Origin of the sequence: Bdellovibrio sp., assembly GCF_036384735.1 — a bacterium.
In the GTDB taxonomy this organism is placed as follows: domain Bacteria; phylum Bdellovibrionota; class Bdellovibrionia; order Bdellovibrionales; family Bdellovibrionaceae; genus Bdellovibrio.
In genome coordinates, this window is sequence record NZ_DASVLT010000063.1 from 1 (window position 1) to 50854 (window position 50854).

Sequence of the window (50854 nt, forward strand, 5' to 3'; positions counted from 1 at the left end):
AGAAGAATCAAGTGATTATCACTCAGGGATCAGTGATTCAGCCATTTCAAATGGCGGTGATCAAGCAAATCGAAAACATTAGAGCCGACCGTCGTAAAGATATTATGTCTTTGTCGATGGCATTGATGTTATCAGTTGCAATCATGGTGTTCTTTTCGTACCTCAAACGGTTTACGTTGAATCGCGTGAAGGTGGATTTCAAAGATCTTTCAGTTATGATGCTGATCACATTCGGTGTGATTTTCATGACGAAGGTTTATCTTTTCATCACTGATGCGGCGTTTGTTTCGAAATTGGGGCACTTGCTGCCGTCAAGTTTCTTCCTGTATGCGGCTCCGGTGGCAGCAGCTCCGATGTTGGTAGGGTTGTTACTGACTTCGGGCGAAATTGTATGGCTTTTCACGGCGTTCATATCTGTCTGTCTCGGGATCATGGTTGACTACAATTATAGCTTTATGATCGTTACAATGGTGGGTGGTATTGCTGCCGCCCGCGGTGTCTTCAATTGTAAAACACGTAATGACATTTATTTTGCCGGTGTAAGAACGGGTGTTGTGAACGCATTAATGATCGCCTTCATTTTGACAATGACGAAGTTCGATCAAGAAGGCGGGATGAGAGAAATCATCTATGCCATCCCAGGTGGTTTCATCGGTGGTATCTTCAGTGCCTTGTTTGCAATGATGTTCATTCCGTTATTGGAATCGATCTTCAATTATACGACAGATGTTAAACTTCTGGAGCTCAGCAATTTGAATCATCCGCTCTTGAAAGAAATGATCGTCAAAGCTCCGGGAACTTATCATCACTCAATGATGGTGGGCTCGATGGTGGAAGCGGCAGCCGAAGAGATTGGTGCGAATCCACTGCTAGGTAAGGTGATGTGCTACTATCACGATATCGGTAAGATGGAGCATGCGAATTACTTCATCGAAAATCAGAAACCTGGGCACAATCCTCATGACCATATCTCTCCGTTTATGAGTAAAACCCTTTTGGTGGCTCACGTGAAAGACGGTGTCGAGATGGGGATTTCCTATAAACTAGGTAAGCCAATCATTGACGGAATTTTGCAACATCATGGAACGACTTTGATCTCTTACTTCTTTAATAAAGCGTTGGATCTTAAAAAAGAAGATGGCCCAGAAATCAGCGATCAAGATTTCCGTTATCCTGGTCCAAAACCGCAATTCCGTGAAGCAGCTTTATGTATGTTGGCGGATAGTATTGAAGCCGCAGCTCGTTCTTTGGATGAGCCAACGCCGGCACGTTTGCAGAATATTGTTCGCAACATCATTCAAAGAAAATTCTCTGACGGACAGTTGGATGAGTGTAATTTGACGTTAAAAGACATTTCAAAAGTTGAAGCGGCCTTTACGCGCATCTTGCTTGGTATTTATCACCAACGCATCGATTATCCACGGTCCGCAGGCGGTGGTTTGGGTGAGATCGCAGGACAGAGTACAGGTCAGGCTTAATCATGGATGTAGTTATTGTTAATGAATCAAAGCACGCCATTCCTCGCAAGTTTGTCGAAGAATGGATGAAGGCAATGACCGCCGAGCTTAAAAAACGAAAAGTATTGTCTGCAACGAAAGCCAAAGCTGAGTTGGCTTTGGTTTTTTTGGAAAAAAAGCCCGCACAGAAAATCAACAAAGAATTTCGCGGTAAAGACTACGCGACGGATGTTTTGAGTTTTGAATCCATGGACCCTGCATCATTGGGTGAGCTTGTGATGTGTCCTGAGGTGTTGAAACGCCAAGCAAAAGAACATGGTCTGACATTTCAAAAAGAGTTGGGCTATATGCTCCTTCATGGCGTCCTTCATTTGCTGGGCTACGACCACGAAACCAATGAAAAAGACGCGAAAGAAATGTTCGATCTTCAAGATTCTGTTTTCGATAAGTTGCTGCAGGGCATCTCTTGACAGAGGGGCTCTAAGCGGAAGACAGTGTTCCCATGTCTATCGTTACCGAAGCTTCTGAAGTAAAAAGCAAAATCTCAACTCTCGAGAGTTTCTCTAATGAGCTCCGGGGGTATCTTTGACCTAGATAAAAAGAAAAAACGTCTGGATGAGCTTGCGATCCAAGCAGAGAATCCGGCGATCTGGGAAAAACCTGCTGAAATGCAAAAACTGAACAAAGAAAAATCATTGCTTGAAAAAGCGGTGGGTGAGTTCGATGGCTTCATGGGTCGTTTGAATGATGCCAAGGTTTTGCTTGAAATGGCCGAGGAGGCTCAAGACGAAGGCAGTTTTTCAGAAGTAAAAACTGAAGTCGCCGCCCTTGAAAAATATGGCCAAGAGTTAGAGTTAAAACGAGTTCTCAACGGCGAGCTTGACGGTAATAGCACTTATTTATCTATCAACGCGGGCGCTGGCGGTACAGAGTCCTGTGATTGGGCCGAAATGCTTCTTCGCATGTACATGCGCTACGCAGATAAGCATGGCTACAAATGTCAAATGATCGATATCACCGAGGGCGAGGGGGCGGGAATTAAATCATGCACCCTTTTAATTGAGGGCCCGTATGCCTACGGATATTTGAAAGCGGAATCAGGTGTGCATCGTTTGGTGCGTATTTCTCCGTTTGATTCCAATGCTCGCAGACACACGTCGTTTTCGTCAGTTTTTGCGTGGGCGGAAGTCGATGACGATATCAATATCGAAATCAAACCTGATGAAATTCGTGTGGAGACATATCGTTCTAGCGGTGCCGGCGGTCAGCACGTCAATAAGACAGACTCTGCGGTTCGTATGTATCACATTCCGACGGGCATTGTGGTATCTTGCCAGATCGAGCGTTCACAGATTCAAAACCGTGAAAAGGCGATGAAGATGTTGAAGGCGAAACTTTACGAGCGTGAGATTGAAAAACGCAACGCTGAAAAAGACGCTATGAACTCGGTAAAAAAAGCCAACGAATGGGGATCACAAATTCGCTCGTACGTCATGCACCCGTATCAAATGGTGAAAGACCATCGCACGGATTTTGAAACAAATCAGGTGAACGACGTGATGGATGGGGATCTTGACGATTTCATCATGGCTTATCTTAAATCTCAAATCACAGCGGAGACTCCAGCACAGTGAAATCATCGTTGATGTGGATTTCCTGGCGGCTCTTGCTTTCTCGAAAAACACTCTTCGGGGGAACGGCGCCATTGGCGTTATTGGGACTTATTTTAGGAGTCGCAGCCCTGGTCGTTTCCATGGCCGTGATGAGCGGTTTTGAATCCACATTGCAGCAAGCGATGACTGATGTTTCGGGACACGTGCAAGTGGTGAAGCGTTCGCGCTTTCCCGATGATTGGCATGAGCTTGAATCCCGCATTCGAAAAGCAGAGCCAACATTGGTGGGGGCAACTCGTTTTGTCTTTATCGAAGGCATCATGGCCCACAATGGTCAAATTTCTGGCGTATTGTTAGAAGGTGTCGACACAGATCGCATTAACAGTGTTCTTCGTTTTAAAAGTCGCGTGTTAAGCGGTTCTGACGATCTGTCACAAAAATCAGATGTGCCTTTGGCATTGGTGGGAAGTGGTCTTGCTAAGAAAATGAATTTAAAGGTCGGCGATGTTTTCCGCGTTGTCGTACCTATTACCGAGTCTGTAGATCCCTCCAGTCTGCAAAGAAAAGTGGGGCAGTTCAAAGTTCAAGGGATTATGGAGCTGGGCAAGTACGAGTGGAACGAGCGATTCATTGTCACAGGTTTAACGGCGGCACAACAGGTGGCTGATATTGGTGATCGTTACAGTGGACTCCTTTTAAGATTTCCAACAGCCAGCTATGCTCGCCAAGCCGGATTTAATTTAAGTCGTCAGTTGGGAACTCCGTACTGGGTGCGTGATTGGCGTGATTCCAATGAAAATCTTTTTGATGCTGTCAGTGTTGAGCGGCCCGCAATTTTCTTTGTCGTTGCAATCATTATCTTCGTAGCGGCCTTTAACATTTCCTCCACTTTGTTTGTGAATGTCGTGCAAAGGTATAAAGATATCGCTATTCTTAAGACTGTTGGTTTTGGGCATAAAGACATCATCAAGATCTTCACCTTCCAAGGGCTTTTCATGGGGGCGTTAGGATTGGGTGGTGGATTCATTTTAGGTCTTATTTTGTGTGGACTTTTCAATTGGGCTCAGGGCAGTTTGGGTCTGATGTCAGGCATGGTTTATCGGGTTGATGGAATCACCGTCAGCATTCGACTTTCTGATACCATCGCGATTTGTTTTGCGACGATGCTGATTTGTTTTATTGCGACGCTGGCTCCGGCTCGTCGTGGTGGGAAGCTCAGCCCTATGGAAGGACTTCGTAATGAGTGATGCTTCTGCTTCAACAGCAAATGTTTTCATGAAGGCAACTGATATTCATAAGTCGTACTCTCACGCTCAGGGAGAGCTCGAGGTTCTTCGCGGTGTCAGTCTTGAAATCAAGGAAGGCGAGGCGCTGGCGATTCTTGGGTCGTCAGGGGCCGGAAAAAGCACCCTGTTGCAGATTATGGGCACCTTAGATAAGCCCACTCGCGGTGAATTAACCTGTGAAGGTCGCAATGTCCTTACTATGACTGATGAAGAGCTTTCTCAATTTCGTAATCAAGAAATGGGATTCGTTTTTCAATTCCATCATCTTTTAAGTGAATTCAATGCCGTTGAAAATGTCATGATTCCTTGTCGTATAGCAGGGGAATCTCCAAAGCTCGCGAAAGAAAAAGCGATGCACCTTTTGGAATTCATGGGACTGGCAGAACGCGCCACTCATTACCCGAACGAGCTTTCTGGTGGCGAGTTGCAGCGTGTCGCTATTGCCCGCGCCTTGGTTCGTCACCCCAAAATTTTGTTCGCCGACGAACCAACGGGAAATTTGGACTCAACAACAAGTGGAAAGATCCAAGAACTCTTTTTTCGACTGAAAGAAGAGATGAAATTGGCTCTTGTGATCGTCACCCACGATCTTACTTTCGCCACTCGCTTTCCAAAAGTTTATAGAATGAAAGACGGAATGTGGGTCTAACCCGCGCCGTTTGATCGCCCCTTTATTCAATGGCTTGGCTGTTTTGATGCGACGTGCTTTAGGCGATGCCTTTGACAGGACCTAAGTCTTAGGCTACGATTCCTCAGATAATTTGTAAGTATTGAAAACCCTTATGGTTTTTCTAAAAATCACCTCTTTGAAGAAATCGAAGGGGTCAGCAACGTTGGGGAATTAGAACTTTGTTTAAGCTTCTTTGTGTTTTGCTCATTGTCTCTTCATCTTCATCGCTGATGGCAGCGCCGAAGGCTAAGAAATCATCTCCAAAAAAGCCAGTGACTGAAGTTGCGGATACTTCCAATCTTCCTTCCGGCTTAACTGTTAAAACAATTGAAATCACAGGCAATCGCAAGATTGAAAAAGACGCTATCATCCAAAAGCTTGTGACGAAAACAGGCGACGAGTATTCCGCTCAGCACATTCGTGAAGATGTCGAGGCTCTATTCAAGATGGGGTATTTCAATGACATCGAAGTCAGTCGTAATGTGACGGGTAAAGATGTGACTTTGACTTACAAAGTTTTGGAAAAGCCATCTATTGCTGAAATTACTTACGAAGGTAACAGTGAAGTAAAATCAGAAGATATCGCTGATGCAACAGGGATTAAAGCCTACCAGCTTTTGAACATGACGAAAGTTAAAGAAGCCATCGACAAAGTTCAAAAACTTTACGAAGACAAAGGTTTCTTCCTTGCGAAAGTGGATGCCGAAGTTGAAACGGTGACGAAAGATGAAACAGTTCGTCTTATTTTCAAGATTCGCGAAAATGATAAAGTAAAAGTTAAAAAGATCACATTCCTTGGAAACAAACATCTGACGGAGCGTGAACTAAAAGGCACGATGTTGACAAAAGAAGGCGGCTTCTTTTCAGCGCTGAGCGGTTCTGGTCAATACAAGCAAGAGATGTTTGATCGTGACGTTCAGATTTTGCGTTTTGCTTATTACAACCAAGGTTACGTGCAAGCGAAGGTGGATCGTCCGCAAGTGACGGTGACTCCCGATAAGAAAAATATCTACATTACAATCCATGTGGAAGAGGGCGAGCAGTACTCTGTCGGTGATGTTGATTTTGCTGGTGATATTCTTTTCCCTAAGGAAGAGCTTTTCGAAGCGATCAAAATCGACAAGAACGGGGTCTTCGCTTATGACGTTCTTCAAAAAGACATTAGTGAGTTGACGGCGAAATATGGTGACCTTGGTTATGCCTATGCCAACGTGATTCCGCGCACGCGTTTCAACGACAAAGAACGGAAAGTAGACTTGGTATTTGAGTTCGACAAAGGCAATAAGGTTTATTTTGGTAAAATCAACGTCGTGGGCAACTCAAAAACCCGTGATAAAGTTGTTCGTCGTGAATTGCAAGTTCATGAAGGCGAGTTGTACAATGAAACTCGTCGCCGTAAATCTTTGGAAAATATCCAACGTCTTGGCTTTTTCGAAGAAGTAAACTTCAAGACATCCGTCGATCCTGAACATACAGAAGTCATGAATGTTGATATCAACGTGAAAGAACGTAATACGGGGCAAATCCAATTGGGTGCCGGTTACGGAACAGCCCAAGGTTTTACTTTGCAAGGTTCGGTAAATCAGTCGAACTTCTTGGGTAAAGGTCAAAACTTGGGTGCTTCGGTGAACCTGAGCGGCTTCGGCAGCTACTACAGTTTGTCTTTCACTGAGCCTTATGTGAACGACACTCTTTGGTCTGCGGGTGTGGACGTGTATCGCAGTTCGAATACAGCTCGTCTGGATTACGAAGAGGATCATACAGGGGCGGCCGTTCGTTTCGGTCATCCTATCGATGATAGTCAAGAAACTCGTGGTTACATCCGTTTGAAGTACGATGAGGCAAACTTGCTGAAGACGTATGATTCAAACGGTGTTTTGATCACAGACCCTGATTTGTTCCCGCTTGATACGGCGACTGGCAACACATTGTCTGTCACAGGGACTATTGAGTACGACACGCGTAACGATCGTTTCTCTCCGACAAAAGGTCAATTCGCGAGTATTTCTTATGAGTACGCAGGTATCGCCGGAACTATTAAGTACAGTCGAGTGACTGGTATTTATCGTTTCTTCAAAAATCTATTCTGGGATGTCACTTGGAGAAACTCGATGCAATACGCACAGCTCGCGAGCATCCAAGGTCAGCCGGTTCCATTCAGTGAATTGTACTTGTTAGGTGGACCTTACTCTTTGCGTGGTTATCAACCTTATCGTGTAGGTAAGATGAAGTACTCGCAGACAATTCATGGCAACTTGACGAATCCTGCAGTGACAAATCCAGTTGTGCCGGAACCATATGCGACTCAGCAGTCGTATCGTTTCTATGGCGGTACGCAAGAGGCTTTGTATCAAACAGAATTGCAATTCCCGCTGGTGAAGGAAGCACAAATTTATGGTGCGGGTTTCTTCGATATCGGCGCTGCGGATGACACTCTGACTGCGAATAATTTTTTCTCTGATGTGGGTTTGGGTATTCGTTGGTATTCTCCGATTGGTGTGTTGCGTTTCGAATGGGGCTTCCCGTTGAATCGTGATCCGGTTTACCAAGATGCGAGTGTCTTCCAGTTCTCAATCGGTCCAAGCTTCTAAAGCGGACCGTTGAAAAGGACCCGATCGACTGCGTTGTCGGGTCCGCTTTTTCGCTCCGACGTACCTTCAGTACGCCTGCGCGAAAAAGTGAACCCTCCGCCTTGCGCCCGGGCCCTTTTGAACGGTCCTTGGTTTTGGGTTGGGTAGATTTGGTTGTTTGATTTTTTGTTTTTGTCTCGGCTTTTTTGGTTCATGGGTGAGCCGCCTTTGCTGGGCTTTTGGATGTTTTTTATAAGGAGTTTTCCATGGATAAAATGATTGTTTCTTTGTGTGTTCTTCTTGCAACAGCAGTGGCTCATGCCGAAGCTAAAATTGGTTTTGTTGATGTACCAAAGGCTGTTCAGGCAACTTCAGCTGGTAAAAAGGCCAAGGCGGAACTTGAAACTCAGTTCAATAAAAGAAAAAAAGAGCTAGAGAAGAAAGAGGCTGACCTTAAGAAGATGGGCGAAGATCTTGATAAGAAAAAATCTATTATGTCTGAAGAGGCTTTAAAGGCTAAGCAGATGGAATTCCAAGGTGAAATGATGAAATTCCGTGATGAAGTTGCTAAGAGCCAGGCTGATATTCAAAAGAAGCAACAAGAGCTAACGAACCCAATTGTGGAAAAGATGCAAAAAGTAATTGCGAAGATTTCTAAGGATAAGGGCTATACTCTTGTATTGCAAAACACACAGGCTGTTCTTTTCGCAACACCTGATACAGATTTGACTGCTGATGTTGTGAAAGCTTTTGAAAAAGAGAAATAGTCTCGTAGGTTTGTAGTTCCCTTTAACTTTATAAACTGGCACAATTGCCTTGAATGTAAGTATTCGACTTTTGAAGGAGTATGAGATGAAGAAATTGGTTGTCGTGTTGGGCGCTCTATTGATGGCAGCAGCTGCACACGCTGAAACTAAAATCGGTTTCGTTGATATGCAAAAAGCTATTCAATCAACTTCTGCTGGTAAAAAAGCAAAGACTGAATTGGAAACTGAATTTAACAAAAAGAAAAAAGAATTAGAGAAAAAAGAAGCTGATTTGAAAAAGATGGGTGAAGACCTAGAAAAGAAAAAATCAGTTTTGTCTGAAGACGCTCTTGGTAAAAAACAAGCAGAGTTCCAAGAAGAGATGCTTAAGTACCGTGACGTTGTAGGTAAGAGCCAAGTTGAAATCCAAAAAAAAGAAAGAGACTTAACAGCTCCAATTCTTGAGAAAATGAAAAAGGTGATCGCAAAGATCGCTAAAGATAAAGGCTACTCACTTATCATGGAAAACAATCAAGCGGTTCTCTATGCAACGCCTGATAGTGACCTAACAGACGAAGTGATTAAGGCCTACGAAAAAGAGAAATAGTAACAAGATAAAAGGGCCTGATAGGCCCTTTTAAGTTTAGGATATCCATATGCCAAATAATATTAATCCAAATAGTAAAATTCATCCAAGCAGTGTCATCGGTCCCGATGTTGAAATTGCGGACGATGTTGAAATCGGTCCTTATTGCTTGATTCAAGGTAAAGTAAAAATCGGTAAAGGCACTTTCGTAGAAGGACATGTTACTCTAGGAAGTCGTCATGGTATTTTGGAAATCGGCGAGAACAATCACTTCTCTCCTGGCGCTGTTATCGGTGGTGCTCCTCAAGATATCTCTTATAAGGGTGAGCCAACTTCTTTGATTATCGGAAACAACAACACATTTCGTGAGTTTTCTACTGTAAACTTGGCAACTAGCAAACATGACAAGAAAACTGAAATCGGCAACAACTGCTATTTCATGTCTTACACTCACATTGGTCATGACTGTAAAATCGGTAACAATGTTATCATCGCCAATGACTCTCACTTGGGTGGCCACTGTATCATCGAGGATGGTGTGAATATCGGCGGTGTTTGTGCATTCAACCAATTCGTTCGCGTAGGCCGTGGTGCCTTCGTGGCGGGTTCTTCTGCAATCAATAAAGACATTCTTCCGTTCTCTCGCGCTCAAGGCAACTACGCGACAGTGCGTGCAACAAATAAGATTGGTCTTTCGCGCAAAGGTTACTCTCGTGAAGAGGTTGCAAATGTGCACAAGGCTATCCGTATCATGATCATGGGCTCGCACAGTGTTGAGGAAGGCATCAAGCGTATTAAAGAAGAATGTACTCCAAGTGATAACATCAATTATTTCTTGAACTTCATCACGACTTCAAAGCGTGGCCTGGCTATTGATAGAAGTCCAAAAGGTTGGCAGGACGATGAGTAAAAAACTTCGTGGCGCCGTTGTTGGCGTAGGTTACTTGGGCACATTCCATGCTCAAAAATACAAGAACAATCCTAATGTTGAGTTGGTAGGTGTTTGTGATGCCTTCCCGGCTCAGGCGGATAAAGTCGCTGCGGAATTGGGAGTAAAAAGCTTCCATCGTCCTCAAGATTTGATTGGTCAGGTTGATCTTGTGACAATCGCTGCAAGTACATTGAGTCACTTCGAAGTGGCAAAGATGTTCTTGCAAAACGGCGTGCACGTGAACGTTGAAAAACCGATTACGGCCACTGTTCCGCAAGCGGAAGAGCTTGTGGCATTGGCGGAAAAAAATAATTTGAAACTTGCAGTGGGCCATATCGAAAGATTCAACCCGTCTGTGAACGAGCTTAAAAAGCACATGAAAAATCCTAAGACGATTGAGCTTGTGCGCACGGCTCCCTATAAAACACGTGGCGCTGACGTTAGTGTTCTTCACGATTTGATGATTCATGATATGGATCTTCTTTTCTGGTTGAGCGGTAGCGAGATCGACACTGTTCAGGCTTCTGGTACAATGTTGATTTCAAAAGAAATGGACACGTGTTCAGCGTCTTTCAAAATGAAAAATGGCGTTCTTGGTATCATTACAGTTAGCCGTGTCGCGACGAATCCACAAAGATCCGTTCGTGTGGTTCAAGACGATGCAACTTTGTTTGCAAATACTGGCATCCATGAACTTGAAAAAGTTGAAAAGGGTGACGGCACTCCGGAAAATCTTGTGAAAGTCACAAAATGGACGGTAGGCAAAGAAGACGCTCTTCAAAAAGAAACGGATGCATTCATAGATGCGGTTTTGAATAACAAAGCACCGGTTGTCACCGGTGTAGATGGTTTGAAAGCTCTTCGTGCGATTGAACAAGTTGAAAAATTGATTAAGTAGAGAACAACTGAGGATTGATGGATCAAGTTTTATTTGTCGCAGCAGAAGCATCTAGTGTTACTTACGCTCAACGCATTCTTGAAACATGGAAAAAGCAGGGCCGTAAGATTCATGCATTTGGTGTGGGCAGTCAGTCTATGGAAGACTTAGGTTTTGAACGCTTAGGTAAATCCGAAGAAATGGCTGTGGTTGGCGCGGTCGAGATTATCAATCACTTCAGTCATCTTAAGGCGGTCTTTAACAGTCTTGTTGAAGAAGCTGAAAAACGTCGTCCAAAAGTGGCGATCGTGATGGATTATCCCGAGTTCAACTTGATGCTTTCTAAAAAGCTTCACGCATTGGGTATTCCTGTTGTTTATTATATTTCTCCGCACGTGTGGGCATGGCGTAAGGGCCGTGTGAAGACAATCAAGAAATATTGCAAAGAGGTTTTTGTTCTTTTTCCTTTTGAAGTTCCTTTTTATCAAGAGCACGGCGTCCCTTGTGAATTTGTAGGACATCCACTGCTTGATGAAATTGATGACCGTTTGACAGACGATAAAGAGTATTTCAAAACTCATCGCAACCAATGCGGCATTCGCGATGATGAAATTGTCTTGGGTCTTATGCCTGGCAGTCGTCACGGTGAGCTTCGCATGCATTTCCAAATTCAGTTGGATGCAGCTCGCATTTTGGCGCGCAAGTATCCAACCTTGAAAGTTTTGATTTTGACGGCTCCTACCTTCTCGAAAGAGCAAATGCAGGATTACCTGGAAGACTTCCGTTTGCCTTACATCCTCATGAAGGATGAACCATTCCGCATGATCCACTTAGTGGACATGATGCTTGTGGCATCGGGAACGGCAACGCTTCAAGTGGGTTTAATGAAAAAACCGATGGTCATCATGTATCGAATGAAGTGGCTGACGGGAATCATGGCCAAGATGCTTGTTCGTGGAACCAAATACTTCGGTCTGGTGAATTTGATTTTGGGCCGTGAAGCTGTCCCTGAAAGATTCCAATCGGAAGTGACTCCGGAAAAAATCGCAGCACTTCTTGAAAGATATATTGTTGAACCGGAATACAAAGCTTCAGTCATTAATGATTTGGCTCAGATACGCTCCTACTTGGGTGATAAAGGGGCCACTCAACGCGTGGTGAACGCATTGGATAAATACATTAAAGCATGAAGATTTATCTTCGACCTTTTTCTTTCCTCTATGAACAAGTGGTGGGCGTTAAAAATGCCCTTTACAATCGTGGTGTTTTTGAAGCGTTCAAAGCGCCTATTCCGGTTGTCAGCATTGGGAACTTGACAGTCGGTGGGACGGGAAAGACGCCTCTGACAGATTTTTGTCTGAAGCATCTTGTTCGTGACGGCAAAAATGTGGCCGTTGTCAGCCGCTCTTATCGTGCCGATGCGGAAGCTCCTTGTTGGGTGGATGTCAGTCATCCTTTTGGCGCACGTTACTACGGTGATGAACCGTTGTTACTTGCGCAAGCCAACCCCGATGTTGCGGTTTTCGTCGGTTCTACGAAATGGAGAACAGCTGAATACGCGACGTCACTTTCTCAGAAAAAATTTGATCTGCTCATTGTTGATGATGGTTTCCAGCACCGCAAACTGCATCGCGATTTGAATATCGTGATTCTTGATGCGACTGAAACCTTGGCAAATTATGAGGTTGTGCCTGAAGGACGTGCTCGTGAGTCCTGGGAGGGCTTGGGGCGCGCCGATATAATTGTTCTGACAAAATGCAACTTGGCCGATGAAGCTCAATTGAAAGCTTTGGAAGACAAACTGCCTAAGAATAAGGAAATCCTTCATTTCGCCTATGATATTCAAACTTTCTGGAATCAGAAAGAGCAACGGCGATTGAGTCGTCAAGACCTGAAAGGGAAAAAGATTTTCCTGGTATCAGCCATTGCTCGACCCGATGTTTTTGAAAAGATGATGCGTGAAATCGGTGAAGTGTCTAAAAAGAGTCTTCATTATCGCGATCATCATCAGTATACAGACAGTGATGTTCGTCACATTGTCGAAGAGTTTGAAAAATCTCAATGTGATTATCTTGTCACGACAGAAAAAGATGCCGTGAAATTGCGCCCTCTTCTGCCGTCAAATCCAGCCCTCTGGAGTGCTTCGCTCGAGGTGGTAGAGCAGGGAAAAAAAGGACGCCTTGATGAACTTATTCGTCAAACTCTTCGTTAAGATTGCAAGCTTCTTGAGTTCTCTGTTCCCTCGTCAATTTTTACGCGCGAGTGGCTCGTGGGTCGGTTTTTTGTGGTTCGATGTTTTTAAAATTCGCCGCAAGATCATTATGGATAATCTCAATATTGCATTCCCTGATATGCCTGAGGAACAAAAGATCGCCATCGGCAGAGACTCTGTTTATCTTTTGGGTCATAACTTTGGAGAGATGTTTGATATTCCCAACATGGACCAGAAGTGGCTCGATAAAAATGTTGTTTTTGATGGATGGGAGAATCTTGAAAAGGCTCGAGCGAAGGGCAAAGGCTGCTTGTTTCTCACTTTGCATTTGGGAAATGGCGATGTCAGTGCCAATGCAGTCGTGATGAACGGTCAACCATTACACATAATCACGAAGCGTTTCAAGACAAAATGGTTTGATGATTTGTGGTTTTCGGTCCGTGGAGCAAAAGGTGTTCAATACATCGATGCTCACAGTCCGAACAATGCCTTTGAAATTTTGAAGGCCCTTAAAAAGCAGGATGCCGTCGTATTTGTATTGGATCAGTACATGGGAAAACCATTCGGCATTGCCTCAACCTTTTTTGGCAAAAGAACCGGCACGGCCTATGGTCTAGCTTTGTTCGCACAAAAGACAAAGGCCCCTGTGATTCCAGTCTACGCCTATGAGGGATCTGATAAGAAACTTCACACAGTGTTTGAACCAGCAATGGACTTAGAGAGTTACGTCGTTGATGATAAAGATCAGACGACCTCAAATTTGACTCAAGCCTTTAACGATAAGCTTGAATCGATTGTTCGCAAACATCCTGAACAGTGGATGTGGGTTCATAGGCGTTGGAAGGACTTTAAGTGAAGTATAGTGCGTTTTTCATCATCTTTGCGTTTCTAATGACGTCATGTTCGACGTCTTTTCTGAAATACGATAAGGAAGACCAACTCAAAAAAAATGACGAGTTTGATGAAAAAGTAAAAATCGTAGATCCTTCTGCGACTCCAGCTCCAGGTGCTGCGGTAACAGCTCAACCGGCGCCAACACCTTCACCTTCACCTTCACCTTCACCTTCTCCAACTCCAGCCGCAGGAAAGACTTCCAGAAAAAAAAGTTCTAAAAAATCAAAGTCGGCAAAGAAATCTAGGGGTAAGCGGCCATCCCCGGAGGTGACTCCAGCTTCCGAATCGGGCGCAACAGCGGTTGCTACGACTGAAGCTGCAATCACCCGTCGTCAACCAGATTTAGAAGATGATGAGGGCTTTAAAGGCCGCCGTCCTGTCGTTGATCCATTTCATGTGGGGGAAGAGGTAGTTCATGATGTGAGCTACTTTAAGGTTTCTGCCGGAGAGCTTCGTATGAAGGTTGCTCCTTATGCCACTGTCGATGGAAAGAAGTCTTACAACTTCAAGATGGCGATCTCGACAAGTCCGTTGTTTTCTTCATTTTACAGTGTTGAAGACAGTGTAGATATTTTCATGGATTACGATTCCTTAGTGCCAAGTGTTTTCCAACTGCATGTCAAAGAGTCTGGCCAGCTTCGTGAATCAAAAATGCTTTTCAAGGACAACGCCGCAAACTTCTGGGAAAAGAAAGTGACAAAAAAAGACGGTGTGGAGGAAAAGAAAGACACATGGGATATCCTTCCGTTTACACAAAGTGTATATAGCGCCGTTTTCTATATGCGCTTCTTTAAGTGGGAAGTAGGTAAGGAGTATTCGTTCCGCGTGGCCAACGAGAAGGAAAATCTGGTGTTTTCTGGAAAAGCTCTGCGCAAGGAAGTTCTTGATACGAAGTTGGGGCCAATGAATGCCATTGTCATTCAGCCAAATATTACTTTGAAGGGAAAGTTTAAACCCATTGGTGAAAACTTAATCTGGCTTTCCGATGATGACCGTCACTACATACTTCGAATTGAAGCTAAAATTAAAATTGGCACGCTTGTTTCACAGGTCGTAGAAATCAAGCCGGGAAAGTAAAAGTTTTAAAAGAAAAAATCCCTGTCGATAAGATGGGGATTTTTATTTGCGGGTGGCGTCTTTTTGCAAACGGGAAGCTGCCAATGTTTCGATCTCTTTTGCAAGAATCAAATTCTGCGAAAGAATTTTATAGAAATCATTTTGTTGAATTTCTAATAGGACGGAATCTCTTTGTGTCGATACAGAGGCCGTGCGAACGCCTCCACTGACTAGCAGTGAGATCTCTCCAAAGCAGGATCCCTGATCTAAGACATTAATCGCTTGCCCTTGTTTTGAAATGACAACAGAGCCTTGAACTAGAATGTAGCAGGTATTTCCACGCTGACCCTCTTGGAAAAGCAATTGATTTGCCGGAGCTTGAACCAGGCGTCCTGCAAAGATCAAAGAATCCAAGGTATCGGTCGGAAGTTCTTTAAAAATTGCTGAAGACAGCAAGGCATGCATCACCCAAAAGCGATGTTGCAAGCTTTGCGCGCGATCGGTTTTAATCAGCTGATCAAATTCCGACAGATGAGGAACACGCAAAACTTCGGAAGGCATTGTCGTAATAATATCAGCGTTGCGTGGTTGATTTAATAAAAAGCCACGCTCGCCAAATAGAGAACCTGCTCCTAAAGTAGCGACTAGTTGTCTACGGTTTGCATCGATCACTTTGTAAACAGAAGCTTGACCTTTTGTGATAATGAATAGATCGCGATCGGTCTGTCCTGCGTGGGTTAAACGAATCTGTGCAGGGACTTGATAGTGAATGGCTCCTTTTAAAAGGTATTTTGCAAGAGCAGGATCTAGCGAACGAAAGAAGGGAAGATCTGCGGGATTTGCCTGTGTGGAGGCTCCCGTCATTTGCGTGATGGATGAAAACACCATTGGCACATCATCTTTTAAAGCGCGTCTGAAATAGTCGAGCACGGTTTGATTGACGATAACTCTCTCGGTGACAAGAAATTGAATAAGCGCATAAAGCTCTCGGAAATTGACGAGCCAACCTTGCCCTAAAAAGAACTGTACAAGTCCTTCGATAGAAAGACCGTTTTTCAAAACGTCCAAATAAGAATATTGAAGTTGGGACAATTGAAAGCTTTGATCGCGACCATTTAGCGTGACAATTCCACCGGAACCCTGTGGGGTCAGTGTAAAAGGCTTGAGCTGTAGTTTCTCTTTTTCAACTTTCATGAGTCCTACCTTATCGGAAGAAAGAGGGAAAATTTGACCCTCATCAAAGGTCTGGAATGTCTCAAGATAGGGTCCTGAATGAAGTTTCGGTCTCAGAAAAATTCATAATTTCCTCTAAAATAAAGGGATATGGCAATTAGCAGCTGTCGCTCTTTTTCAGGCTACAAACCTTGCAAAAAATTTGAGATTTGCGATTCTTCGTGTCCGCACAAAGACATTCCGCAAAGTTCACTGCTGGTCGTTCATTTAGGGGCCTTGGGGGCTGTCGTTCGCAGCACCAGCCTTTTAAAAAGTATCAAAAGAAAATATCCATCAAGCATGATCACCTGGGTGACAGATGCCCCAGCTCATCATCTTTTGAAAGATCATCCAGGAATTGATCGTGTTTTGACCACAAGTGAAGCGGATCTTTTACAGTTGTCCGCTTTAGAGTTTGAAGTGGCTTTTGTGATTGATAAGTCTTTAAAAGCAGTTGGTGTTGTGAAGCGCACTACAGTGGATCAAGTCTTCGGTTTTAAGGTGAATACTCTGAATGGTGCCATTGTTCCTGCAACAGAAGCTGCGAATGAATTGTGGAATCTTGGCTTAGATAATCGTAAAAAATTTTTCGTAAATCAGAAGCCTGAAACACGGTTGATTGCAGAAGCTCTAGAGCTTCCATATCAGCGCGATGAGTACTGGTTGCCGTTGTCTTCAATAGAGACCCAACAGCGCGAACATCGCCGATCACAGTGGCTTAAAGACAAAAAATATATCATTGGTTTGAATACCGGTTGCGCCACAGTGATTCCTTATAAAAAGCTGACGGTCGAATATCATCGAAAAATGATTCAAGCTCTTCAGGCAAAGTTTGAAGATGCACAGATTGTGCTGCTGGGCGGTCCGGAAGATACCGAGCGTAATCAACAAATTGCGGAAGGCTTATCTGTGATTTCCTCGCAAACAACCTCGGGTCTTCGTGATGGTTTGGTGAGTGTTGCTGCGTGCGATATCGTCATAACCGGGGATAGCCTTGGTATGCACATGGCCATTTCGCAAAGGAAAGAAGTCATTGCGTGGTTTGGTCCCACATGTGCCCATGAAATAGATATTTACGACAGGGGAGCTAAGATTCTTACTCAAAGCCCTTGTGCACCTTGCTGGAAGAGAGCTTGTGAAAAGGACATAATGTGCTACGATCAGGTCTCTCTAGCGGAGATATTGAATGCCGTTGAATCTAGTCGTACAAACTGCCTTTTTGGGGGATCTGCTTCTGTCGATTCCCTTGCTGAAGCGCTGTAAAGAGCTTTGGCCTAATCACAAGCTGGCTCTTGTGTGTCGCAAAGGCATGGGTGATTTCTTCGTAAAAACGCAACTTGTTGATCAAGTTTTTGAAATCAAAAAAGGCGACAAAGAATCTTATAGAAAAATTGTTGAAGCAATAAAGAGCCAAGAGGTGGATTATCTAATTTCTCCGCATCAGTCTTTACGTACTGCTTTTTTTGTTCGTCAAATTAAGGCGAATCATAAAATTGGTTTTAAAAATCTTCCGACATTCTTTGCCTACGATACACAAATTCAACGTGATGTTCGCTTTCCTGATGCCCTAAGACAGATGACGTTGTTGACAGAAAAAGATGCTGAATTAAAAGGCCTTTTAAAAGATTATCTGAATCAAGAGTCACCCTATGTTCCGAAAGAGTTCGGAAGGTTATCAGCTCCACCTTCCTGGGCTTCCATGAACCTAAGAAGGGCTGTGATGTCTCGACCGGAATTGTTTCTCACACTAAAGGAAAAATTCAATCTGACGGGATTTGAAGATGGCAAAGCCATTCTTATTTTTCCAGGCAGTGTGTGGGCCACGAAACGGTGGACAGAAGACGGTTTTATCAAGGCTGGACAAGCGTTGAAAGCTCAAGGTTATCATGTCTATATCATGGGAGGGCCTGGCGAAGAGGAGTTGGCTGAGCGAGTGGCCACACAAGTGGGGGTTCTGTCGCTTGCAGGAAGGACAGCGATTTTTGAATCAGCGCAATTGATAGCACGTGCTGCTCTGTTGATTGGAAATGATAGTGCCTCTACTCATTTGGCAGCGGTTTGTGAAGTGCCTTTGATCGCCGTATTTGGTCCAACAATTTTAGAATTTGGTTATCGTCCATGGTCTGCACAAAGCTATGTCGTGCAGATGTCTCAGCTACCATGTCGCCCCTGTGGGAAACATGGCCACAAGGTGTGTCCAATTAAAACCCACGTCTGCATGAAAGCGATTTCCGCAGACGAGGTTTTAAAATCAGCAGGCTTTATTCTTCGCCAGAATAGTCTTTAACATTGATGCCGTATTTGCGAATTTTACGAAGCAGGGTGTTCTTCGGAATATTCGCTTGCGCGACAGTTTGATTGATGCGGCCATGGTTTGCTTTCAAGGCACTCACGATAAATTCTTTTTCCATTTCTTCTTTGAAGGCGTCGAAGTCTAATGGACCTGAGTAACCAACACTTGCTGTTTTCTCTGCGGTTTCTTTCGGAGCCAAGCGAATGGATTCAGGCAATGAATCTACCGAAATAGAATTTCCATTTTCGACAATGAATGCGCGTTCAATCACGTTTTCAAGTTCACGGATGTTTCCAGGCCAACGATAAGATTTCAACATGTCCAAAGCATCGGCAGAAATACCTGTGATATTACGTGCATGTTGGCGAGAGAATTTCTTAATAAAGTGCTGAGCCAATGCCTCGATATCGTCAATGCGTTCTCGCAAAGGTGGCAAGAAGATCGGCATCACATTGAGGCGATAGAACAAGTCTTCGCGGAATGTGCCATCAGCCATCATTTTTTCCAGGTTGCGATTTGTAGCTGCGATAATACGTGTTGTTGTTTTCACTTCACGATTGCCACCAACTGGAGTGAATTTCTTTTCTTGAAGAACACGCAACAACTTCACTTGCATGTCAGGCTTTAATTCCCCGATTTCATCCAAGAATAAAGTTCCGTTGTTGGCCATTTGAAATTTTCCGATTTTTCTTTCCACCGCGCCTGTGAAAGCGCCTTTTTCATGACCGAAAAGTTCGCTTTCCATCAAAGCTTCAGGAATGGCGCCGCAGTTTATCGCGACGAACGCCCCGGATTTACGAGGGGAGTTGAAATGAATCGCGCGGGCCACAAGTTCTTTTCCAGTCCCGTTCTCGCCTCGAATCAATACTGTCGTATCAACTTTGCAAAGGCGATAGATCAAATTGAAGACCTCTTTCATCTTCGAATTGCCACCAACAAATTCGCTCTCGATGTCGTCATCGAAAACAGGATTTGATAGAGCAAGGCTTGATACCAAGTCGCGGGCTTCCAGACTTTTGCGAACGATATCTGCCAAAAGCTCTGGCTTTACTGGCTTTTCAACATAGTCATAGGCACCATCTTTAATCGCTTGAACGGCATCGTGCAAATTTGAATGGGCCGTCATAAGAACTACGAACGTGCGGGGATCATGTTCTTTGATCGCAGCTAAAGCTTCAAGGCCATTCATCTCTGGCATTTTGACGTCCATCAAAACCAGATCCCAGGATTGGTTCTTTACTTTGTCTAGGGCTTCTTTACCTGTTGATGCTTCCTCGATGGAAAATTCAATTTCAGGCATTGTGGATTGAAGAATTGAAATCACCGAGCGGCGCAATTCTGCTTCGTCATCAACAATCAATGTGTGGAGTCTGTTCATACAATCACCTCAGATTCGGTTGCAGATTCCAGGGGCAAAGTGAAAGTCACAGTCGTGCCTTGTCCCACTTTGCTTTCCATAGTGATCTTTCCACCGTGGAGTTCAATAAAATATTTAACTAAATAAAGTCCCAAGCCCGTACCCTTCGTACGCAGGTCCTGATCGCTTCCGCGAGTGAACTTGCCCCAAACTCTATCCATATCCTCGGGCTTAATGCCTTCGCCAGTATCTTTAACTAAAACGTGAACACTGTCTTCGAGTTCATGAGAAACAACTTCTATATTGCCACCGGCAGGAGTGTACTTGATCGCGTTTTCGACAAGGTTGATCACAACCTCTTTGATCAAAGTGCTGTCGAATTCTAAAGAAAACATCGGTTCAAGCGAGGTGTGAATCTGGATGCTTTTCTCCCGAGCGAGTGGACGCAGCTGTTGGAGTGCTTCTTCAATCACTTCATTGATGTCGGCAACATCCATGTTTACTTTGAAGTCCCGGGACTCGACACGCAAGACCTTCAAGATACTTTGAATATAGCGATTCAACTCGTCGCTAAACGCCCGCAAAGATCGCAAATCCTGTCCAAGCTCAGCTTCTTGATGGTGCACCATCAAACGGTCCACAATAGCCTGAATTTTCGCAATGGGAGTTTTCAAGTCATGGGAAATCAGACTGACGAAGTTATTCTTAAGTTGTTCAAGTTCTGCCAAATACTGCTGCTCTTGTTGAAGAGCGAAGTTTTGTTTTTCAATTTTCGTGGCTTGATAACCGATAAAGATGGTCCAGGTTGCTGCAAGCAGAACTGCCGGTGAAAATGCCGGTGACCAGAAGTAAAAGCTATCAAAAACCCAAGCAGACAGGGCCGCAAGCAAAGTGGCGATCCATACTAAGAAGAACAAGGCCACTGACTGAGGATATGTGGTGATAATAAACACTGCCACCCACATAAGAACAGCAAAGCCGATGGCGTAATACCAAAACGGCAAGCGCTTGATCCATTTATTACCTAGAACTGTATCTGTCGCGTGGGCCAGAATTTCCGTGCGAGACAAAGTTCCCATTGGTGTTGAATAAACTGGTGCCGAGGAAGTCTCTGCCCCAATCAAGATGATTTTGTTCGTGAATGTATTTGCCGGCAATTCATCGTAAAGAATTTCGCTCAAAGAATATTGCGCGAAAACTTTGCTGGAACCACGGTAGTTGATCGGAAGACCGGCCAAAGTTGTCGGGAATGTTTTTCCTGTGATCTTTTCAATCAAGTGAGGCATGTCGGCGCGAGACGGGAAGACACGACGAACGATACCATCCTCATCGCGACGAAGTTCGTTATTTCCTAAATTTGTTTTATCACGATTGGCAAAAACCGGAGTCAAGACGCGCTCTAAGCTGTTCGTTGTGGATGCCCAGACGATGCGAGGATCATCAAATAAGGCCTGCTCTGTTGGATTCAAACGAACGGTGCCGATATTATCGCCAAAATACAAAACCACACCGATGGATTTTGGGTTTTGTTTTAACAAACGACTTAACAACTCGGTCCAGATCTTTTGGTTCCAAAAGAAACTGTCTGTGATGTCAGTCGCTTCATCGATATTGCCCAAGGAGTTCGTGCGGGTGTTATAAATGTTAGAGATGTCGGATTGTTTGATTGTGATCATCACAACTTGTGAGCTGACTTTTTGATCTCCGCGCAATTGAAAGCGCTGGTCATAGGAATTGATCTCGTCCGACGCTAAAGTCACGCAACCAATCACCCAGCATAAAAGATAGCGGAGCAAAAATCCCCGGCGACGGGAGAAAAAACGAAGCAGGACTTCGCCGCGATAAATGAGCTCTTGAAAACGTTGATTTAGCACGCGTTGCAACATAGCAAAATTATTAGAAATATCAACAATTAAAAGTACTTACCCAAGGGCTTCGCAACGAGGTATATTGAAAAATATGCAGATCTATCAAGGTGTCAGACAGTTGAATCCCGTGCTTGAATCCTCCGTTGTCACTATAGGCAATTTTGACGGTGTTCATTTGGGCCATCAGCAGCTTATTCAGAATGTGACTCGTGAGGCGCAATATTTTGGCGTCCCCTCTATTGTGTATACGTTCCATCCACACCCCATGAAGGTTTTGCACCCTGAAAGAGCCACCGAGCGACTTTTCGACCTTCGTGACCAGCAGGAACAGTTCGAAACCATGGGGATCGATGTCGTTATTATCGAAGAGTTCACAAAGGATTTTGCCAAGGTCACGCCTCAGGACTTTCTCGAAAACTATATCGTTAAAAACCTTCATCCAAAGACATTGGTCGTCGGTCACGATTTTACTTTCGGGGCTGATCGCGCGGGAAACATTCCGTTTCTAGAAAAGTTCTGTGCGGAAAAAGGCATTCGCTTAATCATCATTCCACCGTTTCAGCAAAATAGCTTGGTCGTGTCTTCTACGAAAATTCGTGAGGCTCTAAAAGAAGGACAGGTTGAAAAAGCCAACGAGCTTTTAGGTCGTACTTATTATCTTCGTGGTCATGTAGAAAAGGGCTTCCAAAGAGGTCGCACTATCGGTGTGCCCACGGCAAACATTCATCCTGATATTGAGTTTGTTCCACGAAAAGGTGTGTACTTCACACAAACCAAAATCGGTGGACACTATCACACTTCAATCACGAATATTGGTATTAATCCGACATTCCATGAGGATAAAAAAAGCCCCATTAAAATCGAAAGTCACATCTTCGATTTCGATGCGCAACTTTACGGAGTTGAGGTGGAAGTCTTTCTTTGCCATTTCCATCGTGATGAAAAGAAATTCAATGGCATTGAAGAGTTGAAAGCACAGATTCAGGACGATATGACTCAAGCCCGTAGGTATTTCGATGAGCACAAAAAAGATTCTTGAATTTAGTTCTTCAGGTCCAAGCATCTTCTGTCAGTTTTTGCAGCACTTGGCAAAGCAGCATGGCTGGGATTTGCAGTATGAATGTCATTCTGATTTTTCTTTAGAACTTCTGCAAAACTTTGACATTGCAAAAGTCGATATGTCTTTTTCGGAAGAGATCTTAACACTAATGCACGTGCAGCCGACATTGGTGCGCACAGTTCGTTGTTTGGATTCGTTGATATTTGAAGATGGCAAATGGTATCCGCGCTTATTGCTTCACGAGGCTCTTCGCAGAGTTTTAGTGGATAACGCTCGTGATCTTGATATTCGTGTTCCTGCGTTCGTGATTGGTGAAAGTGAAGTTGCTCGCACCGTGGCCTCTGTTTTTGCTGAAGTGGGATTTGGTGAAATCTATGTTGTAGGGCAGTCAGCGGAAAAGCTTTCAGCACAAATGGAGATCTTGAAACGCGGGCATTTCGGTATTCAGTTTCATCAGTTGCTTGAAGATGAATTGACGATTCAATCCTTAAGTTCGTCAATCATCGTCAACACGGTTGACCTTACGAATGATAAAACTTTGTTGAATGACCTTTCATATTTCAACTTTATGAAACGAGATGGGTATGCGTTGGACCTCAATCTTTTGCCATTTCAAAATCCATTGCTTGAAGAAGCCGAGCGAGCCGATTTGAGAGTTCTTCATCCTTATATAGTGTCTGCATTCCTCACAGAGTTATGGTTAGAGAAGCTTCAGATGGGGACCTCTCTGAAGGTCGAGGAACTTCGTGAAAGCTGGAAATCCTTTTTGAAAGAAATCTCACCCTCGGTCTAGTTACAAAAAATGGCACCCTGTATTAAGGTTATAGCTGGGGAGCCACAATGTCTTCACTCAAAATTGGGGAAATCTTAGTTAAACAGGGTTTGTTGAAACCCGATCAATTTGCTGCGGCTGTTGAGGAGCAAAAAAAGTCAGGGCAGAAGCTTACGACATCTATTGTTCAACTCGGATTTCTTAAAGAAAATCAAATTCTTCGTGCGTTGGAAAAACATTACGCCGTTCCTGGTGTGGAAGTGAACACCTTTGAGATTGATCAAGGTGTTCTTTCTCTTGTGCCCCGTGATCTTTGTGAAAAGCATACCCTGATTCCACTGCAACGTGCGGGAAGTACGTTGGTTGTCGCGTTTGCTGATCCTAGTAATATTATGGTGAAGGAAGATTTGCGCTTCATCGCTCGCTGCCGCATTCAGGCAGTTGTAGGAACTGAAAGTGCAATCACTGCCGCGATTGAAAAATACTATGGCGGTAGTATTAATATGAAGTCTTTGAATTCCATTCCGGGCGGTGATGGTCTTGATGAGGAGTTCAGCTTCACGGGGGCTCCCACAGCAGAGATCATCGATAACGATGGCGGTGGAGATGATGCTCCGATCGTAAAATTCGTAAACTCGATTCTAGCTGATGCTATTCGTAAGAGAGTTTCAGATATTCACTTTGAACCTTACGAGAAAAAATATCGTGTGCGTTTCCGCATCGACGGTAACTTGGTTGAAGCCACAGCTCCTCCGGCGGGGACGGCAGCAGCCATTGCTTCCCGTATTAAAATTATGTCGAAACTAGATATCGCAGAAAAACGTCGTCCCCAGGATGGTCGTCTAAAAGTACGTACCACAAAAGGGAAAGAGATGGACTTCCGGGTCAGCGTTCTGCCGACCATGTGGGGTGAAAAAGTCGTTCTGCGTTTGCTGGATAAATCCAATTTGCAGTTAGACATGACAAAGCTCGGCTTCGAAGAAGACGATTTGAAGATCTTTAAAGCGAATATTCATCTTCCTCAAGGAATGGTATTGATCACGGGACCAACAGGTTCTGGTAAGACAACAACTATTTATTCCGCTCTGGCAGAGCTCAACCAAATCGACGTGAACATTTCCACAGCGGAAGATCCAGTGGAATTTAACTTAGAAGGTATCAATCAGGTTCAAATGAATCCTGATATTGATCTGAACTTTTCGAATGCCTTGAAGTCCTTTCTTCGTCAAGACCCTGATGTCGTCATGGTGGGGGAGATTCGTGACCTTGAAACTGCCGAGATCGCATTTAAAGCGGCTTCTACAGGGCACTTGGTTGTGAGTACATTGCATACCAACGATGCTCCGTCGACGGTGATTCGTCTGACCGAAATGGGTGTGGCTCCTTATATCATCACATCAACAGTGAATTTGATCGTGGCACAACGTCTTGTCGGACGGGTGTGTGAATCTTGTAAAGCTCCGGTGGAAGTTCCCGCGCAAACTTTGATCAATCTTGGTGTCCCAGCGAATGAAGTGGGTGACTATAAATTGTTCCGCGGCAAAGGTTGCGCGAACTGTAACGGGACAGGCATCAAAGGTCGTGCTGCGATTTATGAGTTGATGAGCATGACCGAGAAAATGAAAGAGGCGATCTTAAAAGGAGCCTCTACAGGACAGCTTCGCTATCTCTGCCGTGAACAAGGCATGAGAACTCTTCGTCGAAGTGCTCTTTTGAAATTAAAACGTGGTGTGACAACAATTGAAGAAGTCTTAAATGCATCAGTGAAGGACATCTAATGAGTTTGACAGAACTTCTCATGCAAGCAAAAGCCAAGAAGGCACAAGAGTTTCTATTTATTGTCGGCAGTGAGCCTCGTGCACGCGCAGCCACAGGTTGGGAGAGTCTTAGAACATCCCCAGGCTTGATGACAGAGTGGAATCTTCTTCAACAAAGTTTTTTGGATAACACGCAAAAAGCGGTCCTTGAAACGACAGGTGTTGTTCAAGGTGAAACGTCTTTTGAAAACCTGCGCATTGGATTTTCGTTCTTTCAGCAAGATACGACGATGAAAGCTGTTTTAGATTTGGATATCGATGGCTCTCGCCAAGATATTCAAGTTCCAGCAAGTGTGATGGAGTCCTGCCTTCGCATGAAAGGTCTTTGTATCTTTTCAGGCCCTGGCGAGTCCGGTCAGGTGACTTCTTTGCATAAGATTTTACAAAAAATGGGCGAAGAAAAATCTTTCCTGGGCGTGGTGTTTTCTCCAAAAGCCTTTCCGCAGGTTCGCGAGGTAAAAGCAAGTTTTCTTTATCACAACGGCATTTTTGCCCGTCGTGAAGAGCGTGAAAGTTTGCTTGCCGGTGTGGATATGGTTGTCTTCGATGGTTATTCCGATGAAGACAGTTTCTTAGATGCGTTGGCTCTAGCTGAACGCGGCGTTTTCGTGATTTATTCGATGAAAGCGCCTTCATTGCCGAATGCACTTCGTCGTTGCTTGGCTGTTTTGTCAGAAAAATTTGACGAACACGGTGCACCTCGCTTCGCGGAAGTATTGAGTATGGCATTCGGTCAATATTCAATGCCAGGTCTTGGTGGCGAGCGTGTTTACGCTCATGAAGTGCTTTTGGTAAAGCCACAGATTCGTGATTTCGTAGAGTCAGAAAATATGAAGGGAATTGAATCCCTTCTGCAAACGGCTCCTGAAAACTCGGGTCTTTTGACGTTGAATCAGTCATTGCTTCAACATTTGATCCGTCGTCGTGTGGATCTAAAAACAGCATTTGAGACTTCCCGTGATCCAGATGGTTTGGATTCCCTTTTGAAAAAGGTGGGAATCTAGATGGCGAAGTTTAGTTACCAGGCAAAAAACTCTGCGGGCCAGATGGTCCAGGGTGAAATCGAAGCGGGCAATCAACAAGAGGCCATCATTCGTCTTCGTGCTCAACAACTGTTGCCAGTTCGTCTTTCTGCAGGAGGACGTTCTTCCTCTGCAGGTAAGGGTGGAAATATTTCTTTTTTTTCACCTCGAGTGAAGGGACGTGATTTACAAATTTTTACGCGTCAGTTTGCAACGCTGATCAATGCTGGTATTCCTGTTGTGGATTCACTTAAGATTTTATCTGAGGGACTTCGTCCTGGCCTTCTCAAAGAGGCTTCGGCGCAAGTAAAGACATCCATTGAAGGCGGCCGTCGTCTTGCAGACTCCATGGCTCAGGTGCCAAATGTATTCGATAAGCTTTATTGCAATATGATTCAGGCAGGTGAGGAAGCCGGTATCTTGGATGGTATCCTTCAACGTCTTGCGAGTTATATGGAAAAATCTGAAAAACTTAAAGGCCAAGTCAAAGGTGCTTTGGTTTATCCGATTGTTATCATCATCGTAGCTATTATCGTTATTGCCGGTATTCTTGTTTTTATCATCCCTAAATTTATGGAATTCTTTGCATCGTCGGGGCAAAAGCCGCCGATGCTTACTCAAATGGTGGTGAACCTCAGTCACTCGCTGACGAATCACTGGTATTTATATCTTGGTATTGCAGTTGGTGGTCCCATCGCACTGTCTCAATATATTAAAACTCCAGAAGGCAGAGATACTTTTGACCGTGTGATTTTCAAAGCCCCTGTTTTTGGTGAGGTTGTGCAGAAATCTGCCATCGCCCGTTTGACAAGAACTTTGGGAACTTTGCTTTCATCAGGTGTGGGTTTGATTGAAGCCATCGATATTTCGGCTAAAACATCTGGTAACGTCGTTGTTGAGCAAGCCCTGCTTCGTTGTAAAGAGTCAGTGACAGCGGGGCGTACTTTCGCGGCCCCCTTAGCAAAAGAAAAAGCATTTCCTGAGATGGTTGTACAAATGATTTCGATCGGTGAGCAGTCGGGTACCTTGGACGTAATGTTAGGTAAGATTGCTGATTTCTATGAAGATGAAGTCGAAACAGCCGTAAAAGCCATGACGTCACTTCTTGAACCACTTTTGATGGTGGTCTTAGGTGGTATCATCGCGATTCTTGTTATCGCAATGTATCTTCCAATTTTCAATATGGCCGGAGCGATCCAGTAGATGCGTCTTAGCTATGCGCTTCAGAACAGTAAAAATCAGGGGCTGACAGTTGAATTTGTCAGAGTCAGCCTTTTTATTCTGATTCTGGCGGTCAGCGTTGTTTCCACTGTGGCACAAGGCAGTTTCATTAACTGGGCTGTGCTGGCCCCTTTTTATGGGATTCTGACCTTAGCACTAGGGCTCCACATTGTTTGGATTGCCAATTGGAATCGGCTAATTAAAAAGCCTTTGTGGTTGTTCATTGGATTTGTTCTTGATTCACTTTTCATCTCGCTATTGATTTACTACTTCGGGTTGAATCAATCTCTATTCATGTTCTTGCACTTGGTAAACATCCTTCTTGCTGGGATCGCGTGCCGTGGTGTCGGAGCCATGACACTGGCTTTGTTTTCAAGCATTTTCTTTACGGCGGCGGCGGTGTTCTCGCCGGAAATGAAGGCGCTTAATTTCTTTTTCTTGCTGGCTTTAAATAATATCGCTTTCTTTTCGGTGGCAGGTCTTGCCGGTTATCTCAGTGAACAGCTTCAAACAGTTGGCAAGGAACTTAAGAAAACAGGCTTGAGTCTTCGTTCCGCCCAAGAGCTAAATCAAGTTTTGATCGACAATATTCCATCGGGAATGTTGTCATTCACCGATAATGGTGAAGTGGTGCAGGCCAACTCTTCAGCCTTAGCGATTCTAGAGAAAAATGCTCTGGCAACAAATTGGTTCGAACTTTTTCCAGAAGTAAAAACCAACGGGCAAAATCTTTTTAAAGGTGATGTTCGCTATTCGGTGGCTGCAGATCAGGATCCAAAAATTTTGGGCATGACGATTTCAAAGATTTATAGCCCTGAACTTCAATCGAATCTGTCTATCGCTCTTTTCGATGACCTAACTAAAGTTCGCCAATTAGAATATTCAGCACGACAGAATGAAAAATTGGCAGCGGTAGGTGGATTGGCAGCAGGTATCGCCCATGAGATTCGCAATCCTTTGGCGGGTATCAGCGGAAGTATCGAAATGCTGACACAAACAGTAAGTAGCGAAGATGACCGCAAATTGATGAAGATCGTTCTGCGAGAAATTGATCGCTTGAACAACTTAATTACAGAGTTCTTGGATTACGCACGTCCCGAGACTCCACCGACGGATCCTGTGGATTTAGGCCCGTTGTTGGGTGAGGTTCTTGATGCGATCAAAGCTGACACAAAAGTCAGAGCTGACGTTCAACAGATCCGGGAGTTTGGTTCGGATTTGAAAATTTTAGGTCGCAGGGATAAATTAAAACAAGTCTTCTTGAATATTGTTTTGAATTCTTATCAAGCAATGAATGAAGCACAAAGTCCAAAGCTCATCGTGAAGGCTCAAGATGAGAATGGAAAATTGCAAATCCGCATTCGTGATACCGGATGTGGTATGAGTGAAACAACGAAAAAGAAAATGTTCGAACCTTTTCATACGACGAAACCTAAAGGCACAGGCCTTGGTCTAGCTGTGACTCATAAGATTTTAGAGGGTCATGGTGCACAGGTCTTCGTAGAAAGTGAACAAGGTGTAGGCACTGAGTTTATTTTGACATTCCCTAAGGCTAACTGAGAGAATAACGTCTATACACAGGACGTGGGAGCGCACACATGAAGTCGAGAATTCTAGTCGTCGATGACGAAGAATCAATACGCGAGTTTTTAGAGATCATGCTTAAAAAAGAAGGCTATGAAGTGACTTTGGCTGAAGACGGCCAAAAAGCGAAAGACCTTCTTACGAAAAAAACTTTCGACATGATCATTTCAGATCTTCAGATGCCGCACGTTACTGGTATCGAACTTTTGAAACACGTAAAGGAAACTTATCCTGATACAGTGTTTATGTTGATCACAGCATTCGGTACAACTGAAACAGCTGTTGAAGCGATGAAGATGGGCGCGTATGACTATTTGACGAAGCCTTTCAAAATCGACGAAGTTCGCATGAACATCCAAAATGCTCTTCGTTCTAGAAACCTTGAAGTAGAAAATAGAACTCTTAAAAAAGAGTTGGTGAAAGAATACTCTTTTCAAAACATGGTTGGTAACTCGCCAGCGATGCATGCGATCTACGATATGGTTAAGCGTGTATCTCAAACGCCAACTAACGTTTTGATCACAGGGGAATCTGGTACCGGTAAAGAGGTCGTTGCAAAAGCGATTCACTACAACGGTCCGTTGAAAGACAAACCGTTTGTCACAGTGAACTGCGGTGCGATTCCGGAAAATTTAATGGAATCAGAAATGTTCGGTCACAAAAAAGGTTCCTTCACGGGGGCTGTGGCTGATAAAGCGGGTCTTTTCGAAGTTGCCGACGGCGGTACATTGTTCCTTGATGAGGTCGGTGAGTTGCCATTGACGATCCAAGTAAAATTACTTCGTGCGATCCAAGAACGTGTGATCCGCAGAGTAGGTGCGACTGAAGACATGAAAGTCGATGTTCGTATCATCGCTGCGACAAATAGAAATCTTGAAGAGATGGTTTCTAAAGGAACTTTCCGTCAAGATTTGTTCTACCGTTTGAACGTTATCAATATCAGAACTCCGGGTCTTCGTGAGCGTCGCGAAGACGTGCCATTGCTCGCGAATCACTTCTTAAAAAAGTACAACGAGCGTTTGGGAAAAAACATCGGTGCGATCAGCACTGAAGCTATGGAGATTTTGAAAAAGTACGATTACCCAGGTAACGTGCGTGAGCTTGAAAACTTGATCGAGCGCACTGTGGCGCTTGAAGGTGGCGCAACGATTCTTCCAGAGTCATTACCCCCGATGGTGAATACATCTTCAGGTCGTAAAATGGCTTCTTCCAATGAAATCGAAATCGGTGACGATGGCGTTGATTTGGATAAGGTCATGGGACAAATTGAAAAAGAGCTTTTGGTAAAAGCAATCCATGCCGCAGGCGGTGTGAAAAAGAGAGCGGCCAAACTTCTTCATATTTCTTTCCGTTCTATGCGCTACCGCATCGAGAAATATAATCTTGGTGTTGTGGGTGACGATGAACTTGATGACGAATAATTGAGTGAAGAGGGTTGAAAATGGGATCTAAAGACAACAAGAAAATCATCGGACTTTTGAATGAGATCATCGAAATGGAGATCTCTGCCGTTGTCCGCTATCTTCACTATGCCTTGATGATCAAAGGACCTAATCGTATTCCAATCGTGAAGTGGTTCCACGATCAAGCAAATGAAGGTTATGCACATGCTTCTTTGATAGGTGAAAAGATCACGGCATTGGGCGGTCATCCCTCTTTGAAAGTAAGCCCGGTTCCTGAAACTAAAACACATAAAGTTTTAGATATCTTGAAAGAAAGCCTAGAGTTTGAAGAAAGAGCCCTTGATAAATACAAAGAGCTTTTGAGACACGTAGGTGACGACATCGCTCTTGAAGAGCTTGTGCGTGAACAAATCCGCAACGAGACAGAGCATATTGAAGAATGCATGAAGATGCTCGATACAACTCATTAAGATGGATTGAAAATTGGAATTCGAAACCACGCCCTTAAAAGCGTGGTTTTTTTATGTCAAAAATTCAGTTCTCAATCCGAGAAAAATTTTAATCCCGAAGCTGTAACTTTCAGCCTGACTTGAGCGAAGGTAGTATTGAACCATCTTTAAAAGCGCCAAAGCGCTCGGAGGCCTTTGTGGGATTCCTATCTAAGAGTTTAAAGCTAAGTCTTATTCTTTCAAGCCTGGTGGCATCTACAGCCCTTGCGAAAATGACCCCAGGTAAATCATCTAAAATGCAGGATAAGGTGCCCACAACGCAAACGGCGATTCTTGCTGGTGGATGTTTCTGGGGTATGGAAGAGGTTTTTAGAAAGATACCAGGAGTTGTCTCTACCGAAGTCGGCTACACGGGTGGCACCAAGGTGAATCCAAGTTATGAAGATGTCAGCAGCGGCTCCACAGGGCATGCGGAATCTTTGAAACTGGAATTTGATCCGAATAAAATCTCTTACGAGGATGTGCTAAAGATATTCTTCCGTATGCATGATCCGACATCAATGAATCGTCAGGGAAATGACGTGGGCACGCAGTATCGTTCGGAGATTTTCTATCTGAACGCTCAGCAAAAGCAGACCGCCGAGAAAGTCATGAAGCTCGTCAATGATTCGAAGAAGTGGCCAGGTCCCGTCGTCACTAAGTTAGAGTCTGCAAAAAAGTTTTATCCTGCTGAGGATTATCATCAGAAGTATCTCGTGAAAAATCCGAATGGCTACAACGATCACTACTTAAGAAACTTCCAATTTTAAAAAGAAAAAAGCCCGGGATATCCGGGCTTTTTTCTTTCACGTTAAATTCAAAAAATTACTGAGCCGCAGTCACTGGAATTTCAATGTGTTGGTGAACACCGTTGAAATCAAAATCAATGCGAACTGTCCAAGTGCCAGGCATTACAAACCATGCATTTGTGATTGTGTAGTGGTTCTGACCATTATCAGCAACTTCGAAAGGCGCAGAACCATGGCCGTGGCTACCCATCTGCATCCACATATCAATTTTGAAGTTGTTAATCGGCTGATTGTCCGGAGTTTCAATATGCGCGACGAAAGATCCTTCTGTTGAAGTGTTCACATCTGCTAGGAAGTGCAAATGTGCGCAAATAGTTTGGCTCGCATCAGTGCAGAACTCGCCCGTGTGATCGCCTTTATGAGGGCTTGTTGTGGTTGCGTCGCCGCCGTCGTCGTGACCGTCGTGAGCAAAGGCAGAGAACGCCAATAGAGAAGATAAACATACAACAACAAATGCTTTCATAATGAACTCCTGATAGGGAGGGATTTATCGAAAAGAAGTCACATCGTCGAGAAAGAAAAGGGAGGTGCAACAAAGAGATGCGCACTCCAAACATTGTGATCTGATGGAAATTCACTCTCAAATAGCGCATAACGACTCTCGTGAAGTTAAAAGGAATTTTGACCCCACTTTGACTGCAAATCCTTGCAGGGTGCGGTTTTCATGAAAACCAAGTGATTCTATAGGGATAGTTAACAAAAGTGACTTATTGAAAGAGTTAAACTTTTTTTAATACGCGCTTTGATTATCGAGGTGGATCAGGTAGAATGACGACTATGAAGGTAAATCAAATTAGCAAACTTATTAAAGATACTGGTTTGAGCCCGGAACGCCTAGCAGGCTACTTCCAAGTCTCCAACATGACATTGCGTCGCTGGTTGAAAAAACCAATTACGTATAAAATCCCATCTCAGTATGAAACCAATCTTCACCAAGGTATTTTAACTTTGGTACGTGATGGTCTTCTGCCAAAGGAAAATGAGATTGTTTTGGAGTCCTATGACTTCATGCAAACTTTGAGTACGAAGAACTCGTTCATGATGATGGATCTTTCTGTTGAGCAGTTCGAAAAGGGCTTGCAGGACGAAGAGGGGACTGTAGATCTTTGCTTGAAGTTGGGTCAGAAGGAAGAAAGTCTTTCTTACATCCAAAACAATGAAGAGAAATTGAAAGAATACGAAGGCAAGAGCACAAGTTTTGCCGAGAAAATTTCTACGCTATGGAATGTTTTGAAATCAACTGATGTACAAAGAACTCATAAATACGTAGCAATTGGGGCTTTGTTCTATTTGTTATTCCCATTTGATTTCATTCCAGATGCTATTCCTGGTGTTGGGTTCCTAGATGATATCGCTGTTCTTACGATCGCGGTTGATTACTATCTTAGAGCACATAAGCCATTCAAGAGCTAATAACTCGAAAATAGAAACCAAAAAAGGGACCCGTAAGGTCCCTTTTTTATTTCTTCGATGCTTGCTCGTACAGAGGCATCACTTTCGGCATCAAAGACGCAATATGCTTTAAGCGCGTCTCATCGGCAGGGTGGGTGCTCAATAACTCAGGCGGTTTGTCGCCACCAACGGCGCCCATCTTCTTCCAAAGATTCATCGCTTCTTGAGGATTGTATCCCGCGCGAGCCATAAGCTCGACACCCATAGTATCTGCTTCGGACTCTTGAGTGCGACTGTGGGGGAGTGTGAAGATGTAATTAGAAGCCAAACCAATGGCATTTACATAAGGAGCTTGAACAGCACCACTTGCGGAAAGAAGGCCTAAGCCTTTTTGCTTCGCCAGTTCTTCGGCCATTCTTTCGCGACCATGTTCGCGTAAAGCGTGAGAAATTTCATGTCCCATAACTGCTGCGATCTCGCCATCTGTCATCTTGAGTTGTTCAATCAGTCCCGAGTAGAAAATGATTTTACCGCCAGGCATGCAATAAGCATTCAGTTCTTTACTAGAAATCACGTGAACTTCCCACTTCCATTGAAGGGCATCCTTACGGAAGATGGCTGTCTGTGGAATCAAGCGCTTAGAGATTTCAGTCACACGACGAAGTTCATCTCTATTCACATCTAAAGCATGCTTTGCCTGGGCTTCCTTTTTAGTAGCCTCATAGCTTTTTGCAGCCTCTTGATCGATCTCTTCAGAAGAGACTCCCCAAGTAAATTGCGATCGGTTCACACCAGTAGCACCTTGTTCCGTGGTTGTTGCGCAGCCGGTGAATGCGACTGTAGATAAAATAAAAATAGAAATTTTGAGTTGAGTTTTCATGACCGTAGAATTGCAACAAAGGCCAGGATTGTCAAAATCCTAGCCTTTGGGTGTGTCATTGCATCATGCGAATCTGCAGAAAAATTACTGCTTCAGAGTCAAAGGAATCAGATCAACCGCGAAACGTGCGCCGTCTTGATAGTTGTATTTGATATCTCCTGATAAATGCACGGAGTTATTCTCTGGGTCATACAACCAACCACCAATGGCTTTTTGCGGGATGACTTGAGCTTTTCCGGAAGCAAGGTCTTTCTCTGTTCCGTAACGAACGCGAACCATCAATTGACCTTGATCGTTGACGCGAGGACGCTGGCTCAAGAAAATTTCTTTCGCCAAAGTTTTCACAGTGATGTCGTTACCCATTTTCGCAAGGCCCGCACCAAAATCTGTGCTTGTGATATCCATGATATATTTCGAGCGAATCTGATCTGGAGTTCCCGAATTCACGTTGGCAGCGACAACGAATTGCTCCAAACGGTCTGGACCAAATCCAGTGCATTTCCCGTTATTCTTAGGTGTTTTGCCGGTCATGTCGAAGCATTCTGGGTGATATTTCGGATGAATACGCAAGTCCCAGTCTTTTTTAGAATCTGGATCTTTTGCATTCACTAGAACTCCATAAACAGCGACTTTATCTTGTTTGCCGCCTTTGAAATCAACCAAAGTTTTAGCCATCTCTTCAGGACTCACGCGACTTGTAGAGTCGTCAGCGTCAGTCATGATGACAACGATTAGCTGAGCATTCTCGCGGAAGAAACCTTCATTCGTTGCGCCATGGCCTGTGTTTTCAAGAGCCGCAGAAAGGGGAGAGAAGAACTCTTCGATTTCCGGTCCACCTTGGTTGTAAGCCAAAACACCAATGTTCAATGTTTTAGCCAAAGAATCTTTAGTCGCATCTGCTTTTGTGAAGAAACGTTTGTTGATGGCGCGACCATTCAGGTCTTTCACAAAACGCAAATCACCTACTTTAAAAGGTTCTTTATTCATTTTTGCGTAACGTTCGGTACTATCCCAACAAGAAACGACACCGATGTGGTAGTCGATCATTTTATTCTTAACGATACTTTCAGTAAAACGATCGATATTTCGAGCCAAGTTTTCCTGGGCAGATTTCATACTGTCCGAGTTATCAGTCACGAACAAAATATCCACTTGAGGGTTAAAGTCTAACTGACTTTGACCACCATCTTCTTGAATCCAATCAAACTTTTGAGATGCGATTGGATCATAGTGTGGAATTTCTGGTTGAGATTGCTCTTCAACCACTGGCTGAGACTGCAAGCCTTTGGATTCAGGACTGCATGCCGCTAGTAATGCCAATGCACCTAAATAAATGGAGAGGGCCAGGATGTGTCTCACATTTTCCTCCTGATATCTTGAGGACATGCTTTCGCAGAAACCTCAAACTTATCGAGTTCATCAATCCAAGGGCGTCCGTCATCCATGAAAACGAGCTGGTCATCGTTTGTTTCTTTGAATTTCCCTTTTTTGTAAGCTGCATCGTTCAAAGCCATATCTGCGTGCATTCTTTGAATCGCCTCAACTTCAACCAAGTTCAATTTTTGAACGATCTTTTTGGTGTCTTCGGTTTCCTGTTGAGCCAACATTGCCATGCGAGCTTTTAACTTACTCATAGCATCTTGGTTCATACGCTCTAAAGAACCTTGAAGTTTCACCATCGTGCTGTTTTCAGACTTCAAGATCTCGAGGGCTTTTTGTGTAACTTTATAACGAAGAAGTTCTGACTGAAGCGTCATATCTTTGTAGTACAAAATCGGTAAGTGCAAGAAAGAATCGCCCAAGTCCTTTGCCTGAAGAGGCAAAAGATTTGTTTTTGCGATCACATTCGAAAAGGCGTTATTCATTCCTGTTTTTGTCAAGTTTTGCACATCAATGATACGTGCTCTTTGCTTTTCCTTGAACATTTGGTTTGTTGCAAAGATCCCTTTGTAATCGCAGATTTTCAGCTGACTCAAAGATTGAAGGAAGTAAGACTCTGGATTCACCACTTCGGCAAACTGAGGGCTTAGCAAAGTCTTGCTTTGTGCAATGGCTTTTTCAGAATCGTTTTGGCGATAGTAATTCCAACCTTTTTCTTCAACTGCTTGGAACCAATAGTCAGTTCCTTTTGGAATCTGATTGTACAAAGCTAAAGAAGCATCGAATTGTTTCTTGGCGAAAAGTTCACGAGCTTTTTCTAGCTTTTCTTTGTTGGAGCAATCTAAGCAGGCAAGAGCCGTCTTCTCTAAAACCTTCATGTCCAAAAGACTTACAAGGTTTTTGGAGTCGTTGGCTTTTACAGCCGTCTTAAAAGATTGACCCCAAGCATCCACAGAGAAGCGCTCTTCAGCCATTGCGGAAGTCGCAATAGACATAAGGCAAGTAACTATGATGGTGCTAGCGATCAACGATTTTGGGCTCATAAAATCCATCCCAAACCAAGAGTACCAACGCCGGTATCAAGTTGACGTGAACCAGTCACTGGGTTGTCTTTATAAGTTTGATATCTGAACTCTGCACGAGCAGAAAGATGTTTCGAAATCCAAGCAGCCACACCCACGCCCGCGGTCACAAGACCAGTTGTGCCAGATGAAAGAGTGATTTGACCGCCACCTGCAAGCAAGTAAAGGTCAAATTGAGTGACACCCATATCAAGGAAGCTTGTTTTACCATAGATTGGATACCAGTTCGCAACGGCCATCATGGCATTTTTAGGATAGTCGATATCAACGGCGTAGCCTTGAGTACCAGCAGCTTTAGCAGCAGCAGCTTGGTCGAATACGCGTTGACCTTCTGAGGTCAAATTGTTGGCGTAATCATAATAACGAGCGCCAACAGACCAGCGTGGGTTGATGTGGTAGTCCACAGACAGTCCAGCGCTTTGCGTTCTAAGATAAGAATCACCGCCAATAACGCCGCCGTAAGAAAGACCGAATTCAACACGGTTTCTTCTTGGCACAAGTCGCTCTTGAACTACGCGTGAACGTGTTTCAGATTTGATGTTTTGAGCCATTTCCATTAACTCTTCATTACCACCTAAAGAGTCGATGTCTTCAGTGACATTCAAATTTTTATTTGCAGTTTTATTACTCGCAGCGAAAGACACATTTGTCCAAGAGAAAGCAGCTGCAAGGATAAGGAGGCTGATGATCTTACTTGTTTTCATCTTTTTTCTCCGTAGAGCAAAGTGCTTGCTCAGTAGTGGCATTAACAACTTTCAAAGAATAAGCAGTCGTTTCAGAAGTACGACCATTCACTGTGCTGGTCGCTGACATATCGATACTGCCAGCAACCTGATCCAAGGCTGCATCACAAGGAACTGTCCAAGCCAATGTACAGTCTTGTTTGTTCGCTCCAGCTGTAGAAGCTTGGCATGTAACTGAAGGCTTACCAGCCAATGTTGAATCTTTCGTTTCAACAGCAACTGCCGCTGCTGCGTCCGCTGAAGCTACTGCGAACTTCAAGTTCACAACTTGACCGCGAGATACTTCCAAGCTTTGTTGCGCAAGACCTGACAAGTCAAAGCGAGGAGCTGTGATTGTCTTCGTGTATTTGATTTTGATTTGAGTTAATTGCTCTGGTGTCGCAAGACCGAAAGGGCTGTAAGCTTTGAAGCTCAAACGAACACGAGTGCCGTCAGAATTCTTCATGATAGTGCCATCTTTAGCTAATTGCGGTTGAACAGAAATATTCTTTGTATCGAATAACAAAGAGAACTTCCATTTTGAATCACCAAGATACTCAGCATCTTTTTGATTCAAGTCGGCAACCACATAACGAGAGCCATCTAGTTCAAGGAAGCTGTTACCAGCAGTATAGCTAACGCCATCATAGCTAACAACCAAGCGAGGTTTTGCGGAAGCAGAACCATCGATACCCGGAACGTTCACTGTCACAGAGAATGGAGTCAATTGACCTTCAGAAACTTCAGAAGGCAAGCTTTGAACAGTTAAAGCAGAAGGAGCTTCTTGGTTTCTGAAAAGGAACAAGTTGATTTCTTTTTCGCGAACAAGACCTTTAAGTTGAGCTGCGTTTTTAGCGTCGGCTGCAACGATGATCTCTGCAGTTAATTTCACAGTGTAAGTCTTCATGCTGGCGTTTGAAGGCACAGTATAAAGAGCTGGTTTCCAAGTGATGTTGTAAAGATCTTTTTCTTGACCAGCCGTCGTCAAAGTCGCACCGTCCGGAAGACCCGTCGCAGACAATTTTACTTGTACGCCTGGGATCAACACGCGAGCGCGAACTTTGAAAGTTGCCTCTTGGCCTTCGTTGAAAGTCATTTGTGAATCTGGGGTGATGACGATGAACTTGTCATCGATCGTAGATTCTTCTTTAACAACTTGAACAGGTTTTTCTACAACCACAGTATTCGTGATAACACGAGGTTTCTCGGGGCCTGTTGCTAGCTGCTCTTTAGAGTACTTGCGTACTTCGTCAAGGCTAACGCCAGAACCTGAAGTTGGATCTTTCTTCCAACCGCCGCAACCTGCAAGTGACAAACCGACAGGAAGAAGGACAAGAAACGATTTAATGTGATTCATAAAAACCTCTCAACTGTTCAAGCAAACGACTTGAGGTCGTTTTATCGACTGCTGACGCGAGTCAACTCAAACGGATAAAGAACATCCACATTCACTTTGCCAACTGGGTGAGGGAACTGCCATGTACGCATTCTTTGAATCATGCAGTTCTCAACAAGGCTTGAACCCAACGAAGATTGAGCTACTTTTGCCATGGTGATTCTTCCAGCAGGGCCAATAGTAAAATCAACTGCTACACGACCACCAATTGTTGGAGCCGCTTGCAAACCTTTTTCGTAACAATAGATGATTTGACCTTTGTTGCGATTAATAACAGCGATGATTTGGTCGCGGTCCAAACCGCCTTCAACAGTTGCTTCCTCGTCAATTGGAAGACTGACAGCAGATGTACCACCAACCATATTCATTTTGCCGTAACCAGCTTTACCACCACCAACACCACGAGTGCCGTAGCCACCCGCAGATTGAGCACGACCGCCTTGACCAGCGCTGCCAGCGATCAAGCCGTTGCCTGGAAGGTAACCTCTGATGCCGCCTCGACCAGCACTACCAACTCCGCCGCCGCCACTGCCAGTACCGGCAGCACGGATCGCTTTCATGGATTTAGAATCAAGACCTTCATAACCTTTAGCGCCGTGTGGAGTACCACCCAAAGCAGCCAAAGCACCTACGCGCTCTACATTCACAGCTTTCGCTGTTTTCACAGGGTAAGCTTTTGTTTTAAGAGTTCTTTTGATTTGTTGGTGAGCCAATTTATTAGTGTGTTTTAATTTGTGCTCAGAAACTTTCACGTGCGGACGATTTTCCGGTTTTGCTACAGGAGTTTCTTCCTTAGGCATAACGATCGTCACAAGTGGAGTTTCATCTTTTTTATTAAAATAATTAGCCCAAACCCAAGCGCCAGCCATCAAAACAAAGACTGCAATCAAATGACCTAGAGTGGTCTTTTGAATGATTGTCTTAAGTTCTTCGTCATCCGTTTGATCTGGGAGGCTATAAATAGGGCTATTAACGGCTTTAGCATTTGCAAGGCGCAAAGAGCCAATACCATCAAGAGCCAAACCTTCTTCTGTCAGTTGAGAGATCTCAACACGTTTCAGAAGACGGTAGTCCACTTTGTTATCGTCCAAAGAATCAAGACGAGTGTAGGCTTCGACACGGCGTTTGTCTTTGAGGTAAACGATATTCAAAGCTTCAGCATCAACCGCGAAGGTACGAACCTTCTGGCCTAGTTGATTTTCTAAAATTAAAAGCTTTGCTGATCCCATGTCCAATTCCTAGTTTCTTTGTTGATCGTCTTGGATTCTGTCCGCGAACTGCGTTCTTCCACCAAGAAGATCTTCTAACAATTTGTCGTTCTCTACGGCGGCCTTCGTGCTCAAGGAACTTTGGTACTTACCTCGTAAGGCGGAACCATCGAACTTGAAGGAGGTGCCGAGTTTTGGCTTCGTGCTTGAGACTTTTTTCACTGAATCAGTGTCTGTTGTCTCGGCCTTGCTAGCTCCGAAGCTGCTATTCCCAATTAGCAAAAGGGAGGCCAGAAGAAGTGCTGTTTTCATAGGCTAGTTCCTCTCTGGATTTGATTTAAACGGGCTTCCAAGTATGACGGCATAAGAGGATGACCAATTTTTGTCTCTACCATTTTCAAGTTTTCGAGATCTTTCACATTATCTGGGTTTTCAGAGACCGTTTGGCGGGCCGCTGCTAGGTCTCTGTTAGACAATGTGGAAGAGTGAAGAGCGTCAGCGATTGCGGATTTCATCTTACCTCTGCCTGGAAGGTCATCGATCATGACCATTTCACGAGATAAAAGCTTTTGAATTTCAGGTCTTGCGCCTTTGTAGTCTTTGGCAAGCTGAGCCAACGCTGGTGAGTTGTTCCACAGGTCTTGCATCTTTTGTTGGGCTGTTTTTGCCTTCAACAGGAACGGTTTAGAGCGAGCCTTCAAAGCGTCGACATATTGACGTTGTTGGGCAGCTGTAAGACCTTTTGGCATATCCGTGCCAGACAAATCCTTCACAAAACGTGTATTTTCCTCGGCAACGATATTCAAGGCCACTAACTGAGCTGCGATATCATGTGTGCGAAGTGATTCAGCCAAAGTATCATCAGCCTTCTTCAGCAATTTCATACGTTGAGTGATCGATTTACCAAGGGCTTTGTCGTTATCGTCATTCATTTTTGCTTTAGAAATCTGCTCTTTAACAGAGGCCAATTTCACATAGAAATCCTGCTTATTAATGAATTGAGTGGCAGATTGTTTGCGCATCTCTTTCATCTCAAGGATAGATTGCAAACCAGCTTTGCTTCCTGTTTTTGCGTAAACAAGCAATGTTGTTTCATTCAACAATGAAGGCTTACGACGAAGCTCGCCAGATTGAACTTTCAATTCCTTCGTAGGATTGCTTGAAAGAAGAACTAAGCGTGAACGAACAACTAAAGCGCGATCGCCAGTCAAACCCAAAGACAAAGCATCTTTGTAGTGTTTTTCTGCGGGCATTCCAGCCAAGTCAGCTAAAGTACCCAGGCGGAAAGCCATTTCTTTGGCAGGTACTTTTGAGTTGTGCATTTTCAAAGCTGTTTTATAAGCGTTTGCGAAATCAAGTTTGTGCTCGTAGTAACCGGTCAACTGCTCAAGATATTGTTCCTTCTTAGCAGATGGAGTTTCTGGAATATTGATCAAAGCATATAAAGCTTTAGCATAAACTTCATCTTCGCCCAGTTTCTTCGCGATGATGCTTAAGTTCGTATAAATCAAAATACGTTCGTCTGATTTTGCTCCGTCCAGTTTTGTTTTCAAAACTGTTTTCATGACGGATTTAAGGTCCGACTTTGATGATTTCGGATTATTTGCTACTTCAGCCACTTGATTCATCAAGGCTTTACGTGCAATACCAGCGTATTCAGATTGGTTCGCCGGGAAAATCTCTGCGTAATCCCAAGCAAGTTCCTGGATTGCACCATCTTGCATCATTTGCGCCAAACTATCCAAAGCGAGATCCGCTGATTTTTTGCGAAGATCTGTCTTAGCACCTTTTTCACGAGCCAAATCGTCAAATGCTTTTGAAGCATCTTTTAGATTTTTCTGTGTGTAAAGCAAGTAAGCTTGTTGATAACGAACTTCATAGTACTTGTCGTCTTTCGTCGCATTTTTCAAATAGTGACCGTAAGCCGCGTTTTGCAAAGAAGTGTTTTGAGATTTTTCAGCAGCGGCCACTTCATTCAACAATGCTTCGTTTCTTTCTTTGTTAGAGAAAGAGCGACTGTCACTGATCGTTTTATAAAGTTCTACAGCCAACGGATAATTACCCAAATCCATAGCGACTTGAGAACCACGTTGGATCATTTCTTTATCCTCAGGGAATGTCTTTGCGTAGATCACATACGCATCTAACAAGTCCTGGTCAGGTTTAACTTTTTTAGAACGATGTAATTCCGTTACATAACGTTTCATCGTTTTTTGAAGTTCTTGGCACTTCGAAGCGTCATCACAATTTGTGTTTTTATAAGCTTCGGCAGCTTTAGCGAAGTCCTTTGTTGATTGGCTTGTTTCACCGCGGTCATAGTTCACTTGAGCCAAACGAACGAAAGCATCCAAGCGCTCTTGCTTATTCAAATCTGGTTGATCCATGTAGCGATTCAAGATTTGGTGAGCGGCTTGTTTTTGACCAACGCGGTCAGCTTCTTGGGCAAAGTTCAAAAGCAATTCTTTGCGTTTTGCTTGTGGAGAAAGCTTCTCGTAAGAGGCAATTTCTTTCGTCGTAATATTTTGACGGGCATAGAATGTGCCCAGGTCTCTCACGATGTCTGTGTGGAAAACAGGGTCATAGTTGCTGCCAGTTTCAGTGTCTTTAGTGATTTGAGAAGGATCTTTCAAAAGACCTTCAAGAGTCGCAATTGCAGACTTTAAGTGATCAGTATTGAAATCACACCAAGCCATGTTGTAGATCGCTAGCGCGCGATTCTCTAAGTTTTTATCTTTAAGAGCGATTGTGTAGTGCTCTTTAGCTTCTTTGAATTTGCCTTTTTGGAAAAGCAAATCACCCAAAGAGGCATGAGATCTCGAAACGATCCCTGCATCGATGGATTTTGCTTTAGCTTCTTTAATGATGCGTTCGAAAAGTACGATGGACTGGTCAGGTTGTCCCGCCATTTCGTACAAGTGCGCCAATTGGAAAAGGATCGGACCATGCTCGTTCAACTTTACTTCGCTCAAAAGATTTTCGTAAATCTTGATAGCGCGTTGACGATCGTCTTTAGATCCTTTGCAATTGTCGCAGTTCGCTTCAACTTCTTGCATAAAACGCGTGCGGGCTCTTTCCGCGAGCGTGTCTGCAAGACGCTGTTGCGTTGGAATCCATGATGGATCTTTATGATCCATAAGGTCCAGCACACGGTCCATTTTCTTAATGACTAGATCTTGTGTGTCGTTGTTCATTTTCTCCGCACGGACCGTGTGGGTGAAAAGAACACCGGCAACGACTACATTTAAAAATAGAAGGTGCTTATGTGTTTTCATTATTTAGGTACAACCGCAAATTTGAGTTTTTCAATGCCAGCTTGAGACCCTGCTTTAAGCAAAGGATCGAGATCGGCATATTTCATCTCTGTGTCTGCTTGAACCATCAATTCTACGTTTTGTTCCGTAGATTGCTTTTTAAGTTCGGCCAACTTGTCGCTGAGTTGCGATCCTTGAACTTGTTTGTCGTTCAAGAAGTAGTTGCCTTTTTCAATACGAAGGATGGCTGTCTCTTTTTCAACGCCTTGGCTGTGGGACGCTTGTGGCAGCGACAATTGCGATGGAATGTTCGCCTCGATGCCGCTGTTTTGCGTACCGATCAACAAATAGATCACGATGATGGAGAAGGCATCAATCAATGAAGTCAAAGGCAATGCAATCGCCATTTCACGACGCATCGGACTCTTCTTCTTCGCGCCCGCACCCAAGACTTGTGTTTCTTGAAGTGGAGAGCGCTTGTTGTTTGTTTGCAAGAACGATGATGTTTTCATAACTATTATCCCAGAGGGGACAAGCCCACTCCTTCAAATTGATTTTCTTTCAATTGATCCATGATCTTAATCACATCGCCGTAAGAGCTTTGAGCCCCTGGACGAACAATGCCTGTTTTCAAGTCTGGATACTTGGCTTTAAGATCCGCAAGTTTTGCTTGCAGAGCATCCCAGTTCACGCTTTTGCCTGAACGGGCCAAACGTGTTTCAGAAGTTTGTAGCTTCGGAAGGTCACGCACGGAAAGCTCTACCGAACCATCAGCATTCAAAGTCACCCATAGCGATGGAGGATTTTTTGCTCCTGCAGTGGAGTTGTCGCCGATAGCTTGTTTCGTATCCAAAGTTCCGATCTGAATCCATACGGCTGTAAGCAACAAGAAGCAGATCAATACAGACAAAATGTCCAAGATCGGCAAAATGTTGATTTCAAAGTTCAACTTATCGTTGCTGTTGCTGGATCCGCTCATAAAATCCGTCCTTTAATTATTTCTTGTCAGTCACGGGCTCGTAGTGAAAGCCCAATTGAATGAACAAGTTCAAAGCTGCTTTATTCAAATCATCCGTCAAACGAGACGCACGATTTTGAAGAACCGCGTACATGATCAAAGCAGGCACTGCCACGATCAAACCGTATGCTGTTGTATTCATCGCAAGAGAGATACCTTTAGAAAGGATCGTTGCTTTTTCAACTGGATTTGCGTTCGCGATACCAGCGAAAGAGTGGATAAGACCTGTGATCGTACCCAAAAGACCCATCAATGTCGCAACGTTGGCGAACATCGCAAGGAAACCAATACGTTTTTCCACGCGTGTGTTTTCCTCTAAGAGGATTTCGTCCATTTTCAATTGAATCTCTTCTTTGCCGCCAAGATCGATAGCAGCCTGGATACCTGCAGAAGCCACTGTTCCGAGAGGTTCTTTCGCGCTCATTTGCAATGAACGACGAAGAGCTTTATCCAATTGACCTGCACGGATGTCTTCCGCGATCAATTTAGACAATTCTTTTTGATTTGTTTTGCGAGACACAAATAGTGCGTGGGATCTTTCTAAGATGATCGCCACGGAAACGATTTGAGCTGCTAAAATCGCCCACATCCAAAGAGCATCTGAAGAAGTGAAGGCGCGACCTAGTGAAAACAAGAATTCCATATTAAAATCCTCCATTAAAGATTTCCGGAATCCTGTAAAAGCAACGCCAATGCCACTGGCTATATCGATCTGAAACGCTTAGAACATGTAATGTGTGAAGAAAATTAGCAGGGGTGACAATTTAGGGCGTCACTCTAAAAAAATATGCAGTGATGATGGAAAATATAGAAAAAGAAACTCCGGCGCGGGGCCGGAGTTTTTATCTTAAAAACTAGAAACTTCCTGTGACCGAAGCTGAAGCCCAATAAGGCATATCAAGACGAATATCATCTTTATTGATGGCATCGCGGTAGAATGAAACTCCCCCTTCGAGAGCGGCGTTCACGCCATAGAATGAAGGGCTTGTTACCTTCGCAACAATTTCTGTATCCCAGTTGATCTGCGGAGCATGATAGTACTGATGACCGTCACCGTGGATCGCTGGGTCGAAACTTGGATCAGAGGCACTGCCATAGTTATTGTGAAGCTCATACTTATCGTCGCGCCCTTGAACTGCATCACGGGCTTTGTAGTTACCAGCAACACCTGCTTCAAAATATTTTGTGAAGTGATAGCGACTTCCAACACCTAAAACGAGTTCATTGCCCAGAGCCCAACCATTTTCATTGCGACCGCCACGAACAGTGGCTTGCGCACGAGCAGAGTTTTCTAGTTTTGAGACGGTGTAAGAATAAGTTGTACCAAGAATAAGATCCGGAGTTCCTGAGCCCAACTGCATGTTGTATGCGGCTCTTTGGCTTGGAACAGACGTAAAGTATTCATTCACGCTTCCAGTTGGCAACGTCACGCTGATATCAGCTAAAAGCAAGTTCGTGCCATCAGCTACAAGAGGAGTCATACCCATCAAGCGAATGTCGCCCAATCCTTCTGTGTAATCGCGAGTTTTGACGTTCGCACCTGCTGGAGTGGGCTCGTAAATTGTCTCAACCATGTTCTTGATATAAGGAACGAATGCGAACAAAGTCCATTTTGGTGAATACAACCAAGTCGCTGTCACCATGTGAAGATCTACAGTCGAAGCATCAAATTTGTAGATGCGCGTATCTGCGGCGTTAGTGCCTTGGAGATCGTATTTGTAGTAGCTATAAGTGAGGAAGTAACTTGGCGGCTTAGGAGCCGTTGTTGTCGTCACGCCCGTAGCATCTGTCGGTGCCGCGGTGGTAGTTCCGGCCTTTGTCGTTGTTTCTTCCGCCGCGTTTGCCAGCTGAGTATGAGTTGCTCCCCAAACTGCAAGTGCCGCAAGAAGAAGCTTTGTTTTCTTCATTCAATCCCCCGAAAAAATAAAGTGATTACTTTAAGAACGAACCCATAAAACTTGCGAACGCGAATATTAGTCAATAAAAATCAAATCAAAATAAATAGAGTAAATACTCAATTCTAAGACTGGGAATTGGAAATTTCATTGGGACAATTCACAGTTAGCTGTCAAAAACCTAGTCAGTCAAAGAGCGTTAAAAATCAGTTATACGCGGTAGATGGTGGACAGATTCTTGAAAAGAAGAAGTCATCACCAATAAGGAATTTAATATGAAGAAAACTTTGATGTATCTGTTTGCGTCTTCAATGTTGTTGTCTCAGGTTGCTTTGGCGGCGGGAACCGTGACATCGCCAAATAAACATTCAGATCCCGTTGGTGACGTTGATAACAAACCCGTAGCCTGGTGCCAGGATCTAGAGACTGATTTAAAGAGCACAGATTTCAAACGCGAAGGCGATGAGTATGTTGTGCAAATGGAAGTAACAAAAGAAATCAAAAAAACAGACGGCTACAAAGAGTATTATTTCTGGCTCGACATCACTCATGATTCCAACAAAGGTTATACGCCGTATTTACCTGACTCTGCGGCTTGGCCTGACATGTTTGCGAACTATCGTATTTTTTATTCCGTAAATGTTTATCGTGATGAAAACGGCAGCCGTCCTGAAGAGCGCATTGCCATTCAGAATTGTTTCGAGCGCGATTGCTCTCGTGATGAAGGCATGTACAGCACTAACGACGTAAAGGTCTCTGTGGTTGGCAATACGGTTACATTCAGATGGCCGGTCAATCTGCTTCCTGAAATGGCAAAGCATAAAAAGATCCGTGTTGGCTATACGACATACTATGACATGCAAATGTGCAATGGTGAAGATGATAGTCCACAATGGGGCCGCAATGCTTGGGAGATCAAACTCTAAGATCATTATTTGAGGAGTTTTGCTTGAAAGCCGTAGTACAAAGAGTGCAGAGAGCTTCCGTGACTGTTGAGGGTCGGTTGATTTCATCTATAGGTCTCGGATTTCTGACATTACTCGGGGTCGCGAAGGGTGACTCCGAAGAACAATTGCAAAAAATAATTCAGAAGATCAACGCATTACGAATTTTTCCTGATGTCGAAGGAAAGATGAATTTGTCATTGAAAGATGTGGGTGGGGAGCATTTGATTGTTTCTCAATTCACTTTGCTTGGCGATGCCTCCAAAGGAAATCGTCCTAGTTTTATCGGCGCAGAGAGTCCGGAATTGGCAAAAGCCCTTTATGAAAAATCCCTTGAAATCAGTCGATCCCAAGGGATTAAAACATACGGAGGAGTTTTTGGCGCCGACATGAAGATCGATCTTCTGAATGACGGACCGGTTACTTTAATTATTGAACTTTAGGCCACCTGTTCCATGGCGCGAGGGGCGATGGTTCCGTGAACTGTGACTGTCAAAGTTTCTACGGCACGATTCAATGTATCAGCTTGGGCTGAAAGTTCTTCGGCGCTGGCTGCTGCCTCTTCTGAAGAAGCGGCATTGACTTGAGTTGTTTGGTCAAGCTGATTCATAGCTTTATTAATTTGTGAAAGACCGTTGGACTGCTCTTCGCTGGCAGCGGCAATTTCTTTGTTGAGCTCTTCCATTTTTTTGATCGCTGAAAGAATTTCTTCCAAGACTTCGCCGTTCTGGTTCGCTTGCTCATGACTGTGCCCGATTTTTTCAACGCTGGCTTTGATCAAAGAACTGATATCCTTTGCGGCTTCTCCACTTTTTTGCGCAAGATTTCGAACGGCCTCCGCAACAACGGCGAAACCTTTACCTTGCTCTCCGGCGCGAGCGGCTTCAACGGCCGCATTCAAAGCAAGAAGGTTTGTTTGGAAGGCGATACCATCGATTATACCAATGATTTCCTCAATGCGCTTTGTATCAGCAGAGACCTCCACCATGGAATTTAAAAGACTGGCCATGCTAGCTTGGCCACGACATGCTGTTTGATTGGCTTCTTGAGACAGTTTCGCCGCCTGCGCAGTATTATTAGCGTTGACCTGAACCATGGATGTCAACTCTTCCAAAGTTGCTACTGTTTCCTCTAAAGAGGAGGCCTGCTCTGTTGTAGCTTCTGATAGCTCAACAGATGCCGATGCGATTTGTTGAGCTGCCTGTGAAACTTGGTTTGAGTTGTCGTTTAAATTCGAAATAATCATATTGATCGTCTTTGAAAGCTTGCGGAGAACAAGTGCACCCACCGTAACACCTATAAGAATACTTAACGCACTTACCGCAATCATGATCATTAAGGCCAGATGATATTGTTCATTCGTTTGCTCAACGGCATCAGACATCCATTTTTCATTGCGATCCGTAATGGAAATAATAATGTCTTCCGCTTTCTTTTTAAGAGGGCCGCCCTCTTTCGAGGCTAGGGCAAAGGCCGCTTTGTCATCGTGTTTTAGGGATAGTTCACGAACTCGTTTCGAGACTTCCCACCAGGCGGCATAGGTTTCTGTAAACTCATGAAGATTGCGTCGTCCCTCTTCTGTTGCGATTGCTGAGTATTGTGACAATCGCTTGTGAATCTCGTCGTGTCGCTTTGACATGAGAGCCTCGATCTTCGCCATGCCTTCAGTGGTTTCTTCAAGAACAAAATTTCGCTCATTCAACATTTGTACATAGAAGAGAGCCCGAATTTCTTTAGCTAAAGAAACCCGGACGGCTGTTGAGCCGACGATATTATTTAATGAAGTTTTGATCTCGCTCATCTTAAAGAGACCAATCGCAACTATTGATAAACTGCCGCAGGCCAAAGTTGCAATGATCGAGCTGATTTTAAAATTAAGACTTTTGGAATTCATATACGATCCTTTTGCGTGAGATGTATACTCATTCGGGATAAGTTAATTTTGACTTAATCTTGCCATGTTTAATTTTTTCCTCATAACCATTTGTGAATGCTTCGACTCACATTTTGAAGAGTTCAGAATTCAAGAACTCTTGAAGCGAATTGAGATTTTTAATGAACAAGAGTCGAGAGGCAAAGGATGAAACTCGTTAGGATGTAAATAAGACCGAGTGTTTCCCCAGAAAAGATACTTTTTAAAAGTTCTTATCGATTTTTAACATGGAACGCTTTCACCACTCGGATCTGTGTTGAAATAAAAAATTACTCCCCGGTGGAGAAAGCATGAGCATCAAATTTCAAAGAGGGCTTCTCAATAGTTAATCTTATGATTTAAATTTTGACAAAGGTAAATAGGGTTGAAAAAAATGTTAGTATCATGAAACGTAAAACTTCGTTGCTTCTTGCTTCAGTGATTTTCTTCGGAACGTTGTTATTGGCCTATTTTATTGGTCACGCTGTTCGCTCTCAATTCGAGCGCGATCAGGGGTATTTTCTCTCTGAGATTGCCAATCAGTTTGCTGGAAAATTAGATCAAGGCATCAATGCTCGATTTGGCGAGATAAAAACCTTGGCAAGCCTAGACGCTATAGCCAATCCCAAATATTCTTTGTCCTCAAAGCGCGAAGTTTTAGAGAAACTGTCTGAGTCCTTTCCCGAGTTTGCTTGGATTGGAATTGCTGACGCTCGCGGGCAGGTGTTGGTTAGCAGTCGCAATATATTATTGGGCGCTGATGTTTCGCAAAGACCGTGGTTTCAGCGGGGGCGGTCTCAACCGACACTTGTTGATGTGCATGATGCCGTTTTGCTAAATAAGGTTTTAGGTGGATCTGAGAAGGAACCTCTTCGCTTTATCGACTGTGCGGCACCTGTTTATTATGACGGCAAATTTGTTGGCGTCCTAGTGGGGCACCTCAGTTGGCATTGGGCCGAAAGCATTTCGCAAGAACTGATGCCTCCTTCAGAGGACCAATCATTCAGACTGACAATATTTTCCAAAGACGGGAAGGTGTTGATCGGAAATAAGGAACAGACTGCTCCGGATTTTTCTAAGGTATTGTCAGCGCAAGGATATTATATCGACAGGAGTTCGAAAGTTTTGGTCGGAGTTGCGAAAACTCAAGGCAATCAACAGGCGGGATTTGAAGATCTTGGATGGATTGTGACCGTCGAGCGTGACACCGATTCAGCCTTCGCATTAGCTTACTCTTTGGAATATAAAATATTGGCCGGGGGACTGTTGTTGGCAATGCTTTCGGCAATTTTAGGCTTGCGTTATAAAATTCATCAAGAGCGCGCACAAAGCTTGTCAGAAAATTTAAATGAGGTCAAAGCCGCGGAAATTTCTGCTCGGAGGTCCAACGAGGCGAAGTCGCAATTCATGGCAGCAATGAGCCATGAAATCAGAACTCCGATGCATGGAGTATTAGGTGTGACAGACCTTCTTTTGGAAACGCCACTTAATGCGGATCAAAGACGATATGCCAGCTTGATCAAATCCTCTGCAGAAAGTTTGTTGGCTGTAATTAATGATGTTTTAGATTATTCCAAAATACATACAAATCAAATTGAACTTGATTCAGAACCATTCTTGGTTTCACAAGTAATCGAACAGACAGTCAATTTGATGCGTCCTGAGGCTAATTTAAAATCTTTAAATCTTCACGTCTATGACACGTCACCAAGCCAGCTTGTGGTTATTGGTGATCCTCGTCGTTTAAGACAAGTCCTTTTAAATTTAATTGGAAATGCGATCAAGTTCACTCACCACGGGGCGATAGATATTTTTGTATCTCAAGAAAAAGAAGACGCAAAATATTCTTATTATAAAATTCAAATCCGTGATTCTGGCATAGGAATTTCTGAAAAGAACCAGCAGCGAATTTTTGAACGTTTCGAGCAAGTGGATAGAAGTCCATCAAGAAAATTCGGTGGCACAGGTTT

Annotated in this window: 45 protein-coding genes and 2 pseudogenes; 29 read left to right on the forward strand and 18 right to left on the reverse strand. The window is 44.0% G+C overall.

The features are described 5' to 3' along the window. The 14 genes from VF412_RS18265 to VF412_RS18330 all read left to right on the forward strand — a co-directional run. Positions 1–1478, forward strand: a 1478-nt coding sequence (locus VF412_RS18265) for an HDIG domain-containing metalloprotein (protein WP_331340709.1), incomplete at its 5' end; no start/stop codon positions are given. A 2-nt stretch (positions 1479–1480) separates the two neighbouring features. Further along, on the forward strand, positions 1481–1927 hold the full coding sequence (ybeY, locus tag VF412_RS18270) for an rRNA maturation RNase YbeY (RefSeq protein ID WP_331340710.1): 447 nt from the start codon (positions 1481–1483) through the stop codon (positions 1925–1927). A 32-nt stretch (positions 1928–1959) separates the two neighbouring features. Next, a protein-coding gene (gene prfB / locus VF412_RS18275) for a peptide chain release factor 2 (protein ID WP_333783716.1) occupies positions 1960–3091 on the forward strand; the annotation gives its coding sequence in 2 pieces (ribosomal slippage) (positions 1960–2040 and positions 2042–3091; 1131 coding nt in all). Then, positions 3088–4317: an FtsX-like permease family protein gene (locus tag VF412_RS18280; protein WP_331340712.1), complete on the forward strand. Its 1230-nt coding sequence runs from the start codon at positions 3088–3090 to the stop codon at positions 4315–4317. Before prfB ends, VF412_RS18280 begins: the two co-directional genes overlap by 4 nt. A gap of 28 nt (positions 4318–4345) precedes the next feature. Beyond that, on the forward strand, positions 4346–5005 hold the full coding sequence (locus VF412_RS18285) for an ABC transporter ATP-binding protein (protein ID WP_414640846.1): 660 nt from the start codon (positions 4346–4348) through the stop codon (positions 5003–5005). Between the two features lie 200 nt (positions 5006–5205). Beyond that, complete coding sequence (bamA, locus tag VF412_RS18290) at positions 5206–7617, forward strand: outer membrane protein assembly factor BamA (RefSeq protein ID WP_331340714.1); 2412 nt, start codon at positions 5206–5208, stop codon at positions 7615–7617. A gap of 245 nt (positions 7618–7862) precedes the next feature. Beyond that, on the forward strand, positions 7863–8363 hold the full coding sequence (locus tag VF412_RS18295) for an OmpH family outer membrane protein (protein WP_331340715.1): 501 nt from the start codon (positions 7863–7865) through the stop codon (positions 8361–8363). Between the two features lie 85 nt (positions 8364–8448). Next, positions 8449–8949 (forward strand): OmpH family outer membrane protein, encoded by a 501-nt coding sequence (locus tag VF412_RS18300; protein WP_331340716.1) that lies wholly within the window; start codon positions 8449–8451, stop codon positions 8947–8949. 49 nt (positions 8950–8998) lie between these two features. Continuing rightward, the gene (lpxA, locus tag VF412_RS18305; RefSeq protein WP_331340717.1) at positions 8999–9838 is read left to right on the forward strand and encodes an acyl-ACP--UDP-N-acetylglucosamine O-acyltransferase; all 840 of its coding nucleotides are present in this window, start codon (positions 8999–9001) and stop codon (positions 9836–9838) included. Further along, positions 9831–10757: a Gfo/Idh/MocA family oxidoreductase gene (locus VF412_RS18310; RefSeq protein ID WP_331340718.1), complete on the forward strand. Its 927-nt coding sequence runs from the start codon at positions 9831–9833 to the stop codon at positions 10755–10757. Before lpxA ends, VF412_RS18310 begins: the two co-directional genes overlap by 8 nt. A gap of 17 nt (positions 10758–10774) precedes the next feature. Next, on the forward strand, positions 10775–11926 hold the full coding sequence (lpxB, locus tag VF412_RS18315) for a lipid-A-disaccharide synthase (protein WP_331340719.1): 1152 nt from the start codon (positions 10775–10777) through the stop codon (positions 11924–11926). Continuing rightward, positions 11923–12948: a tetraacyldisaccharide 4'-kinase gene (gene lpxK, locus VF412_RS18320; protein ID WP_331340720.1), complete on the forward strand. Its 1026-nt coding sequence runs from the start codon at positions 11923–11925 to the stop codon at positions 12946–12948. Before lpxB ends, lpxK begins: the two co-directional genes overlap by 4 nt. Further along, positions 12920–13804, forward strand: a complete 885-nt coding sequence (locus tag VF412_RS18325; RefSeq protein WP_331340721.1) for a lysophospholipid acyltransferase family protein — start codon at positions 12920–12922, stop codon at positions 13802–13804. The genes lpxK and VF412_RS18325 overlap by 29 nt, the downstream gene beginning before the upstream one ends. Further along, a complete protein-coding gene (locus VF412_RS18330) occupies positions 13801–14919 on the forward strand; it encodes a DUF3108 domain-containing protein (RefSeq protein ID WP_331340722.1) in 1119 nt (372 codons plus the stop codon). The genes VF412_RS18325 and VF412_RS18330 overlap by 4 nt, the downstream gene beginning before the upstream one ends. Positions 14920–14961: 42 nt before the next feature. On the opposite strand, the gene VF412_RS18335 is transcribed toward VF412_RS18330, so the two are convergent. Further along, positions 14962–16092, reverse strand: coding sequence for a cyclic nucleotide-binding domain-containing protein (locus tag VF412_RS18335; protein WP_331340723.1), 1131 nt, complete (start codon positions 16090–16092; stop codon positions 14962–14964). A gap of 129 nt (positions 16093–16221) precedes the next feature. On the opposite strand from VF412_RS18335, the gene VF412_RS18340 reads away from it, so the two are divergent. Next, entirely contained in the window at positions 16222–17373 is a 1152-nt protein-coding gene (locus VF412_RS18340; protein WP_331340724.1) for a glycosyltransferase family 9 protein, read from the forward strand. After that, positions 17297–18397 carry a glycosyltransferase family 9 protein gene (locus VF412_RS18345; RefSeq protein WP_331340725.1) on the forward strand — a complete coding sequence of 367 codons (1101 nt, stop codon included), beginning with the start codon at positions 17297–17299 and terminating at the stop codon, positions 18395–18397. The genes VF412_RS18340 and VF412_RS18345 overlap by 77 nt, the downstream gene beginning before the upstream one ends. Here the strand turns inward: VF412_RS18345 and VF412_RS18350 are convergent. Both VF412_RS18350 and VF412_RS18355 read right to left on the reverse strand, forming a co-directional pair. Further along, positions 18372–19781 carry a sigma-54 dependent transcriptional regulator gene (locus VF412_RS18350; RefSeq protein ID WP_331340726.1) on the reverse strand — a complete coding sequence of 470 codons (1410 nt, stop codon included), beginning with the start codon at positions 19779–19781 and terminating at the stop codon, positions 18372–18374. The genes VF412_RS18345 and VF412_RS18350 overlap by 26 nt on opposite strands. Continuing rightward, a complete protein-coding gene (locus VF412_RS18355; RefSeq protein WP_331340727.1) occupies positions 19778–21646 on the reverse strand; it encodes a sensor histidine kinase in 1869 nt (622 codons plus the stop codon). Before VF412_RS18355 ends, VF412_RS18350 begins: the two co-directional genes overlap by 4 nt. Before the next feature lie 73 nt (positions 21647–21719). Here VF412_RS18355 and VF412_RS18360 point away from each other — a divergent pair, with 73 nt between their 5' ends. From VF412_RS18360 to msrA, 9 genes are all read left to right on the forward strand, one after another. Continuing rightward, positions 21720–22667: a bifunctional riboflavin kinase/FAD synthetase gene (locus VF412_RS18360; protein WP_331340754.1), complete on the forward strand. Its 948-nt coding sequence runs from the start codon at positions 21720–21722 to the stop codon at positions 22665–22667. Further along, a complete protein-coding gene (locus VF412_RS18365; RefSeq protein ID WP_331340728.1) occupies positions 22645–23481 on the forward strand; it encodes a hypothetical protein in 837 nt (278 codons plus the stop codon). The genes VF412_RS18360 and VF412_RS18365 overlap by 23 nt, the downstream gene beginning before the upstream one ends. A gap of 47 nt (positions 23482–23528) precedes the next feature. Then, the gene (pilB, locus tag VF412_RS18370) at positions 23529–25238 is read left to right on the forward strand and encodes a type IV-A pilus assembly ATPase PilB (protein ID WP_331340729.1); all 1710 of its coding nucleotides are present in this window, start codon (positions 23529–23531) and stop codon (positions 25236–25238) included. After that, a complete protein-coding gene (locus tag VF412_RS18375) occupies positions 25238–26281 on the forward strand; it encodes a twitching motility protein PilT (RefSeq protein WP_331340730.1) in 1044 nt (347 codons plus the stop codon). Before pilB ends, VF412_RS18375 begins: the two co-directional genes overlap by 1 nt. After that, the gene (locus VF412_RS18380; protein WP_331340731.1) at positions 26282–27502 is read left to right on the forward strand and encodes a type II secretion system F family protein; all 1221 of its coding nucleotides are present in this window, start codon (positions 26282–26284) and stop codon (positions 27500–27502) included. Beyond that, positions 27503–29080 carry a two-component system sensor histidine kinase NtrB gene (locus VF412_RS18385; protein ID WP_331340732.1) on the forward strand — a complete coding sequence of 526 codons (1578 nt, stop codon included), beginning with the start codon at positions 27503–27505 and terminating at the stop codon, positions 29078–29080. A gap of 38 nt (positions 29081–29118) precedes the next feature. Further along, the gene (locus VF412_RS18390) at positions 29119–30525 is read left to right on the forward strand and encodes a sigma-54 dependent transcriptional regulator (protein WP_331340733.1); all 1407 of its coding nucleotides are present in this window, start codon (positions 29119–29121) and stop codon (positions 30523–30525) included. 20 nt (positions 30526–30545) lie between these two features. Continuing rightward, the gene (locus VF412_RS18395) at positions 30546–30977 is read left to right on the forward strand and encodes a ferritin-like domain-containing protein (protein ID WP_331340734.1); all 432 of its coding nucleotides are present in this window, start codon (positions 30546–30548) and stop codon (positions 30975–30977) included. 176 nt (positions 30978–31153) lie between these two features. Next, positions 31154–31765, forward strand: a complete 612-nt coding sequence (gene msrA, locus VF412_RS18400; RefSeq protein WP_331340735.1) for a peptide-methionine (S)-S-oxide reductase MsrA — start codon at positions 31154–31156, stop codon at positions 31763–31765. A gap of 55 nt (positions 31766–31820) precedes the next feature. Here the strand turns inward: msrA and VF412_RS18405 are convergent, their stop codons facing one another. After that, a complete protein-coding gene (locus VF412_RS18405) occupies positions 31821–32267 on the reverse strand; it encodes a FixH family protein (RefSeq protein ID WP_331340736.1) in 447 nt (148 codons plus the stop codon). Positions 32268–32581: 314 nt separating this feature from the next. Here VF412_RS18405 and VF412_RS18410 point away from each other — a divergent pair, with 314 nt between their 5' ends. Then, positions 32582–33217 carry a YkvA family protein gene (locus tag VF412_RS18410; protein ID WP_331340737.1) on the forward strand — a complete coding sequence of 212 codons (636 nt, stop codon included), beginning with the start codon at positions 32582–32584 and terminating at the stop codon, positions 33215–33217. 46 nt (positions 33218–33263) lie between these two features. Here VF412_RS18410 and VF412_RS18415 read toward each other — a convergent pair whose 3' ends face one another. The 12 genes from VF412_RS18415 to VF412_RS18470 form a co-directional block, all read right to left on the reverse strand. Further along, positions 33264–34076, reverse strand: coding sequence for a M48 family metallopeptidase (locus VF412_RS18415; protein ID WP_331340738.1), 813 nt, complete (start codon positions 34074–34076; stop codon positions 33264–33266). A gap of 84 nt (positions 34077–34160) precedes the next feature. Further along, positions 34161–35435, reverse strand: a complete 1275-nt coding sequence (locus VF412_RS18420; RefSeq protein ID WP_331340739.1) for a vWA domain-containing protein — start codon at positions 35433–35435, stop codon at positions 34161–34163. Further along, positions 35432–36499 (reverse strand): hypothetical protein, encoded by a 1068-nt coding sequence (locus VF412_RS18425; RefSeq protein ID WP_331340740.1) that lies wholly within the window; start codon positions 36497–36499, stop codon positions 35432–35434. The genes VF412_RS18420 and VF412_RS18425 overlap by 4 nt, the downstream gene beginning before the upstream one ends. Then, entirely contained in the window at positions 36496–37242 is a 747-nt protein-coding gene (locus VF412_RS18430) for an outer membrane beta-barrel domain-containing protein (protein ID WP_331340741.1), read from the reverse strand. Before VF412_RS18430 ends, VF412_RS18425 begins: the two co-directional genes overlap by 4 nt. Continuing rightward, positions 37229–38617, reverse strand: coding sequence for a hypothetical protein (locus tag VF412_RS18435; protein ID WP_331340742.1), 1389 nt, complete (start codon positions 38615–38617; stop codon positions 37229–37231). The genes VF412_RS18430 and VF412_RS18435 overlap by 14 nt, the downstream gene beginning before the upstream one ends. A 41-nt stretch (positions 38618–38658) precedes the next feature. Next, positions 38659–39885, reverse strand: coding sequence for an AgmX/PglI C-terminal domain-containing protein (locus VF412_RS18440; protein ID WP_331340743.1), 1227 nt, complete (start codon positions 39883–39885; stop codon positions 38659–38661). Between the two features lie 9 nt (positions 39886–39894). Next, positions 39895–40176: a hypothetical protein gene (locus VF412_RS18445; RefSeq protein ID WP_331340744.1), complete on the reverse strand. Its 282-nt coding sequence runs from the start codon at positions 40174–40176 to the stop codon at positions 39895–39897. Then, positions 40173–43136, reverse strand: coding sequence for a hypothetical protein (locus VF412_RS18450; protein ID WP_331340745.1), 2964 nt, complete (start codon positions 43134–43136; stop codon positions 40173–40175). Before VF412_RS18450 ends, VF412_RS18445 begins: the two co-directional genes overlap by 4 nt. Beyond that, positions 43136–43627 carry a biopolymer transporter ExbD gene (locus VF412_RS18455; protein ID WP_331340746.1) on the reverse strand — a complete coding sequence of 164 codons (492 nt, stop codon included), beginning with the start codon at positions 43625–43627 and terminating at the stop codon, positions 43136–43138. Before VF412_RS18455 ends, VF412_RS18450 begins: the two co-directional genes overlap by 1 nt. A gap of 5 nt (positions 43628–43632) precedes the next feature. Next, positions 43633–44094, reverse strand: coding sequence for a biopolymer transporter ExbD (locus VF412_RS18460; protein WP_331340747.1), 462 nt, complete (start codon positions 44092–44094; stop codon positions 43633–43635). Positions 44095–44110: 16 nt separating this feature from the next. Further along, complete coding sequence (locus VF412_RS18465) at positions 44111–44776, reverse strand: MotA/TolQ/ExbB proton channel family protein (protein WP_331340748.1); 666 nt, start codon at positions 44774–44776, stop codon at positions 44111–44113. A gap of 211 nt (positions 44777–44987) precedes the next feature. Then, on the reverse strand, positions 44988–46040 hold the full coding sequence (locus VF412_RS18470; protein WP_331340749.1) for a hypothetical protein: 1053 nt from the start codon (positions 46038–46040) through the stop codon (positions 44988–44990). A 263-nt stretch (positions 46041–46303) separates the two neighbouring features. Between VF412_RS18470 and VF412_RS18475 the strand changes: the two genes are divergently transcribed. Beyond that, a complete protein-coding gene (locus VF412_RS18475; protein WP_331340750.1) occupies positions 46304–46954 on the forward strand; it encodes a hypothetical protein in 651 nt (216 codons plus the stop codon). A 23-nt stretch (positions 46955–46977) separates the two neighbouring features. Beyond that, positions 46978–47415 (forward strand): D-aminoacyl-tRNA deacylase, encoded by a 438-nt coding sequence (gene dtd, locus VF412_RS18480; RefSeq protein WP_331340751.1) that lies wholly within the window; start codon positions 46978–46980, stop codon positions 47413–47415. Here dtd and VF412_RS20105 read toward each other — a convergent pair. Further along, positions 47412–48281 (reverse strand): annotated as a pseudogene (locus tag VF412_RS20105) (methyl-accepting chemotaxis protein); the annotation flags it as partial. The gene dtd and the pseudogene VF412_RS20105 sit on opposite strands and share 4 nt — an antisense overlap. 51 nt (positions 48282–48332) lie before the next feature. Further along, a pseudogene (locus VF412_RS20110) lies at positions 48333–48866 on the reverse strand (MCP four helix bundle domain-containing protein); the annotation flags it as partial. A gap of 423 nt (positions 48867–49289) precedes the next feature. Here VF412_RS20110 and VF412_RS18490 point away from each other — a divergent pair. Further along, the coding region (locus VF412_RS18490; protein ID WP_331340753.1) for a sensor histidine kinase at positions 49290–50854 on the forward strand (1565 nt) is incomplete at its 3' end.

Excerpts from the sequence above, each read along its gene's own strand:
- pilB (WP_331340729.1), top strand. The coding sequence starts at position 23,529 with ATGTCTTCACTCAAAATTGGGGAAATCTTAGTTAAACAGGGTTTGTTG.
- ybeY (WP_331340710.1), top strand. The coding sequence starts at position 1,481 with ATGGATGTAGTTATTGTTAATGAATCAAAGCACGCCATTCCTCGCAAG.
- VF412_RS18365 (WP_331340728.1), top strand. The coding sequence starts at position 22,645 with ATGAGCACAAAAAAGATTCTTGAATTTAGTTCTTCAGGTCCAAGCATC.
- VF412_RS18410 (WP_331340737.1), top strand. The coding sequence starts at position 32,582 with ATGAAGGTAAATCAAATTAGCAAACTTATTAAAGATACTGGTTTGAGC.
- VF412_RS18375 (WP_331340730.1), top strand. The coding sequence starts at position 25,238 with ATGAGTTTGACAGAACTTCTCATGCAAGCAAAAGCCAAGAAGGCACAA.
- VF412_RS18460 (WP_331340747.1), bottom strand. The coding sequence starts at position 44,094 with ATGAGCGGATCCAGCAACAGCAACGATAAGTTGAACTTTGAAATCAAC.
- VF412_RS18470 (WP_331340749.1), bottom strand. The coding sequence starts at position 46,040 with ATGAAGAAAACAAAGCTTCTTCTTGCGGCACTTGCAGTTTGGGGAGCA.
- VF412_RS18430 (WP_331340741.1), bottom strand. The coding sequence starts at position 37,242 with ATGAAAACAAGTAAGATCATCAGCCTCCTTATCCTTGCAGCTGCTTTC.
- VF412_RS18300 (WP_331340716.1), top strand. The coding sequence starts at position 8,449 with ATGAAGAAATTGGTTGTCGTGTTGGGCGCTCTATTGATGGCAGCAGCT.
- lpxK (WP_331340720.1), top strand. The coding sequence starts at position 11,923 with ATGAAGATTTATCTTCGACCTTTTTCTTTCCTCTATGAACAAGTGGTG.
- VF412_RS18415 (WP_331340738.1), bottom strand. The coding sequence starts at position 34,076 with ATGAAAACTCAACTCAAAATTTCTATTTTTATTTTATCTACAGTCGCA.
- VF412_RS18440 (WP_331340743.1), bottom strand. The coding sequence starts at position 39,885 with ATGGGATCAGCAAAGCTTTTAATTTTAGAAAATCAACTAGGCCAGAAG.
- VF412_RS18435 (WP_331340742.1), bottom strand. The coding sequence starts at position 38,617 with ATGAATCACATTAAATCGTTTCTTGTCCTTCTTCCTGTCGGTTTGTCA.
- VF412_RS18445 (WP_331340744.1), bottom strand. The coding sequence starts at position 40,176 with ATGAAAACAGCACTTCTTCTGGCCTCCCTTTTGCTAATTGGGAATAGC.
- VF412_RS18455 (WP_331340746.1), bottom strand. The coding sequence starts at position 43,627 with ATGAAAACATCATCGTTCTTGCAAACAAACAACAAGCGCTCTCCACTT.
- VF412_RS18360 (WP_331340754.1), top strand. The coding sequence starts at position 21,720 with ATGCAGATCTATCAAGGTGTCAGACAGTTGAATCCCGTGCTTGAATCC.
- VF412_RS18475 (WP_331340750.1), top strand. The coding sequence starts at position 46,304 with ATGAAGAAAACTTTGATGTATCTGTTTGCGTCTTCAATGTTGTTGTCT.
- VF412_RS18345 (WP_331340725.1), top strand. The coding sequence starts at position 17,297 with ATGCCGTTGAATCTAGTCGTACAAACTGCCTTTTTGGGGGATCTGCTT.
- VF412_RS18395 (WP_331340734.1), top strand. The coding sequence starts at position 30,546 with ATGGGATCTAAAGACAACAAGAAAATCATCGGACTTTTGAATGAGATC.
- VF412_RS18310 (WP_331340718.1), top strand. The coding sequence starts at position 9,831 with ATGAGTAAAAAACTTCGTGGCGCCGTTGTTGGCGTAGGTTACTTGGGC.
- VF412_RS18285 (WP_414640846.1), top strand. The coding sequence starts at position 4,346 with ATGAAGGCAACTGATATTCATAAGTCGTACTCTCACGCTCAGGGAGAG.
- VF412_RS18380 (WP_331340731.1), top strand. The coding sequence starts at position 26,282 with ATGGCGAAGTTTAGTTACCAGGCAAAAAACTCTGCGGGCCAGATGGTC.
- VF412_RS18450 (WP_331340745.1), bottom strand. The coding sequence starts at position 43,136 with ATGAAAACACATAAGCACCTTCTATTTTTAAATGTAGTCGTTGCCGGT.
- VF412_RS18465 (WP_331340748.1), bottom strand. The coding sequence starts at position 44,776 with ATGGAATTCTTGTTTTCACTAGGTCGCGCCTTCACTTCTTCAGATGCT.
- VF412_RS18340 (WP_331340724.1), top strand. The coding sequence starts at position 16,222 with ATGGCAATTAGCAGCTGTCGCTCTTTTTCAGGCTACAAACCTTGCAAA.
- VF412_RS18405 (WP_331340736.1), bottom strand. The coding sequence starts at position 32,267 with ATGAAAGCATTTGTTGTTGTATGTTTATCTTCTCTATTGGCGTTCTCT.
- lpxB (WP_331340719.1), top strand. The coding sequence starts at position 10,775 with ATGGATCAAGTTTTATTTGTCGCAGCAGAAGCATCTAGTGTTACTTAC.
- lpxA (WP_331340717.1), top strand. The coding sequence starts at position 8,999 with ATGCCAAATAATATTAATCCAAATAGTAAAATTCATCCAAGCAGTGTC.
- VF412_RS18390 (WP_331340733.1), top strand. The coding sequence starts at position 29,119 with ATGAAGTCGAGAATTCTAGTCGTCGATGACGAAGAATCAATACGCGAG.
- VF412_RS18350 (WP_331340726.1), bottom strand. The coding sequence starts at position 19,781 with ATGAACAGACTCCACACATTGATTGTTGATGACGAAGCAGAATTGCGC.
- VF412_RS18355 (WP_331340727.1), bottom strand. The coding sequence starts at position 21,646 with ATGTTGCAACGCGTGCTAAATCAACGTTTTCAAGAGCTCATTTATCGC.
- VF412_RS18295 (WP_331340715.1), top strand. The coding sequence starts at position 7,863 with ATGGATAAAATGATTGTTTCTTTGTGTGTTCTTCTTGCAACAGCAGTG.
- VF412_RS18325 (WP_331340721.1), top strand. The coding sequence starts at position 12,920 with ATGAACTTATTCGTCAAACTCTTCGTTAAGATTGCAAGCTTCTTGAGT.
- VF412_RS18335 (WP_331340723.1), bottom strand. The coding sequence starts at position 16,092 with ATGAAAGTTGAAAAAGAGAAACTACAGCTCAAGCCTTTTACACTGACC.
- VF412_RS18385 (WP_331340732.1), top strand. The coding sequence starts at position 27,503 with ATGCGTCTTAGCTATGCGCTTCAGAACAGTAAAAATCAGGGGCTGACA.
- VF412_RS18425 (WP_331340740.1), bottom strand. The coding sequence starts at position 36,499 with ATGAGCCCAAAATCGTTGATCGCTAGCACCATCATAGTTACTTGCCTT.